Source organism: Streptomyces sp. NPDC019224, assembly GCF_040632605.1.
Classification (GTDB): Bacteria; Actinomycetota; Actinomycetes; order Streptomycetales; family Streptomycetaceae; genus Streptomyces.
This window is the reverse complement of the sequence record NZ_JBEYCF010000006.1, coordinates 57,672-115,342: the sequence shown is the minus strand read 5'-3', so window position 1 is coordinate 115,342 and position 57,671 is coordinate 57,672. Positions and strand designations below refer to the sequence as shown.

The following is a 57,671-nucleotide window of genomic DNA, read 5'->3' as shown; positions in this document are numbered from 1 at the left end:
GGCATGAGGCGCACGACCGGTTCCGGGCGCGATGAACGTTCGAGCGCTGTTCGGGTGCTCGATGGTCCGGCCCTCGCCACCCAGACGTCTGCTCCAAATTGAGCACCGCCCGGCACGGGCTCACGGCGGAGGGGCGGGGCGGTCGGAGACGGCGGGGCGGGGCGGTCGGAGGTGGAGGGGCGGGGCGGTCGGAGGCGGCGGGGCAGGGCGGTCGGAGGTGGCGGGGCTGCTCACTTTTGGCTGGTGGTGGACCGCCGGACGGGACATGCTCCGCTGACCCTTGCCCACCGCTCGCTTCCCCCTCCGTGAGGGCCGCGGGTGTCGAACGGGAGAAGAGACAGTCATGAGTCTTGCGCTCGTCGCTCCACCGCCGCTGAGCTCGCATCAACTGCTGCTGTTTCTCGTGCAGTTGGCGCTTCTCCTGGTGACCGCGCTGGCACTCGGGCGGCTCGCGCTGCGCTGCGGTCTGCCGGCCGTGGTCGGTGAGCTGCTCACCGGTGTCCTGCTCGGTCCCACCGTCCTCGGCGCTCTCGCGCCCTCCGTCGCCGGGGCGCTGCTGCCCGTCGACGCGGAGCAGATGCATCTCCTGGACGCGGTGGGGCAGCTGGGGGTCCTGCTTCTGGTCGCCGTCGCCGGCGCGCACCTGGACACGGGGTTGCTGCGGCGGCGCCGGGCCCGGGTCGCGAGCATCGGGCTGACCGGTCTGCTGGTGCCGCTCGGCCTCGGGGTGGGCGCCGGATTCCTGATGCCTCAGGAGCTCCTGACCGATCGGGTCGACCGCATGACCTTCGCTCTCTTCCTGGGTGTCGCCCTCTCCGTGAGCGCCATACCCGTCATCGCCAAGACGCTCTCCGACATGAAGCTGCTCCACCGGGACGTCGGCCAGCTGACTCTGGCCTCGGCCGCGTTCGACGACTGCGCCGCCTGGTTCATGCTGTCGGTGGTCTCCGCCATGTCGGTCGGCGGTCTGCGGGCCGGCTCCGTGGCCCTCTCCCTCGTCGCCCTCGTCGGCTTCACGCTGGTGGTGCTGGTCCTCGGCCGGCCGGTGATCTCGGCGCTGCTGCGCCGTACCGCGCGCTCCCCGGAGGCCACGCCGACCGCGGCCGTGGTGGTCGCGCTGGTCCTGGTGTGCGCCGCGGCCAGTCAGGCCCTGGAGCTGGAGCCGCTGCTCGGGGCGTTCCTCGTGGGCGTGCTGGTCGGAAGGCCCGGCGTGGTGGACCCGGCCCGCCTCGCGCCGCTGCGCACCATCGTGCTCGGGGTGCTCGCGCCGCTCTTCCTCGCCCTCGCCGGGCTGCGGATCGACCTGACCGCGTTGGTGGACCGGCAGGTACTCCTCTTCGGTGGGGCGACCCTGCTGGTCGCGGTGGTGGGCAAGTTCGCGGGCGCCTACCTGGGCGCGCGGTTGAGCCGGATGTCGCACTGGGAAGGGCTTGCCATCGGGGCGGGCATGAACGCCCGCGGGGTGGTGGAAGTGGTCGTCGCCACCGCGGGCGTCCGGCTCGGCGTCCTGAGCAACGCCATGTACACGGTCATCGTCCTCATCGCGGTCTGCACCTCGGTCATGGCGCCTCCGCTGCTGCGCTGGTCCATGCGGAGGGTGGAGCACGGGGCCGAGGAGCGGCTGCGTGAGGAACGGCTGATGACCTGGTCCCGGGAGGCCGTTCCGGTGGAGGGGGCACCCGCCGCGAACGACGGGCCGGGCGCGGACCGGCGGGCCGGGGCCGCGCAGAAATGAGCAGAAGCGGCGGCCGCGCGCCTTTAGCGTGACCGCACCAGACCGTGCACGTGACCGCGCCGGCCCTTTCATCGGCCTGTTCCGCCCGCGGCCGGAAGCCGGTGCCGTGGAACTGTGAACCCCGAGACCTGGGAGTGAGTATGTCCGTATCTCCGGAAACCGAAATACCTGGCACGGGAGGCCTTCCCGCCGCCTTCAGGCCGCCCAGGGACCAGACCTCCGTCCCGGAGGAGCAACTCCTGAACTCGGCGAACGCGGGAATCCTCATCCACCGTGTGGGGCAGCTGAAATACGAATTCCGCGACGAGGGACTCGAGTTCTCCTCGGAACTCGTGGAGCTGATCAACTCCAAGCAGGCCGGTTACATCTCCATCTTCCACTTCGAGGAGCTCTTCGGCACCCACAACCGCCTGCACTGGCTGCTCCACCTCAAGCGCCCCGATGACTACGCCCGCATGCTCGACATGGTCGACCACAGCGACACCTGGCGCGATGTCTCGCAGCGCAACCGCCTGCCGCGCAAGGGGGGCGGCAACTGGGAGCGGATGTTCGTCGAGGGCAGCATGTCCGAGACGATCATCTGTCCCCAGCACGGTCTGAGCGCCCACGACGACACGGACCACGACGAGGACCACGAGCACTCCGGCGACACCTTCCAGCCCGCCGCCCTGCACCAGACGGCACTCCCTCCCGAGCGGCTCCTCCACTCGGTCAACTCCGCACTGACCGTGCACCGCACCTTCCGGGTGCCGTACGCGCTGCGCGAGGAGGCCCGGGTCTTCGCCTTCGAGTGGTGCGGCTACGTCAACCAGGCACTGGAGGGCCGGCTGACGGCCTTCCTGTACGAGGAGATGTGGGGCCACCAGGACACCCTGCACCTCCTTCTGCACGCCACGTCGCTCGACTCGTACCACCGGCTGCTCGCGATGGAGCGCGACGACAAGGGGCTGCGCGCCCTGCGCGACTCGCAGCGACTTCCGGAGGCCGCCGGAGGAGCCGTCTGGCACCACACCCTCATCGAGGGCAGCCAGCGGGACACCCTGTGGGTGCCGGTGCACCGGACCGCGAAGGCCGAGGAGACCGCGCCGTGAGCGCCGGGATCGAGGCCCTCAACGTCTACACCGGGCGGGCGGTGCTCGACGCGCGGACGCTGTTCGAGGCGCGCGGCCTCGACACCGCCAGGTTCGCCAACCTGATGATGCGCCAGAAGTCGGTGAACCTGCCCTGCGAGGACCCCGTCACCAACGCCGTCAACGCGGCCAAGCCGCTGGTGGACGCGCTCACGCCACAGGAGCGCGACAGCATCGAGGCGGTCGTCGTGGGCACGGAGTCCGGCCTCGACTTCGGCAAACCGCTGAGCGCGTACGTGCACGAACAGCTCGGCCTGTCCAAGCGCTGCCGGTCCTTCGAGGTCAAGCACGCCTGCTACGGCGGCACCGCGGCCCTGCGCACCGGGCTCGGCCTGCTCGCGTCCTCGGCCGCCCCCGGCGCCAAGGCGCTGGTGATCGCCGCCGACGCCGGTGGCGAGGTCACGGACATGCCGTACTGGGAGCCCTCGCACGGAGCCGGGGCCGTGGCCATGCTGCTCGGTGACGATCCCGCCGTGCTCGCACTCGACCACGGCGCGGTGGGTCTGCACAGCTTCGAGGTGATGGACACCTGCCGCCCGCGCGCCGACCTCGCCGCGGGCGACTCCGACGTGTCGCTGCTGGCCTATCTGGAGTGCCTGGAGTCCACGTTCGCCGACTACCGGGAGCGGGTCGAGGGGGCGGACCTGCTGACCACCTTCGATTTCCTGGCCTTCCACACCCCCTTCGCGGGCATGGTCAAGGGAGCCCACCGCCAACTTCTGCGCAAGGTCACCAAGTCGGCTCCGGCCCTGATCGAAGAGGACTTCACACGACGTCTCGCGCCCTCGCTGGAGTGGTGCGCCCGCATGGGCAACACCTATTCCGCAGGTCTCTACGTCGCCCTGTGCTCGCTCATCGACCACGGTGACTTCACCGTGCCGCGCAGGGTCGGCCTCTTCTCGTACGGCTCCGGATGCACCTCCGAGTTCTTCAGCGGGGTCGTCACGCACCGGGCGCAGGAGCGGCTCGCCGAGGCGAAGACCGGAGCGGCCCTCGACGCACGGCTGCCGCTCACCTTCGGGCAGTACGAGACCCTCGCCGGCCACACCCGGCTCGCCATGGCGGGGGTGCGCGACCAGGTCTTCGACCACGCCCCGTACCGGGAGGTCTACGACGGGGCGCTCGAGGGCCGGGGGCTCCTCGTGCTCGACCGGATCGAAGGCTTCCACCGCAGCTACCGATGGAGTTGACCATGTCACCGAGCGGTCAGGGCCCCGGGGCCGTCGGCTTCCGGGCGCTGCGCCTCGCGCGCGAACCGGGAATCCTGCGGGTCGCGCTGCACCGGCCCGAACGCAGCAACAGCATCGACCCGACGATGATCGCCGAGCTCCACGAGGCGCTCGATCTCGCCGAGGCGAGCGACGACTGCCGGCTCGTCGTCGTCGAGGGCAGCGGCGGTGTGTTCTCCACCGGGATGGACCTCGTCGACGCCGGAGGCTCCGAACTCCCCGACGACGCGTCGGCGCGCGAGGGCGCCGAGCGCTTCCTCGGGCTGCTCAGACGCTTCACGACCATCCCGCGGATCGTGGTGGCCAAGGTCGACGGGCAGGCCGCGGGCGGGGGAGTGGGCCTCGTCGCGGCCGCCGACTTCGTCTACGCGACCGAACGCAGCCGGTTCAGTCTGCCGGAAGCGCTGTGGGGGCTGCTGCCGTGCTGCGTGGCGCCGTTCCTCATCCGCAGGACCGGATTCCAGAAGGCGTACGCCATGACGCTGAGCACCCAGCCGGTGGACGCGCTGCGTGCGGCCTCGTTCCACCTGGTCGACGAAGTGGCCGAAGACCCGGAGCCGTTGGTGCGGCGGCTGGCCTTCCGCAGTTCGAAGCTGGACGGGGCCACCCTGGGTGATCTCAAGCGGTACTACCGCCGGCAGTGGTTCCTCACCGACGCGCACGAGGAGGCCGCGGTCGAGGAGTTCGCCCGGCTGATCACCTCGGAAGGCGTGCGCGGGCGGCTGCAGGACTTCGCGCGGCATCAGCGACTTCCCTGGGAGGCCCGGCGATGACCGCGGTGCAGGAGGCTCCGCTCGGCGGGGCCGTCGTGACGGGCGGGGCATGGGTCTTCCCGGGCCAGGGCGCGCAGCACAAGGGGATGGGCGCCGCGCTGTTCGAGCGGCACCCGGGGCTGGTCGACGAGGCCGAGGACATCCTCGGCTTCTCCGTACGGGAGCTGTGCCTGACCGATCCGGAGCGGCGGCTCGGGCTCACGCGGTACCTGCAGCCCGCGCTGTACGTGGTGAACGCGCTGTCGTGGCTCGAGGCGCGGTCACAGGGGGCGGCCCCCGCCTGCCTGGCCGGACACAGCCTCGGTGAGTACAACGCGCTGCTCGCCGCCGGGTGCTACGACTTCGCCACCGGGCTCCGGCTCGTCGCCCGGCGAGGTGAGCTGATGGGGCGGGCCGGGGGCGGCGGTATGACGGCTGTGGTCGGGCCGCGGGCGGTCGAGGTGCCGGACCTGCTCTCCGAGGCGGGGGCCACGGACATCGACGTCGCCAACTACAACGGGCCCGAGCAGCTGGTGCTCTCGGGGCCGGTCGACTCCCTGAGGGCGTTCGCGAAGGTGCTCAAGGAGCGCAAGGTGGCCCGCTGCGTACCGCTGGGCGTCAGCGCCGCCTTCCACTCCCGCTACATGGCCCCGGCGGCCGAGGAGTTCGCCGCGTTCCTGCGCGAGGTGCCGTTCGCGGCCCCGCGCATCCCTGTCATCGCCAACGTGACGGCCCGCCCCTACCCCGCCGACGGCGCGTCCGTACGCGAGCTGCTCTCCGCCCAGATCCACAGCTCGGTCCGCTGGCGCGAGGTGATGGGCTACCTCCGTGCCCACGGAGTCCACGAGCTGACCGAGCTCGGCCCGGGAACGGTCCTCACGGGCCTGTGGGCCTCGTCCCGCGAGGACCGGGAGGCCCGGCCGGAGGCTTCGGGGCCGGCGGCGGAAGCGGCGGTGGCCCCGGAGCCGGCGCGGCCCGCCGGCCGGGAGGCAGTCCGGACCGCACGTCCGGGAACCGCGGGCCCGGGCGTGGCGGGGGCACGCGGCCGGGGAGCTGCCGGGGCCGCGGAACCGCGTACCGCGAGGGCCGCCGCGCCGCCCGCCCCCGCCGCTCCGAGGCCGGCCGCGGAGCGCACCCCCGTCCTCCCCGCCTCCACCCCGCGCATCCTTCCCGAGCGGCTCGGATCCGCGGCGTTCAGGGAGGAGTACGGGGTGCGGTTCGCCTACGTCGCCGGGTCCATGTACAAGGGCGTGGCCTCCACCGACCTCGTCCTGCGGATGGCGGGCGCCGGGATGCTCGGGTGCTTCGGGGCCGGCGGGCTGCGGCTCGAGCGGGTGGCCGAGGCGTTGCGGCTGCTGGGCCGCGAGCTCGGGCCCCATGGACCGTTCGGGATGAACCTGCTGCACGCGCTGGACGACCCGGGGCGCGAGGAGGCCACCGTACGGCTGTACCTGCAGCACGACGTGCGGCTCGTCGAGGCGGCCGGCTTCACCCAGCTCACCCCCGCGCTGGTGCGCTATCGGCTGAGCGGCGCGCACCGGGACCGGCAGGGGCGCGCCGTCACCCCGCGGCGGGTGATCGCCAAGGTGTCACGGCCCGAGGTGGCCGAGGCGTTCCTGCGGCCCGCTCCCGAACCCGTACTGCGCAGGCTGGTCGACGAGGGCGCGCTCACCCCACAGGAGGCCGAGGCCGCCGGGGAGCTGCCCATGGCCAGTGACCTGTGCGTCGAGGCTGATTCGGGCGGCCACACCGACGGCGGCGTCGCCCAGGTCCTGCTCCCCGCCATGCTCCGCCTGCGCCGCACCGTCGCCGCGGAGCACCCGGCCGCCCGGGACGTACGCGTGGGCGCCGCGGGCGGGCTCGGCAGCCCGGAGAGCCTGGCCGCCGCCTTCGTCCTCGGCGCGGACTTCGCCCTCACCGGCTCGGTCAACCAGTGCTCGGTCCAGGCCGGGACCTCCGACCTGGTGAAGGACATGCTCGCGGCCGCGGACGTGCAGGACGTGGCCTACGCCCCCGCGGGCGACATGTTCGAGCTGGGCGCCCAGGTCCAGGTCCTGCGCAAGGGCACGCTGTTCGCCGCGCGGGGCAACAAGCTCCGCAAGCTGTACCAGCAGGCGGAGAGCGTGGAGGCCCTCGACCCCGGCGTCCGCCGCAGCATCGAGGAGTCCTGCTTCCGGCGCGGCCTGGACGAGGTCTGGGAGCTGACCCGCCGCCACTACCTGGACACCGGCCGCTCTCACCTGGTCGAGCAGGCCGAACGCAGCCCCAAACAGCGCATGGCCCTCGTCTTCCGCTGGTACTTCGCTCATTCCACCCGTGCCGCGCTGGCCGGCGAGGCCGCCGAACGCGTCAACTTCCAGATCCACACCGGGCCCGCGATCGGCGCCTTCAACCGCTGCGTCCGGGACACCGGCCTGGAGGACTGGCGCCACCGCGATGTCGACGCCATCGCCGCGTATCTCATGAAGGGCGCCGCCGACATCCTGGGCGAACGCCTTTCCGTACTCGCTCAATAGTGAGCTGCTCCCGCACGCGTGGCGGAGTTACCTTCTGTTCGTCGCCAGAACATTCATGCGCCGGAAGAAGAGTCCTACGCCGGAACATCGGCGCATCAGCGCGAATCCGCGCCATCCCCTGCCAGCATCCCTTTGATCGGAGTGCCGTGATGCCTGATTTCCCCGACCCGTTCGTGCTGCCGGTGGCAAGGCAGCAGACCTCCCTGCCGGCCACCGAAATCCTGCATTCGGGCAACTCCGGAATCATCGTCGAGCGCACCGGTCAGCTGCGGGCCGAATTCCGCAACGAGGGGCGCCAGTTCGCCCGCGACCTCTCCGAGTACATCAACACGAAGTACGTCGGCATCGCCTCGGTCTTCGTCTACGAGGAGACCTTCGGAACCAAGGACCGCCTGCACTGGCTCCTCCACATGGCCTCCCTCGACGCCTACGAGACCCTCGTCCAGATGGGCACCCAGGACGAGGGCTGGCGCGAGGTCATGTTCCGCAACCGCATCGCCGAGGAGAAGGGCGGCGGCTCCTGGGACCGTATGTTCCTCGACGGAGCGCTGCGGGAGACCGTGCTCATCCCGCAGAGCTTCGGCATGTACGGCACCTCGGACCAGGTGCCCGAGACGCTGGTCGAGGGCGAGGAGGGCGAGCTCGCGAAGCTCGCCGTGCCCACCGCGCAGCACCAGGCACCCCAGCTGCCCGAGCAGACCCTCAACTCGACCACCTGCGGCCTGCTCATGCACCGCACCGGCGAGCTCAAGTACGAATTCCGCGCCGAGGGGCGCCAGTTCGCCCGCGCGCTCACGGAGAACTGGAACCGCACGCTCGGCGACCACGGTTCGATCTTCCTCTACGAGGAGGCCTTCGGGCTGTCCGACCGCATCCACTGGTTCATCCACCTCAAGTCGCCGGCCTCGTACTACAACCTCATGGGCCTGCGCGCCCGAACGGACGAGGCGGCCCGTGAGGTCTTCACCAAGCAGTGGATCCCCGAGGAGAAGGGCGGCGGCGGCTGGGAGCGCATGTTCGTCCAGAGCACCCTGCAGGACCTGGCCCTCACCCCCCAGCACTGGGGGATGTACGCGACCAAGGCCCGCGCGCAGGAAACCGACTGACCCCGTCCGCGACCCACCGGCATCCGAGGGAGGCCTCATGCACTCCGGCAGGACCCTGCACGAGATATTCGAGGAACGGGCTGCGCAGTTCCCCGGCCGTACCGCCGTCAGCTGCGGCACCGAGCACCTGGACTACGCCACACTCGACGCCCGCGCCGACCGGCTCGCCCGCCGGATCACCGCCGCCCGGAAGGGCCCGGGCGGTCTGGTCGGACTGTGCGCCGACCGCGGCGTCGAGCTGATCGTCGGCCTGCTCGCCATCCTCAAGGCGGGGGCGGGCTACGTGCCCCTCGACCCCGCCTACCCGGCCGAGCGGCTCGACCACCTGCTCGCCGACACCCAGGTCGACCTGGTGCTCGCCCTCGGCCGCACGGCCCCGGCGGTCGCCTCGGCCGATGCCCCCGTGCTGCTCATCGACGGCACCGACGGGGACAGCGAGCCGGACACGGCCCTGCCCCGCACCGGGGCGGACAGCATCGCCTACGTCATCCACACCTCCGGCTCCACGGGCCGCCCCAAGGGCACCCTCGTCGAGCACGGCAACGTCGTCGCCCTGATGGAACAGGGCCGCGAACTCTTCGGCTTCGACGAGAACGACGTCTGGACGCTCTTCCACTCCGTCAGCTTCGACTTCTCCGTCTGGGAGATCTGGGGCGCCCTGCTGCACGGCGGCCGTCTCGTCGTCGTCCCCACCGAGACCGCCCGCTCGCCGCTGCGGCTGCGGGAACTCCTGGCCGCCGAGGGCGTCACCGTCCTCAACCAGACCCCTTCGGCCTTTCGCGGCCTCGCCGCCGTCGAGACACAGCACGCCGGCGCCGCACTCCCGCTGCGCCTGGTCATGTTCGGCGGCGAGCGGCTCGATGTGAAGCAGCTCGGAACCTGGCTCGCCGCGTACGGGGACGACCGGCCGCAGCTGGTCAACATGTACGGCATCACCGAGACGACCGTGCACGTCACCCACCGCCGGATCCGCACCGCCGACCTGGACGAACCGGACGCCTCACCCATCGGCGTCCCGCTGCCCGGCGTCCGGATCGAGCTCCTCGACGAGGACGGCGTCCCGGTCGAGGACGGCACACCGGGCGAGATGTGGATCGGCGGCACCGGCGTCGCCCGCGGCTATCTGCGCCGCCCCGAGCTGACCCAGGAGCGCTTCCGGACCCTGGACGGCGCCCAGCGGTGGTACCGCTCCGGTGACCTCGCCAAGCGCACCGCCGACGGTGGCTACAGCTATCTCGGGCGTACCGACGACCAGGTGAAGATCCGCGGCTACCGGATCGAACCCGGCGAGATCGAGCGGCTCCTGACCACCCACGCGGCCGTGGCCACGGCCATCGTCACCCCCGAGGACCACGGCGAGGGCGATGTCCGCATCCTCGCCTATCTGGTCCCGCCGCCCGGCGCCGAGGCGGTGACCGCGAGGACGCTGGCCCTCGAACTGTCCGAGCTGGCCGCCCGCACGCTGCCCGAGTACATGCGCCCCTCCGCGTACCGCGTGGTGTCCGAGGTGCCGCTGACCCCGCAGGGCAAGGCCGACCGCCGCGCGCTCGATCTGCTCCCGTTCGACGAGGCCTTCCCGGCCGGCGGCCGCGGCGGCGAACTCACCGCCACCGGCACCGAGATCATGCGCCTGGTCACCGATGTGCTCGGCGGGGACATCGGCCTCGGCGGCGATGACGAACTGTTCTCGGCCGGCGTCACCTCGCTGGCCTTCACCCGCTTCATCGCGCTGGTCAACCAGCGCTACGGGCTGAGCCTGACCGGGGCCGAGCTCGACGAAGCCACCGTGAACGAACTGGCCGGCTGCGTCGACGCGCAGATCGCCGGCAGGAAGTAGGAGGAGGACCATGACCATCCAGGACGACGTCAGCACCGCGCACGGCTTCTCCCTCACACCGCAGGAGCTGGAGGCCTTCCACGAGAACGGCTTCCACGGCCCCTTCAAGGTGTACGAGATCGAGGAGATGAAGGCGGCGTGGCGCCGCGAGCGCCTGCGCCTCATGGACCGCTCCCACGCCGTCTACCAGGACGGGGCGGCCGCCTCCGGCAACACCAACATCTCCAACTACGACCGCCATCTGGACAACGCCTTCCTCGCCGACCACATCGGCCGGCCCGAGATCACCCAGCGCGTCAACAGCGTCCTGGGACCCGATGTGCTCTGCTGGCGCAGCGAGTTCTTCCCCAAGTACCCCGGCGACGAGGGCACCGACTGGCACCAGGCGGACACCTTCGCCAACGCCTCCGGCAAGCCGCAGATCGTCTGGCCCGACGAGGTCAAGGAGTTCGGCGGCACCATCACGGTCTGGACGGCCTTCACCGAGGCCAACGAGGAGACCGGCTGTCTGCAGTTCATCCCGGGCACCCATGAGCGGATGCGCTACGACGAGACCAAGCGCATGGAGTACCGCCCGGAGAGCATCAACCAGGAGGACAAGGAAGGCGTCCGCCGCGGCTTCTTCGGATACGACTACCGCGAGCTGCAGATCGACCCGGACTGGAAGCCGCAGGAGTCGGACGCGGTCTCCATGGTGATGCGCCCCGGCGAGGCGATCATGTTCTGGTCCACGCTGATGCACGCCTCGCTGCCGCACGCCGGACGCACCCAGGAGATGCGGCTCGGCTTCGCCGGACGCTATGTCCCGACCGCCGTCCAGGTCTATCCCGGCACCGACGTGATCGACGAGTACGGCGGCTCCGTCTCGCTCGAGCGGTACGGCTCCGTGCTGGTGTCCGGCACCGCCCAGCCGCACAACCGCCTGGTCACCGAGACCACCACGGGACACCCCTTCCGTACCCCCTGACCGGTCGGTACTTCCTGACCGGTCCGTACCCCCTGACCGGCTCTGCTCCCTGCCCGGCGAAGAGAGTGAGGACTGCGGACATGCTGAGTGACGAGGCGGGAAGGGCGGTGACGGATATCGCCCGCGCGATGCTCTCCCTCCGTCCCCTGGCGCAGGCACGGGGAGCCGCGAGCCGGCTCCCCACCGGCCTGCGGGCCGGTGAGGCCGCCGAATCCGCGGCGGCCCTGCTCGCCGCGGTCGCGGCCGAACTGGACGTGCCCGGAATGGACTTCGTCCCGGGCACCGACGTGGAGGGCGTCTTCGAGCGGGTGATGGCCGAGCACCTCGACCTCGAGGGCCGGCTCGCGGTCCTCGGTCCGATCGCGGCCGGGGACAGGGCCGCCGTGGTGACCGAGGCCCGCAAGGCCGCGGCGAAGGTGGCGGCCGAGAGCTTCGGCCGCCACCGCCGCCCCACCGACGCCCTCTCCTTCGACGGGGCCGCACTGCCGGTGTACGAGGCGGGCGAGCCCGGCCGGCCCGCGGTGGTGCTGGCCTCCGCCTGCGGGATGCCCGCCGAACTGTGCGAGCCCTGGATCGAGCTCCTTTCCCGTGATCACCACGTGGTCACCTGGGAGAGCCGCGGACTCTTCGGCGCCGTGGAGGAGTTCGACGCCCTGGGCCACGACACGGACGCGCAGGCCGCGGACCTCTTCGCGGTGATGGACCACTGCGGCATCGACAACGCCCATGTCATGGGGTTCTGCGGGGGCAGCGTCATCGCCCTCGCCGCGGCTGCCGCCCGGCCGGAGCGGGTCAGCTCGCTCAGCCTCTGGCACGGCGCCTACGAACTGGGCGAGGACTGTCCCAAGGCCGATCACCACCGCAACATGCAGGCGCTGATGGCGATGGCGGCGAGCGACCGGGCCACGGCCGCCGGGGTGCAGTCCGTCTTCGTGCAGACGATGCTCTCCAGCCTGTCGGCCGGGATGGCGCACCTGGTGCTCTACCCCTACGCGACACCCGAACTGTTCTACCGCTACTGCAGGGTCAACGGCCCGATCACCGATATCGACGTACGCGGCATGCTCGCCGGCGTGTCGCAGCCCGCGCTCGTGGTCACCAGCGAGGACGACAGCACCGCCGATCCGGCGGGCTCCCGCTGGGTCGCGGCGCGGCTGCCCGCGGCCGAGCTCAGGGTGGAGCCGCACGGCGACCACCTCTCGCTGTTCACGATGGACGGCGCGGTCGGCGCGCTCGCCGTCGACTTCCTGGCCCGGACGGGGAGCCCGCTCCCGGCAGCGGGCTGAGCGCACACCCCGGCAGGATCCGCCGCCCCCGTGCGGCCGTTCCCTCACTTCCCTACACAGAACAGGTGAAAGGCGATGAGCGAGACCTTGGAGCGGCCCACGGAGACGGCCGGGCGGAACAGCGGAGAGCTCAGGTCGGTGCTGAGGGGTCTGCTGACGGACATCGTTCCGGAGCTGCCCGTGGACGGACCGGACTCCCCATTGCGGGACCTCGGCTTCGGCTCCCTGCAGACGACCCGGCTCTGGGTCGAGCTGAAGCGCGGCTTCGGCGTCGATCTGCCTCCGCAGTGGCTGGGCGGTGCCACGCTCGACGCGCTCGCGGCGCGGGTGGCGGCGGAGCGGCCGGAGGCGGCGGAGACGGGCCCCATCGGCGCGAACGGGACCGCGGACTCGCCGGGGACCACGGGCGAGGGCACGCAGACGGCCACCGGGCCGGCCCGGACCGCGGACCCGGCCGCCACCGCGGACGCCGAGCGGGACACCGCCGTCGTGGACCCGCGACGCCACGAGCCCTTCCCGCTGACCCCCCTGCAGCAGGCCTACCTCGTGGCCAAGGACGAGGAGACCTCCGCCGACCCCGGCGGCTGCCACCTGTACCGCGAGCTGACCGTTCCCGGCCTCGACGCCCCCCGGCTCACCGCCGCCTGGCAACGGCTGGTGGACCACCACGCCATGCTCCGTACCGTCATCGACGAGGAAGGCACCCAGCGGGTACGCCGGGGCCCCTCCCGCTGGGACGTGCCCGTCCACGACCTCACCGAGGCCGACACGGGGACGTACGAGGAGCATGTCGCGGCGGTCCGCGCCCGGATGTCCCACCGCAACCACCTGCCCGGCACCTGGCCGATGGGCGCCGTGGAGGTCACCCGCGGTCCGGACGGCGCCGGCATCGTGCACCTCGGCCTCGACACCCTCCTGACCGACGCCCACGGCTACGCCCTGCTCCTGCAGCAGTGGCGTCAGCTGTACGAGGACCCGGACCGGACCCTGCCGGAGGCGGCCACCACGGTCCGCGACTGCGTCCTCGAGCTCGCCGCCCGGCGCACCGGCTCCGGCCACCGCGCGGACCTCGACCACTGGGCTGCCGCACTGGCCCAGCTTCCGCCGGGGCCCTCCCTCGTCCGCGCGCAGGGCCCGAGCCCGCGCGCCCCGCGCCGCCGCCCCCTGGACGCCGGGCTCGACGCCGCGCAGTGGGCGGAACTCACGGCCCTGGCCGCGCGGTCGGAGGTCTCGCCGACCTCGCTCGTCCTCGCCGTGTTCACGGAGACGCTGGCCCACCACGGCGCGCACCTCCCCTTCTCGCTCGCCGTCACGACCAGCGACCGCCCCCGGCTCGGCGCCGAAGCCGACCACCTCGTCGGCCCGTTCACGTCCACGGCCCTGCTGGTGGCCGATCCCACCCCGGGCCAGCCGCTCGACGAGACGGCACAGGACCTGCACGAACAGCTGTGGGAGGCGCTGCGTCACGGCGGGGTCTCCGGCATCGAGGTGCTGCGTGAGCTGCGGGCCCGCACGGGCGTCCAGCCGCCCGCCCCCGAGGTGGTCTTCACCAGCCTGCTCGGCGTCGGCCCGGGCGAGGGGGTCGCCGGCGGCTTCGGCGCGGACATCACCTACGGGGTGAGCCGGACCTCCGGGGTCGCCCTCGACCACCAGATGTGGGAGCAGGACGGCGGTCTGCGCTTCCGCTGGGACGTCGTCGAGGACCGGTTCGCGCCCGGCGCGGCGGAGACCGCCTTCGCGGACTTCGCCAACCGGCTCGCCGTCTGCGCGACCGAACCGGCCGAGCGACGGGCCCCGGGCGAGGTGCAGCAGGCCTACATCGTGGCCCGCTTCGCCGGCCAGGCCGATACGGAGACGGCGCAGGGCTGTCAGTGCTACCAGAGCTTCCATGTCGACGACCTCGACACCGACCGGCTCGCGCGGGCCATGACGCGCCTCGCCGAGGGCTACGAGGTGCTGCGCACCGGCATCGGAGCCGATGGCCTCCTGGAGATACGCGACGAGCCGCCCGCGCGCCGGCACCTCCCCGTCATCGACCTGCGCGGCAACAGCGACGCGGAGGCGGTACGGGAGGCGATCCGGGAGGAGATGACCGGCCGCCCCTTCGCCATCGGCCGCCCGCCCCACTTCGATCTGCGGGTGACGCGCGATACGGACCGGGTGTCCACCGTCCACTGCGCCTTCGATCTCGTCCTCGCCGACGCGCCCAGCATCCACCGCCTCTTCCGCGAACTTCTGCGCCTGTACGCCGATCCCGCCGCGACGGCCCGGCCCGTGGCCGTCCACACCCCGAGCGGTACGGAGGGGGCCGGCGCGTACTGGAAGGAGCGCCTCGCCGACCTGCCGGCGGGTCCCGCGCTGCCGCCGGGCCCTGGCGGCGCGCGGCGCGTGGTGCGCCGCTCCGGGACCCTCGGCGGCTGGCGCCGCCTCTCCGCGCTGGCCGCCCGCGAGGGCCTGCACGCCGACCATCTGCTGCTCGCCTGCCTCGACGAGGCCCTGGCCGAGGTCTGCCGGGACCCGTACGCCCTGGCCGTCGTGCTCTGGCCGAAGGAGCCGGAGCCCGCACGGCCGGGCGAGCACTCGCTGCTCACCTGGATGGCGGCCGCCGACTCCGGCCTGCCGCTTCTGCGGCGGGCCGCCCACTACCGGGATCTCGCCCGCCGCGACCTGGCCGCGGCCCCGGGCGGGGCGCTCGCCGAGCTGCGCCGGCGTGGACCCGCCGAGGCGGACCGGAGTGAACTGCCGTATCCGGTCGTCTACACGGGCGCCGTCGACATGACGGCGTACCCGTTGCCCGAAGGCGTACGCCGGGGCCCGTGGCTGACCAGCACTCCGGGGTGTTCGCTCGACTGCATCTCGGTGATCGAGGGGGACGAGCTGCGGTACTGCTGGGACGTCGTCACGGCCGACCTCTCCGAGGAGCTCCTCGACCGCCTCTTCGCCCGCTTCGAGCGGGCCGTCACCGCCGTCACCGACGAGCTCGGCGCCTCCCCCGCAGATCGACTGGGCTCAGCTGAAAGCGAGTTGGTGCTGCGTACGTGGAACGACACCGAGGTTCCGCTCGCGGAGGCCGGCTCGCTGCACCTGCTGCTCGAGGAGCAGGCGCGGTCCAACCCGCAGGCCGTGGCGCTGCGCTGGCGGGACGGCGGTGCGATGACCTTCGCCGAGCTCGACCGGTACGCGAACCGGATCGCGCACCAGGTGCGCGCCCGCGGACACGCGGGGGCCGGGAGCGCCGTGGGCGTGCGGATCCGCCGCGGCCCCGCCATGGTCGCCGCGGTGTACGGCGTGCTCAAGGCCGGCGCCGCCTATGTGCCCGTGGAGCCCTGGCTGCCCGCCGGACGCGCCGCCGAGATCCTCCGGCTCGGGGGCGCCTCACTGGTCCTGAGCACCTCGGACTCCGAGGGGTGGGAGGCGCCGAGCGGCGTGACCTTCCTGGACGTCGACGGACTCGACGAGGGCACGGACGCGGACGCGGCGGTTCCCGCGCCTGCCGTGGACGGGTCGGACATCGCGTACGTCCTGTTCACCTCCGGCAGCACCGGCACCCCCAAGGGGGTGGCGGTGCCGCATCGGGCCGTGCGCAATCTGCTCGCCTGGGCGCACCGCACCTTCGACTTCGGTCCGGACGACGTCGGTCTGGCCGTCACCTCGCTCGGCTTCGACCTCTCCGTCTTCGATCTCTTCGGTGTGCTCGGCCGCGGCGGCGGGCTCTATGTCGCCGACGAGGAGGAGCAGCGCGATCCCGAGCTGCTGCTCGATGTCCTGCTCGGCGAGCCGGTCACCTTCTGGAACTCGGCGCCCACCACGCTCGCCCAGGTCGCCGAGCACTTCGAGAAGTGCTCCGGCCACCCGGGCGCGGAGCGACTGCGCAGGGTGTTCCTCAGTGGGGACTTCATCCCGCTCCCGCTGCCCGACCGGGTGCGTGCGGCCTTCCCGGCCGCGGAGGTCATCAGCCTCGGGGGTCCCACCGAGACCACGGTCTGGTCGGTCTGGCACCCGGTCGGCGCGGTGGATCCGACCTGGCGCAGCATCCCGTACGGCAGACCCATCGACAACACGCGGCACTACGTTCTCGACGATTCGCTCCGGCCCTGTCCCGTCGGGACCGAGGGCGAGCTGTACACGGCGGGCCTCTGCCTGGCCGAAGGCTTCGTGGGCAGTCCCCGGCTGACCGAGGAGCGCTTCCTGCCCGATCCCTTCGCCGCGGAGCCGGGCGAGCGGATGTACCGCACGGGCGACCGTGCGGCCTGGCAGCCGGACGGGACGCTGCGGATCCTCGGGCGCACGGACCATCAGGTCAAGGTGCGTGGCTTCCGCGTCGAACTCGGCGAGATCGAGCACCGGCTGCGCGGCCACGCGGGCGTACGGGACGTGGTGGTGCTCGCCCAGCCGGACGGGGGCGACCGCAGACTCGTCGCGTACGTGGTGGCGGACCGCGAGCACCCGCCCACCGCCGCCGGCCTGCGCCGCCATGCCGCCGAGACACTCGCGCCGTACATGGTTCCGAACGCCATCGTGTATCTGCCGTCGTTCCCGGCCACGCCGAACGGCAAGCTCGACCGCGCCGGCCTCCCGTGGCCCGCCCCGGCGGACGCCATGGTGCCGCCGGAGCCGCGGCCCGCGTCGCCCGTCCTGCCGGAAGCTCCGGAGGGCCGCACGGCCCCGGTGGTGACGACGGCGGCGGACGAGGAAGCGAGCGCCGCGGTGGACGCCGAGGACGTCGCGGGCATCGTCGCCCAGGTCCTGGGCGTGGAACGGCTCGACGCCCGGGCGGACCTGTGGGACGCCGGAGCGACCTCCTTCACCATGGTGCGGCTGTCCGCCGCGCTCAAGCGGCGGTTCGGCCGGCGGGTTCCCGTCGGCGCGCTGGTCTCGGCGCCCACTCCGGCCGGAATCGCACGGTTCCTGTCGGGTGGGACGGATCCGGCGCCCGCGGCGGGCGGCAGCAGCGGGCAGGACTCGGGTACGCAACCGGCCACGGACGTACGGGCGGCGGCGGATGCCGGCGTACGGGTGGACGCGGAGACCGATGGACGGGTGGACGCGGAGACCGATGTCCGGGCGGGCGCCGCGGCGGACGGCACTCCCGCGGCCGCGGCACACGGCCTGGAGCCGTCCGCGGACGGGGCCGAGGCGACCGGGGCCGAGGCGACCGGGGCCGACGCGGCCGGGCGGGGCGCGCACACCCCCGGCCCCGTGGACTTCTTCTCCCCCGAGGAGCGCGATGCCTTCAAGCGCGCCGCCTGGAACCTGCGCCGAAGCGGCCCCGGGGAGCGGATCCTGCCCCTGCCGCGCACCGGCATCGCGCCCGAGTACTACACACGGCGTTCCAGCAGGCGCGAGTTCCTCGACCGGCCGCTGGACCGCGCCTCGCTGGCCCGGCTCCTCGAACTCCTCGCAGAGGCGCGGACGGGAGGCCGTGAGACCTTCCTCTACCCCTCGGCGGGGGAGACGTACGCGGTCCAGGTCTACGTCCACGTCAAGCCCGGCGCGGTCGACGGCCTGGCCGAGGGCGTCTACTACCACCACCCGCGCGAGCACGCCCTGCACCTGGTCAACGCCGCGCCGCAGATCGACCGGTCGATCCACTTCTACTACAACAGGCCGGTCTTCGACCGGGCCGGGCTCGGCATCTACCTCGTCGGCCAGCGCCACGGGATCACCCCGCTGTACCAGGAGGCCGCCGAGCACTTCATGCACCTGGAAGCGGGCTACATGGGCCAGCTCCTGATGTCGGGCCAGGCCACGGCCGGGATCGGCCTCTGCCCCATCGGCACCCTCGCCTTCGAGACCGTCCGCGACCAGTTCGGCCTCGACGAGGGGCATGTCTTCCTGCACTCCTTCCTCGCCGGCTCCGTCGAGCCGCAGCCCGAGGGGCCGGACGCGCCCGCCCTGCCGTACGTGTCCCGCGCGCTTTGGGCGGGGGCCTCCCCCGAGGACACCGCTGCCGGCCATGCCGACCCCGCCCCCCAGGGCGCCGCGGCGGGCCCCGACGCCGCGACCGTCCCGGTGGCGCGGACCGTCACCCGCCCTTCGGCCACCACAGCCGCCGCCGTCCTCGGAATCGGCTGCCGGCTGCCGGGCGCCGACACCCCCGAGCAGCTGTGGCGCAACCTGCGGGCGGGCCGGAGCGCCATCGGCGCGGTGCCCGCGCACCGGGCGGCCGAGCTCGGCGAGGCCCCGCCCGGGGGCTATCTCGACGACACGGCCACCTTCGACGGGCTGCGCTTCGGCGTCTCGCCCGCCGAGGCCGAGACGCTCGACCCGCAACTGCGGCTTCTGCTGCACGCCGTGGCGGACAGCCTCGACGATGCCGGGCACACCGCGCAGTCCCTGCGCCGTGAGGCCGGCCGGGTCGGTGTGTTCGTCGGCGTCATGTGGCAGGACCACCAGATCGCGGGCAGCGATGAGTGGTCCGGCGGCGGCCGGGCCCGTATCGCGGCGCTCGCGGCGGACATCCCCAACCGCATCTCCCACGTCTTCGACTTCGACGGCCCCAGCCTGGCCGTCAACACCTCCTGCTCCTCCTCGCTCACGGTCCTGCACCTCGCCGCCGAGAGCCTGCGCCGCGGGGAATGCGATGCGGCGGTCGTCGCCGCCGCGAACGTGGTCTCCCACCCGTACCACCTGAGCCTGCTCGCCGAGTCCGGCCTCCTCGCGACGGACGGCGATCCGAGGGTCCTCGGTGAGGAGGCCGCAGGCTGGGCGCCGGGCGAGGGCGCGGCCGCGATCCTGCTGCGGCGAGCCGATGCCGCCCACCGCGACCGGGTCCGCGGCGTGGTGGAGGCCACCGCGGCCGGGCACCCGGGCCGCACCGCACGGTTCGGCACCCCCGATGCCGGCCGGCTCGCCGACTCGCTGCAGCGGATGCTGCACACCGCGGGCCTCGAACCCGCTGACGTCGGCTACGCGGAGTGCGCCGCCGCCGGCGCCGCCCTGTCCGACGCGGCCGAACTCGAGGCGCTCGCCGCGGTGTTCGCGGGGAGCGGGCTGCGGGCCGGCACGGTGAAGCCCAACCTCGGACATCTGGAGGCGGCCTCGGGGCTCTCCCAGCTCATCAAGGTGCTGCTCCAGCTCGAACACGAGGAGTTCGCCCCCACCCTGCTCGCCGCCGAGCGCACCCCCCTGATCGACTGGGAGGAGCTGCCGGTCGGCATCGTGGACCGCGCGCGGCACTGGCCCGCCCCCGAGGGCGGGGCCCCGCGCCGGGCGCTGGTCAACGCCGTCGGTGCCGGTGGCTCCTACGCCCACGCGGTGGTGCGTGCCGCCGATCCGGCCTCGCCCTGCTGCCGCCCGCACCCCAAGCCCCTGCGGCAGGCGGTGATCCTCTCCGGTGCGAGCGAGCGGGAGCTGGCCGAGGCCGCCCGCGCGCTGCGGGGACGTACGGCCGAGTGGGCCGCGGCGCAGGAGCCGCCGCGCCTGGCACACGTCGCGTTCACCCTGCAGACCGGGCGCCGAGCCCTGCCGTACCGGCTCGCCGTGCTCTGCCGCGACTTCGCCGAACTCACCGACGCGCTCGACGCCTTCCTCGCGGGGGAGCCGCACCCGGCGCTCACCGTGGGCACGGGTGCGGAGCGCGAAGGGGCCGCGTGCGCACCGCAGCCGCTCGACGCCGCGGTCACGCTGTGGACGGCAGGGCACACCGTGGACTGGCCTGCGGCCTGGGGTCCGCAGGCCCGCAGGATCGGACTGCCGCTGCCCCCGCGGGCGGGGCGGCCGGTGGCACGGCCCGCGGTGGCGGTGAGGGCCTCCGGAAGTCCTGTCCGGACGGACGAGGGGGGCGGCGAGCCCGCCCCGGACCACCGAGCCGGACAGGCCGCCGTGGAGTACATCCTCGGCGCCTATGCCGAGGCCTCCGGGATCGCCCGGGAGGATCTGGACGCGCACACGCCGCTGGAGCGGTACGGCCTCAGCTCGTACGTGGTGGCCCGGCTGAACAACCGCCTGGAGCAGGACTTCACCGAACGCGTCCCGCGAACGCTGTGCTACGCCCACGGCGATCTCGCCTCGATCGCGGCCGAACTGGAGCACCGGGCCGACGCCCCGTGGACGAACGCCACACCGGCGACGCCCGCCCCGTCGGACACGCCCACCGCACGGGGAGCCGGCCGGCCCACACCGGAGGACGAGGCGCCCCAGCACGCCACGGGTGAGGCGGAACCACCCGCCCATGCCCTCCACGCGCCCGGCACCTCCGGCGAGCAGGACGCCGCCGACGCCCCCCGGGACGCCGCCCCCATCGCCGTCATCGGCGTGGCCGGCCGCTATCCCCAGGCCCCCGACCTGGACACCTTCTGGCAGAACCTCGACCGGGGCCGCGACTGCGTGCGGCCGTTCCCCGAGGAGCGGCGCTGGCCCGGCTGGCCCGAGGACCTGATGTGGGGTGGCTTCCTCGACGACGTGGACCGCTTCGACCCGCTCCTGTTCCGCATCACCCCGCGCGACGCGGCTCTGATGGATCCCCAGGAGCGCCAGTTCCTCGAAGTCACCTGGGAGGCCCTGGAGGACGCGGGCTACTCCCGCGACAGGCTGCAGCGCCGGCACCACGCGCGGGTGGGCGTGTTCGTCGGCACCATGTACAACGAGTACCCCTACCTGGCCGTCGAGCGCGCCGCCCTCACCGGCGGCGCGGACGACGCGGGGGCCTGCCCCGCGGGCATCGCCAACCGCGTCTCGTACGTCTTCGGTCTGACCGGTCCCAGCATGGCCGTGGACACCATGTGCTCCTCGTCCCTGACCGCCGTCCATCTGGCGGTGGAGAGCCTGCGCCGCGAGGAGTGCGAGGTGGCCCTCGCGGGCGGTGTGAACCTCTCCCTGCACCCGCACAAGTACCGGCAGCAGGCCCGTCTGCACATGGCGTCCGGCGATCACCGCTGCCGCAGCTTCGGCGCGGACGGCGAGGGCTTCGTGCCCGGTGAAGGGGTGGGCGCGGTGCTGCTCAAGCCACTGGCCCGGGCGATCGCCGACGGGGACCGCGTCCACGCGGTGATCCGCGGCACGGCCGTCAACCACGGCGGCCGGAGCAACGGCTACATGGTGCCGACCCCCGTCTCCCAGGGCGACCTGGTCGCCACCGCGCTGCGCCGCGCGGGCGTGGCACCGGAGTCCCTCGGCTACCTCGAAGCACACGGTACGGGGACGGAGCTGGGCGATCCGGTCGAGATCGACGGCCTGGTCCGGGCGTTCGGCGACGCGCCGTACGGCTCCTGTGCCCTCGGGAGCGTGAAGTCCCAGATCGGGCATCTGGAGGGCGCGGCCGGGATCGCCGGTCTGACCAAGGTGCTGCTGCAGCTGAGGCACCGCCGCTTCGCGGCCTCGCTGCACGCGGAGCAGCTCAACCCGAACATCGACTGGGCGCGCAGCCCGTTTTGGGTGCAGCGCGAGTCGGCTCCCTGGCCCGCCCCGCCGGGCGGTGGCCCGCGCCGCGCCGGCGTCAGCTCCTTCGGGGCGGGAGGCGCGGGTGCCCATGTGGTCCTGGAGGAGTACGTCGCGGCCGAGCCCGCCGTCGACGCTCCCGGTCCGCGTCTCGTGGTGCTGTCGGCCCACGACGAGCAGCGGCTGACCGCGCTGGCCGGCCGGCTCGCCGATCGCCTCACCCCGGACACGGCGCTCGCCGACGTCGCGTACACGCTGCGGACGGGCCGCGAGGAGCAGCGCGAGCGGCTCGCCGTCGTGGCGTCCACCACCGCCGAACTGCGCGCTGTCCTGAAGGAGTTCACCGAGGGCGTGCGAGGCGGAGTGCTGCGTGGCCGTGCCCCGGCCGGTGCGGCGGGCCCCGAACTCCCCTCCGCGGACCGGGCCTCGCTGGACGAGCTGGGGAGGCACTGGGTCACGGGAGGCCGGGTCGACTGGGACGCGCTCGCCCGCAGCTGCCCGGGTCGGCTCGTCTCGCTGCCGTCCTACCCGTTCGCGGAAGGCCGCTACTGGCTGCCCGCCCCGCCCACCACGACCGCCGAGCCCGCCACGACCGCCGAGCCCGCCGCAGTGGCCGAGCCCGTCGAGCCCGTGGAGCCCGTCGAGTCCGCCGCGCTCTCCCGGTCCGCCGGGGCCGCCGAGCCCGCCTCCGTACCCGAGGAAGCACCGGCTGCCCGGATCGAGCTCCACCGCAAGACCTGGGTGACCGCCCCCGCGCCGGCCGCGGGCCACGCCGAAGGAGTCGTCGTCTGCCTGTACCGGGCGGAGACCGAGGCCACGGCGCACGCGCTGGCCGAGCGGCTCGGGACCGCCGACGTCCGGCTCGTCCTGGAAGGCGGAGCACCGGAAGGACGCACCCCCGGTTTCTACGACGACCGGAGCGCGGCCGAGGTGCTCGACCAGCTCCTCGACCGGCATGCGGACCTGCGCGGCCTCGTCGACCTGTGCGACCTGGCCGTCCCCGGCCCGGATGCCGTTCCGTGGACCGCGCGGATCGTGGCCCTGCAGCGGCTGATCGCCCGCCGCCCGGGCGCCGAGCTGCGGATCGTGCTCGCCACCCGCGGCCTCACCGGTCCCGCCACCGGCGAAAGCACCCTCGCGGGAGCCGAGCAGGCCGCCTTCGTACGCATGCTGGGCGCGGAACACCGCAAGGTCCGCGCCACCGTCCTCGACCTCGACCTTCCCGCCGAACGCCCGTGCGCCGCCGCGGACCTGATCGCCGAGGAGTACACGAACGCGCACGGCCACCCCGAGCTCGCCCTGCGCGAGGGCCGGCGCCTGCGCCCCCGCCTCGAACCCCTCGCCGCCCCCGAGGCCGGCCCGCTGCGGCTCGACCCGCAGGGCGTCTACGTGATCAGCGGCGGCACCGGAGCCGTCGGAGCCCTGACAGCCCGGCGCCTGGTGGAGCGCGGAGCACGCAAGCTGGCCCTGCTCGGCACCCGCGAGCTGCCCGCACGCCACCTGTGGACGGGCGCGGACCGGGCCGGGGCCACGGCCGGCCTGGTCGACCAGGTCCGCGCACTCGAACGGGCCGGGGCACAGGTCCTGGTGTACGGCGGTTCCCTGACGGACCGCGCGGCCCTCGACCGGTTCCTGGACTCCGTACGCAGGGGTCTCGGCGACCTGCGTGGCGTGATCCACTGCGCGGGCGTGCCCTCGGGAGGCCGGCCGTCCTTCGTCCACAAGAGCCCCGAGGAGCTGCGAGCGGCCTTCGGACCGAAGACCGACGGGGCGCGCGCGCTGGCCGAGGCCTGCGAGCAGGACCCGCTCTCGTTCTTCGTCCTGGCCTCCTCGGCCGCCGGCCTGGTGCCGCGGCTCGGCGTGGGCGTGAGCGACTACGCGGCCGCCAACACCTGGCTCGACCTCTTCGCCGGGCATCGGACGCGCACCGGGCACACCGCGTACTGCTCGGTGAACTGGCCCAGCTGGCGTGAGGCCGGCATGGGCGTGCGGCACGCCGATGCCTGCGCCCCGGCCGGGCTCGGCTCACTGGACAACGCCGAGGCCCTGCACGTACTGGAGCAGGTCCTCGTCCTGGCGCAGCGGCCCGGCAACGAGGTGGCCCAGATCGTGCCCGTATCGCCGCTGGACGGATTCGATCCCGACCGGATCCTCGACCCGGTACAGGGCCGGACCACCGAGGTGCCGACCGCCGCGGCGGAGGAGGAACAGCCCGTGTCCGTATCGCCTTCCGGCCCTTCGTCCTGGCTGATGGAGCTGTTCTCCGCGGAGCTCGGCATCCCGCTCGCCGAGCTGGATCCGACCGCGCTCTTCGACGAGCTCGGCGTGGAGTCGGTGATGCTGGGGGAGCTGGTGCGGCGCATCGAGGAGACGACCGGCCGCGATCTGGACCCCTCGCTGCTGCTGCGGCACCCGACGATCGAGCGGCTGGACGCGGAACTCGCGGGCTGGGGACCGCGGTCCGCACCGCGGGACGCCGCGCCCGCCGAGGACACGAGCCGCACGGCGGCCGAGGACACGAGCCGCACAGCGGCCGAGGACACGAGCCGCACGGCGGCCGAGGAACACGCGCCGGCGCGGGAGCGCGCCCCGGGTGACGCCCCCGCCGTGGACGCCGTGCCCCCGGCCGCCGCGGACACGGCGCACGCGCCGGCACCCGGCCCCGGTCCCGCGCCGGCCCCCGACACCCGGATCGCTGTCATCGGCCTGGAGTGCGCCTTCCCGGGAGCCCCCTCCGCCGACGCCTTCTGGCGCGCCCTCACCGCCGGCGACTGCGCCGTCACCGAAGTGCCCGCCGGGCGCTGGGACCACCGCCTGCTGTACGACCCCGAGCACCGCCCCGGCCGTACGGTCAGCAAGTGGGGCGGGTTCCTCGACGGCATCGAGGATTTCGACGCCGCGTACTTCGGACTCACGGACGAGGAGGCCGACTGCCTGGACCCGGCGGTGCGGCTGGTCCTGGAGACCTCGGTGCGCTGTCTGCGCGACGCCGGCTACCAGGACGCCGAGCTGCGCGGCCGTGACGTGGGCGTCTTCGTGGGCGCCAGGATGTCGCACTACTCCGCGCGGGCCGGGATCCGCTCCGGACCGGCCGGCCTCGGCGGCGACCAGAACTTCGTGGCCGCCCGGCTCGCCCACCACTTCGACTTCCACGGCCCCAACGTGGTTCTGGACAGCGCCTGTTCCTCGGCGCTCGTCGCGGTGCAGACCGCCTGCCGCAGCCTGCTCGCGGGCGAGTCGGAGTACGCGCTGGCCGGCGGGGTCGACATCCTCCTCGACGAGCAGCCGTACCTGGAGTTCAGCGCAGCCCGCGCCCTCTCGCCCTCCGGCAGGTGCGCCACCTTCGACCACGCGGCCGATGGCTTCGTACCCGGTGAGGGCTGCGGTCTGGTCCTGCTCAAGCCGCTGGCGCGGGCCCTCGCCGACGGCGACCGGATCCGCGCGGTCGTGGACGCGGTGGCCGTGAACAACGACGGCCGGACCATGGGCCTCACCACACCGAACCCCGAGGCGCAGTCCCGCGTGATCCGCAGCGCACTGCGGATGAGCGGACGCACCGCCGAGGAGATCGGCCTGGTGGAGGCGCACGGCACCGGCACGATGATCGGCGATCCGATGGAACTGCGCGCCCTGACCGAGGTGTTCCGTGAGTCCACGGAACGCACCGGCTACTGCGCCATCGGCAGCGTCAAATCAAACATCGGGCATCTGCTCAGCGCGGCCGGCATCTCCGGGCTCATCAAGGCCGTCCTGGCGATCGAGCACCGCACGATTCCGCCGACCCTGTTCTGCGAACGCCCCAATCCGCGCTTCGACTTCGCCTCCTCGCCGTTCTTCCCGTGCACCGAGGTGCGCGCCTGGGAGACGGACGGCCGCCCACGCGTCGCCGGAGTGAGCGCCTTCGGCCTCGGCGGCACCAACGCACACGCCGTACTCAGCGAACTCGACGCCCGGCTGCGCACCACACCACCCGCCCGCGCCCCGCTGCCGCCCCCGCGGTTCCACCGCCGTCGCCACTGGCTGGAGCGCACCCCCGCCGCCGGGGCCCCGGAACCGCCCGCGCCCGACCCGCGGCCGCGCGCGGCCGCCCCCCAGCCCACGGCGCGTCGCCACGCCGAGTCCACCTCCCTGCTCACCCTCGACTTCCGCCCAGCCCGCTGAACGCCGCGACACCCGGCCCGCGTACGGAGGAGCAAGCCACCGTGAACGAATCCGAGATCGACTGTCGCATCGTCCTGCGGCACGACGACTTCGTCATGCAGAACCACCGCGTCCATGAGACCTCGGTGATGCCGGGGGTGACCTTCCTGGACATCCTTTACCGCATCCTCGCCGACCGGGGAGCGGACCTTTCGCGGGTGGTCCTGCGCAACATCCTCTTCACCGAGGCCGTCGCCACCGCCGAGGGCCAGGACCGGGAGATCCGCGTGCGGATCGGCGCGGACACCGGCGGCCCCCGCCCGGTGACCGGCCACAGCCGGCGGCTCGCCGCGGACGGGGCCACCGGGGACTGGACGGAGAACCTGCGCGCCGAGCTGCACTTCGAGGACCTGCCGCACCCCGCGGACCTCGATGTGGCCGCCGAGCGCCGCAGCGCGCGTGAGCACCGGGACATGGCGGAGATGTACGCCGTCACCAGCTCCCGTGAGATACGGCACGGCACCGCCATGAAGTGCTTCGGCAGCCTGCACACCGGAGGCGGGCGGCTGCTCGCCGAGCTGGACATCGACCGCGAGGCCGGCGTCCCGGACGAGGCCTTCCACCTGCACCCGGCCAAGCTGGACGCGGCCACGATCGTGGCATACGGCCAGTCCCGGGTGGCCGTCGACCGGCCGTTCATCCCGATGTTCATCGAGAGCTTCCGCGCACCGCGCCCGCTGAAGGGCGGCTTCGTGGTGCGGGTGCCCCGCCCCGAGGAACTCTCCGAGTCGGGCGAACTCTTCGACAGCGACCTCGTGCTGTACGACGCGGAGGGCCGCTTCGCGGCGGAGTTCCGCCGGCTCACCTGCAAGCGGATCCGCCACCCCGAGCTGATCCAGCGGCTCGTGACCGGGGGAGAGGCCGAGCAGGGAGCCACCGAGCCGGGAGCCGCCGGGGCGGCAGCCGCCGGCCCGCGCGGACCCGAGCGCGCCCCAGCACCGGAAGCGGCCCCCGGCGCGCACTCCACCGGCCGGCCGGACGACAGCGCCGCCGAGCGCTATGCCGCCTGGCTGCGCACCCGGCTCGGTGACCTGCTGGGCCGCCCCGCCGCCCGCGTGGCCACGTCAACCGGCTTCTACGAGCTGGGCCTCGACTCCGTCTCGCTGCTGAAGGTCGGCCAGGAGCTGGAGGAGCTGGTGGGCAGCACGCTCTACCCCACCCTGCTCTTCGAGTACACGGACGTCGACAGCCTCGCCCGGTACCTGGCGACGACGTTCGGGGCGCCCGGCCTCTCCGAGCGGCACGGCGGTGCGGAGCCGGAGCACGACGCCGCACCCGAGGCACCCGAGGCCGCACCGCGGCTGCTGGCCCGCCATCCGGTGTGGGCCCGCTCCGGGCACGAGCACGCGGCCGAAGCGGTGGATCTCGTCCTGCTGGGGGCCGACGCCGGACTGACGGAGGCGGTCCGCGCCGCGACCGGTGACCGGCGGGTCGTCACTCTGCCGACGGGGCCCGCGTTCGGCGCGGGCACCGGTACGGGCGACGCGTACGGCCCGGACCCCGAGCGGATCCGCCGGACGCTCGGCGGCCTCGACCTGGACGCGCGCCCGTACGCCCTGGTCGACGCCCGCGGTCTCGACGGCGGGTCTCGCGGCAGCAGCCCCGTCCTCGACGTATGGGCGCTCGCCACCGCCCTCGTGCAGAGCGCGCCCGCCCACCCGGTGGCCCTGCTGCGCCTGCACACCGTCCGCGGCGGGTCGGCGGCCGTGGAGGAGGAGGCCGTCGCGGCCTTCGCCCGCACGGTCACCGCCGAGACGCCCGTGATCCGCGCCCGGGCGATCGGCGTCGACGCCACCGACACGCCCGCGCAGACCGCCGCGGCCCTCGTGACCGAAGCCGGTCTCGCCTGCGCCCCGGTGACGCACTCCGCCGCGTCACCGGAGGCGGAGGCGAGGTGGAGCACCGGCCGCCGGTTCGTACGCCGCTGGGCCGAGGCGTCACCGGAGGCCGAGGCGCGGCCGAGCCCGGCCGGCAGCGGATCGCCGTACCGCGAGCACGGGGTCTACGTGATCACGGGCGGTTCCGGCGGACTCGCCGCCCTGCTCGCCGAGCGCCTCGCCACACAGTGCCGCGCCCGTATCGTCCTGTGCTCCCGCACCCCCGCGGACGCCGGACTGCGCGCCCGCATGGAGGACTGGCAGCGGGCGGGAGCCGAGGTGCACCACGTGGCGGCCGACGTGTCCTCGCGCGCCGACACCGAGCGTCTGCTGCGGTTCACCCGCGATCTCTTCGGCCGCGTCGACGGGATCCTGCACTGCGCCGGACTCGTCCGCGACGCCCTCTACTTCCGCAAGCGGCCCGCCGACTTCGAATCGGTGCTCGCCCCCAAGCTCTGGGGCGCACGCCACCTCGACGAGGCGACCGCCCGGGACGAGCTGGACTTCTTCGCCCTCTTCTCCTCGCTGTCGGCCGCGGTGGCCAACCCGGGCCAGAGCGACTACGCCTACGCCAACGCCTGCCTCGACCACTTCGCCGCCTGGCGCGCCGCCCGCCCCGACCGGTCCGGGCGCACCGTCTCCGTGGCCTGGCCGCTGTGGGAGGAGGGCGGGATGCGCATCCCCGAGTCCGCGCTCGAGCGGTCCCGCCGCGAGAGCGGCACCGTGCCGCTGCCGACCGCGGAGGGGATCGCCGCCCTCGAACGGAGCCTCACCGGCGAGCAGGTCCGCACGGCGGTCGCGTACGGGGACGCCGGCCGGCTCGACACGTTGTTCCCGCGGGCCGACGGTCCGGTGGAGCACCACGAGCCGCTCGACGCCCTCCGCGGGACCGCCGCCGTCGTCCAGCGGGCAGCGGCCGAAACGCCGTCCCCGGAGGAGGACGGCATCGCGGTCATCGGGATCGCCGGGGAGTACCCCGGGGCCGCCGATCTGGACGCCTACTGGCGCAACCTCACCGAGGGCCGGGACTGCGTCACCGAAGTCCCCGGCGAACGCTGGGACCACGACGCCGTGTACGCCGCCGATCCGGACACCCCCGGCACCACGTACGGGCGCTGGGGCGGCTTCCTGGAGGGCGCGGACCGCTTCGACCACGCCTTCTTCGGGATCTCCCGGCGCGAGGCCGAGCGCATGGACCCGCAGGAACGGCTCTTTCTGCGGACCTGCTGGCGCACCCTGGAGCACGCCGGATACGCTCCCGCCGCGCTCTCGAAGCAGGCGGTCGGTGTCTTCGCCGGCGTGATGTGGAACCACTACCAGCTGGTCCAGGACGCTCCGGACGGCGTGGCACCGACGGCGATGCACGCGGCCGTGGCCAACCGCGTCTCCTACGTCCTCGATCTGCACGGCCCCAGCATGGCCGTCGACACGGCCTGCTCCTCCTCGCTGACCGCCGTCCAGCTCGCGATGGAGAGCCTGCGCCGCGGCGAGTGCGAGCTCGCGCTGGCCGGCGGGGTGAACATCGCGGCCCACCCGCAGAAGTACCTGCAGCTCGCGCAGGGCAGGTTCCTGTCCACGGACGGGCGGTGCCGCAGCTTCGGGGAGGGCGGCGACGGCTACGTCCCCGGCGAAGGCGTGGGCGCCGTCCTCCTGAAGCCGCTCTCGCGCGCCCGGGCCGATGGCGACCGGGTGCTCGCGGTGCTGCGGGCCGGGTTCCTCAACCACACCGGCCGGACCAGCGGGTTCACCGTCCCCAGCCCCACGGCGCAGGCCGCCGTGGTGAGCGGCGCGCTGGAGCGGGCCGGGATCTCCCCGCACTCCGTCGGCTACATCGAGGCGCACGGCACGGGGACCTCGCTCGGCGATCCGATCGAGATCGAGGGCCTGCGCCGGGTCTTCGCCCCCGACGGACCCGGGGAGCCGGGCAGCTGCCGCATCGGTTCGGTCAAGTCCGGTATCGGTCACCTGGAGAGTGCCGCCGGGATCGCCGGACTGACCAAGGTGGTGCTGCAGCTCCAGCACCGGACCCTGGTGCCGTCCCTGCACGCCGGCACGACCAACAGCAGGATCGACTTCTCCCGTACGCCCTTCGCCGTACAGCGCGAGCTGGAGGCCTGGCCCGCGCCGGACGGGGGCGGACCGCGGCGGGCGGGTGTGAGCGCCTTCGGCGCGGGCGGCGCGAATGCGCATCTCGTGGTGGAGGAATGGGCCGAGGAGCCCGCGGACGAGGTCGCCGCGCAGGGCCCCGAGCTGGTGCTGCTCTCCGCGCGTGACCCCGAGGCGCTGCGCGGGAGTGCCCGTGCCCTGCGGGACTTCCTCGCGGCGGGCACGCGTACGGGACACTCGCCGGCCGAGGGCACGGCACCGGACCGCGCACCGGACCGCGCACCGGACCGCGCACCGGACCGCGCACCGGCCGACGCCGCGCGGGTCCGTACGGCGCTTCTGCGGGAGGCCGCCGCGTGCCTCGGGGTGCCGCTCGCCGCCGTCGACCCCGCCGAACCGCTCGCCGACCTCGGCTTCGCGCGCACCGATGTGCTGAGCCTGCGGGAGCGGGCCGCGGACGTGTGCCCCGGCCACCCGGCCCTGTCGGTGCTGAGCATCGAGGACAGTGTCGACGGGATCGTGGCGAAGCTGACCGGGGACCCGGGAGAGCGGCCGGGCGGCACGTCGCGGCTCGCCGATGTGGCGCACACCCTGCGCGTCGGGCGTACGGCGATGGCGGAACGCCTGGCCGTGGTCGCCACGTCGGTCTCCGCCCTGTGCGCCGCGCTCGACCGGTTCCTGGCCGGGGAGCCGGCGCACCCGGACCTCTTCCGTACGGGCGCGGGCGCGTCCGGCCCGGCAGCGGGCGGATGCGCCACGGCCTTCCGCGAGGGAAGGCTGCACGAGGCCGCGGCCGCCTGGGCCGCCGGTGAGGACGTGGACTGGGCCGCACTCGGGTCCGTCGGGGCGGGCCGGCGCATCGCGCTGCCCGGCCACCCGTTCCGCGAGGAGCGGTGCTGGCTCGGCAACTGGCAGGCGGGCCAAGCGCGGCAGCCGGGCAAGGAGCGCCCCGCCCTTCCCGCGCCGCCGGTGAGCGAGCCCGCCGCCCCCGTCGAGCCGTACACCGGTTCCGAAGTGGACCTCCAGGTCCTGGAACACGGCATCGCGCTGGTCACCATGGCCGCGGGCGATCGGCAGAACATGTTCACCGACGGGCTGATGCACGGCCTGGAGTGGGCCTTCGCGCAGGTCGCCGCACGCCCCGAGGTCACCGCCGTCGTCCTCGCCGGATCCGGCAAGGTCTTCAGCATGGGCGGCACGCCCGAGGCGCTCGAGGACCTGTCCGCGCGGCGCACGCGGTTCACGGACACGCCGTTCGTGTACGAAGGGCTGCTGCGCTGCGGCCGGCCGGTGATCGCGGCCATCTCCGGGCACGCGTCCGGCGGCGGTCTCGCCTTCGGTCTGTACGCGGACATGGTGGTGATGTCCCGGGACGCCGTGTACAGCAGCAACTTCCTCAAGTACGGATTCACGCCCGGCATGGGCGCGACGTACATCCTCGAACAGCGGTTCGGGAAGTCCCTGGCCACCGAGATGCTCCTGACCGGCCGGCCGTACGCCGGTGCCGAGCTGGAGCAGCGCGGCGCCACGGTCACGTTCAGGGACACGGCCGAGGTGCTGCCCGCGGCCCTCGCCCTCGCCCGCTCCGTGGCGGAGCTCTCGCCGCAGGCGGTGGCCGCGCTCAAGAGCGAGCTGGCCGGGCGGATGCTCGGTGAGCTGCCCGCGGTCATCGACCGTGAGGTGCGGATGCACGAGCAGGTCCTCGGCGAGGACTCGGCCGCGCGGGTGCGGGCGCACTTCGGGAAGGTGGCGGAGTACGGGCGGACAGGACCGGAGCGATCCGGGGCGGCTCCCGCCGCCCCTGCGGCCCCTGTGGTCCCTGCGGCTCCCGCGGCTCCTGCGGCCCCTGCGGCCCCTGCGGCCCCTGCGGCGCCGAAGCCGCCGGCCGTCGTCGTGGCCGCCGCACCGGTCCAGGAGCCCGAACCGGACTCGGCGGAGGCGGAGGCGGTGATCGCCGCGACGCTGACCGAGGTCCTCTACCTGGACGCCGGTGAAATCGACCGCAGGCTCAGCTTCAACGAGATGGGCGTCGACTCCATCGGCGCGGTCGAACTGGCCAAGGAGATCAACCGCGCCTTCGGCCTCTCGCTCGACTCCGTGGCCGTCTACGACTTCCCGACGCTGCCCGCGCTCGCCGAGCACGTGACACGGACCCGGGCGCAGAATCGGTCGCTGCACCGCGCGGCGTCCCGGGAGGCGGCGCCGGCGGTCGCGGAGGGAGAGCAGGACGACCCCGCCGCTCCGGCGCCGTCCGAGCCCCTGGCCGTACCACCCCCGACCGCGTCCGTCGCCGGTCCGGCTCGGGTCGCGCCGCAACCGGCGTCGCACCAGCCGTTCTCCGCGGACGGACGCGTACGCCTCGCGCCGCCGGCCGCGTCCGCCGCGCCCCGTACCGAGCAGCCCGCCGCCCCGGCCCGGCCGCACCTCGTCGCGCTCCCCACGCCAAAAGCGCAGCCGGACCCGCAGCCGGACCCGCAGCCGGCGGCGGCCCCGGAGGGCGCCGCCCCCACCGCCGACGGGACCACCGCCGACGGGACCACCGCGCCCACCACCCAGGAGAGCACCACCGCCCCGGCCACCACCGCCCCGGCCCCCGCCGCCCCCGACCGGGCGGCCCCCCAGGAACCCATCGCCATCATCGGCGCCGCGGGCCGCTTCCCCGGCGCCCCCGATCTCGACACCTTCTGGGCGAACCTCCTCGCCGGCCGCTCCCAGATCCGTGAGGTGCCGGCCGAACGCTGGCCCGAGGACGGGTACTACGATCCCGACCGCCGCGCGCCCGGCCGCTCGTACAGCAAATGGGCCGCGCTGCTCGACGACGTGGACCTGTTCGACGCACGCTTCTTCCAGCTCTCGCCGCTCGAGGCCGAGGCCATGGACCCGCAGCAGCGGCTCTTCCTCGAAGAGGCCTGGACGGCCCTCGCGGACGCCGGACTCACCGACGCCGAGGGCAAGCGGAGCTGCGGCGTCTTCGTCGGCTGCGGTACGGGCGACTACCAGACCCTGCTGGAAGAGGCCGGAGCGCTCGAGACCGGCCAGGCCTTCCTCGGCAGCAGCAGTTCGATCCTCGCCGCACGGATCGCGTATCTGCTCGATCTGACCGGTCCCACCCTCGCCGTGGACACCGCGTGTTCCTCCTCCCTCGTGGCCGTGCACCTGGCCTGCGAGAGCATCCGCAGCGGTGACTGCGAGACCGCGGTCGCCGGCGGCGTGGCACTGATGACGACGCCCCGTATGCACGTGTGGACCAGCAAGACGGGCATGCTCTCGCCGACGGGCCGCTCGCTCCCGTTCGATGCGGCCGCCGATGGCATCGTCCTCGGCGAAGCCGTGGGCGTGGTCGTGCTGAAGAGCCTGCGCAAGGCCCTGGAGGACGGGGACCGCATCCACGGAGTGATCCGCGGCACCGGCGTCAACGGCGACGGCCGGACCAACGGGATCACCGCCCCCAGCGCCAACTCGCAGGTGCGACTGCTCCGCTCGGTGCACCACAAGGCGGGGATCACCGGCGCCGACCTCGGCTACCTGGAGGCCCACGGCACGGGCACCCACCTGGGCGACCCCATCGAGGTCAAGGCGCTTGACGAGGTGCTGCGCGCCTCCGGCGGCACGGACTGTGTGCTCGGCTCGGTGAAGGCGGCCATCGGTCACACGACCACCGCGGCCGGTATCTCCGGCCTGCTCGCGCTGCTCATGGCGCTGCGCGCCCGGCGGACTCCACCCGCGGCCCACTTCACGCGGCTCAACCCCGAGATCGACCTGACCGACAGCCCCCTCCGGCTCTCCCGTACCGCCGAGGCATGGCGTCCCGGGCCCGACGGGGTCCGGGTGGGCGCGGTCAGCAGCTTCGGCTTCAGCGGTACGAACGCGCACGTGGTGCTCGCCGAGGCCCCGTCCCCGGCGGCCCCGGCCGCCGCCGGCGCGCCGGCCCACCGGGAGCCGGAGCCCGAGCCGCTGAAGGCCCACCCGTTCACGAGGACCCGCCACTGGATCACGGCACCGGACACGGCCGGAGCACCCCGCGACACCGCGGAGCCGTCCCGGGCTCCCGCCGCCCGCACCGGCCCCGGCGAGGACTCCGCCGTACGGACGGATCCGGCCGCCGGCCCCGCCACCTGGCCACTGGACCCGCGGCACCCCGTGGTCGCCCACCATCACGTGGCGGACCGGGCTCTCCTGCCCGGCACCGCGACCCTGTCCCTCGCCCTCGGCTTCGCCCGTTCCGCGGGCATCAGCGGGCCGGCCGTGATCTCCGGGGTGCGCTGGCTGCGCCCCCTGCACGCCGAGGCGCAGCTCGAGGTGCGGGCCGGGGTGACGGCCGAAGGGGACCGATACGCCCTGGAGTTCACCGCCGACGACCGGCCGGACGTCCCCTTCGCCCGGGCTCAGGTCGCCCCGTGCGGCAGGGAGACGGCCGACCGCATCGACCTCGGCCTCCTCGCCCGCACCCTCCCCGAGCTGCGCACCGGAGCCACGCTCTACCGCGACTTCGCGGCGGGCGGCCTCGGCTACGGTCCGGCCTTCCGGCTCGTCCAGGAGGTCCGCCACGGCACGGACGAGGCACTCGCCGTCCTGAGCGCCCCGGCCGCCGAGCGGGGTGCCGCCCACTGGCCCGCGAACGGCACCGATGCCGCCCTGCTCGACGCGGCGCTGCAGGTCACCGCGGTGCTGCAAACCGGCGCGGAGGACGGCCCGCTGGTGCCCTTCGCCCTGGAGCGCGCCGAGCTCCTCGGCCCGCTGACCGGACCGGCGCACGTCCACGCCGTACGCACCGGAGCACACACCTTCGCGCTGAGGATCGCCGATGACCGGGGCCGGATCGTCGCACGCCTGGACGGGCTGACGCTGCGTCCGCTGCCCGCCGCCCCGGCCGCCGGCCTCCCGGTGTACGTACCGGTGTGGCAGGAGGCGGACCGGGCGCGGACCGAGCCGGTGGACGCTCCGCCGAGCCGGGTCATGCTGGTCCACGGGCCCGGCACCCGGGACCTGGCAGGCGCCCTGGCCGAGCTCCACGCCGACGCCGACGTCCTGACGGCCGACTGGGACCGGGCGGCCGAGGCCGTCGGCCGGTCCGGCCTGCTTCCCGACCGCGTCTACCTGCTGGCCGAATCCACCTGGGTGGACGCGGCCTCCGCACGCGAAGCCCTCACCGCCCTGCACCGCCTGGTGCGCGCCGTGCTCGACCGCGACGGCGCCCACCACGGCCTCGACCTGCGCGCGGTGCTGCCCGGCGCCGTCGCCGTCCCGGCCGGGAGCGGCACGGGGACGAGCCAGGAGACGGCCGCGGCCGCGGACGCCCCAGCGGCGGGAGCCGGCACCACGGCGCCGGACGTCGGCGACATCGTGCCGGGAGCCGCCGCCCTGCTCGGCTACTGCGCCGCGCTCGACACCGAATTCCCGCGCTGGACGGTCGGCTGCCTCGACCCGGGCACCGACCGCACCGCGGACGACCCGGCCGCACTGGCCCGGAGCATCCACGCCGAACAGCCCGTGGACAGCCGGCCGGTGGCCCTGCGCGCAGGCCGCCGCCTCGTCCGCACCTTCGCGCCGTGGACCGCGCCGGCGAAGGCGGCTCCGCTGCGTAACGGCGGCGTCTACGTCGTCCTGGGCGGTACGGGCGGCCTGGGCAGCGCGGTCTGCCGTTCGCTCGCCCGCAACGCGCGGGCCCGCCTCGTCCTGGTCGGCCGGCGCCCGCTCGACGAGCGGATCGAGGCGCTGCTCGCCGACCTCACCCGGCTCGGCGCCACCCCCGTGTACCAGCAGGCCGATGCCACGGATCCGGCGGCGATGCGCCGGGTCGCCGAGTGGACCAGGGAGCGGTTCGGTCCGGTCGACGGAGCGGTGCACGCCGCGTTCGTCCTGCACGACAAGACGGTGGCCCAGCTGACCGAGCCGGTCCTGCACGAGGTCTTCGGCCCCAAGGCGGCGGGCGCCGAGGCGTTCTGCGCGGCCCTGCGGGACGAGCCGCTCGACTTCCTCGCCCTGTTCTCCTCGGCGATCTCCTTCGTCGACGCACCCGGCCAGGCCGCCTACGCCGCGGCGAGCACCTTCGAGGACGCCCTGGCCCTGCGGCTGAGGCACCGCTTCGGCGTTCCGGCGCAGGTCGTCAACTGGGGCTACTGGGGCAGCGTCGGCGCGGTGGCCGGGACACGCTACCGGGAGCGGATGGCCGGCTTCGGCGTCGGCTCCATCGAGCCCGCCGAAGGCATGGCCGCGCTGGACCGCATCCTGGCCCACGGGCTGCCCCAGGCACTCGCGATCAAGGCGGACCCGGAGGGACTCACCCGCTTCGGCATCGACGCCGGCACCAGCCCCCGCAAGGAGCACGCCATGCCGACCGCGGCACCCGAGCCCACCGAGCCGCCCGGCCCCGCCGCCGTCACAGAGCCGGCTCCCACCGCGACAGCCGTACGGGACTACGTCCGGGGCGTCTTCGCGGAAGTGCTCAAGTACGAGGAGGCCGAACTCGACGACCGCACCACGTTCGAGCACTACGGCGTCGACTCCCTCGTCGGCCAGAACGTCGTCCAGCGCTTCGAGGAGGACCTCGGCGACCTCCCGGCCACCCTGCTCTTCGAGAACCTGACGATCGCCCAGCTCGCGGCGTATCTGCGGGAGAAGCACGGCCGGCGGATCGCCGGACTGGCCGGCCAGGGCACCGGACCCGCCGCGGACCGGACGCGGGACCTCGCCGAGGAGCACGCCGGGCAGCGGCCCCGCACCCCGGACGCGACCACGCCGCCCACCGGCCCGATGGACATAGCCGTCGTCGGCGTCAGCGGCCGCTTCCCGCAGTCCCCCGACATCGACGCCTTCTGGCGCAACCTCGCCGCCGGCACCCACTGCATCACCGAGGTCCCCGCCGAACGCTGGGACTGGCGAACCCACTTCGACCCCAAACGGGGCAAAGCGCAGCGCACCTACGGCCGGTGGGGCGGCTTCCTCGACGGGATCGACCAGTTCGATCCGGCGTTCTTCGGCATCCTTCCCAAGGAGGCCGCCGACATCGACCCGCAGGAGCGGCTCTTCCTGGAGACCTGCTGGGACCTCCTGGAACAGACGGGCCAGCTGGGCGAGCCGACGGAGACACCACGCAGGACCGGAGTGTTCGTCGGCGTCATGTACGGCTCGTACGGACGGCTGGCCGCGGCGCAGTGGGCGCAGGGACGGCTCGCCGGAGCGCACTCGGCGTACTGGTCGGTGGCCAACCGGGTCTCGTACACCTTCGATCTCCAAGGGCCCAGTTTCGCCGTCGACTCCGCCTGCTCCTCCTCGCTGACCGCTGTCCACCTCGCGGTGGAGAGCCTGCGCCGCGGCGAGTGCCGCACCGCCATCGCGGGAGGCGTCAACCTGATCCTCCACCCCGCTCACCTGGTGGCGCTCTCCTCGCTGAACATGCTCGCCGCCGACGGCGCCTGCAAGGTCTTCGACGAGCGGGCCGACGGCTACGTGCCCGGCGAGGGGATCGGCGCGGTGCTGCTCAAGCCGCTCGCGGACGCGGTCGCCGACGGCGACGACATCTGGGGCGTCATCAAGGGCAGCGCGGTCAACTCCGGTGGACGGACCGGTGGTTACACCGTGCCCAACCCCCACGCGCAGGCCCGGCTCGTCGCGGACGCGGTCGAGGGCTGCGGGATCGACCCGCGGACCCTCGGCTACATCGAGGCGCACGGCACCGGGACCGCCCTCGGCGACCCCATCGAGATCGCCGGCCTGCGCCGCGCCTTCGGAGAGCGCCCGCCGCGCGACTGCGCCATCGGCTCCGTCAAGGCCTCCATCGGGCACCTGGAGGGCGCGGCCGGCATCGCCGGCCTCATCAAGGCCCTGCTGCAGCTACGGCACAAGCAGCTCACCCCCTGCGTCAACCTGGGCGAACCCAACCCCCGGATCGACACGGACGGCTGGTCCTTCACCATGCCGCGTGAGCTCACCCCCTGGGAGAGCCCCGTGGACGACGAGGGGCACAGCCTGCCGCGTACGGCCGGAGTGAGCTCCTTCGGCGCCGGCGGCGCCAACGCGCATGTCCTCCTGCAGGAGTACGTGCCGGACCCGGCCCGCCCCCGGCACGCCCCGGCGCGCGAGGACGAAGAACAGCTCTTCCTGCTCTCGGCCCGCACCGAGGCGCAGCTTCGTACCCGAGCAGGGCGTATCGCCGAGCGGCTGGCCGCCGGGGCGGGGGCGTACGGACCGGAGGAGCTGGCCTTCACCAGCCAGGTCGGCCGCCATGAACACCCCGTACGCCTCGCCGTGAGCGCCGGGAACCCCGCCCAGCTGGAACAGCGACTGCGCGCGCACGCCCGGGGCGAGAGCGCACCCGGCCTCGTCACGGGCGAAGCCGGCCGGCGCGGCCGGGGCGAGCCCGTCGGGGAAGCCGCCGTGGAACGGCTGATCGCCGCACGCGACCTGGCGGCCCTCGGCCGCCTGTGGACCACCGGCACCCGCGTCGACTGGGCCCGCCTGTGGCCCGCCCCGCGGCCACGCCGCGTCCCCCTGCCCTCGTACCCCTACGACAGGACCCGGCACTGGCTGCCGGCCGACCCGGAGGTGCCACCGGTGACACCGTACGCATCCGTCACGTCGCCCGATGACGGGCGGCCGACCGACGGAGTCCGCTATCTGCGGCCCACCTGGGAACCGGCCCCGGCGGCGGTCCCGGGCCCCGCGCCGCGCACGCTCGCGCTGATATCCGATGACGCCGGGCTCGGCGGCGCCCTCGCGGCCGCCGCCCGGCGCCGCGGCAGCCACTGCCTCGTGCTCAGCGCGGGCACCCGGCTCGCCGAGACCCCGGAGGGCTGGGCCCTCGACCTCACCGACCGCGAGCAGCACCACCGCCTGGCCGAGACCCTGGCCGAGCGGGGGCTGCTGCCGGACGCGGTCCTGCGGATCTCCGGTGCCGCCGAGCCGGCCGAGGGGGCCGTCGCCCCGCTGGAGCAGGGAGTCCTGCCCTTCCTGTGGTGTACCGCCGCGCTACTGGCGCGGCGCGGTGACGGCACCGTACGGGGCCTGTACGCACACCTGTCCCCCTCCGGCACGCCCCGGCCCGAGCACGCGGCGGCCGGCGGTGTCATCCGCACCCTCGCCGTCGAGCACCCCCGCTTCCGCGGCGGCCGGGTGGTCGTCGAGGAGAGCCGGCCGGCCGATGACCTGGCCGAGCGGCTGCTCGTCGAGCTCGCCGCGATCGGCGAAGAGCCCGCCGAGATCGCGCTGCGGCCGGACGGGCGGCAGCAGCTGAACCTGGCCGCGTTCACGCCCCGCACCGAAGGGCTGCCGCAGGATCTGCCGTTGCGGCCCGGCGGTACGTACCTGGTGACCGGCGGCACGGGCGCGCTCGGGCTGCGGATCGCCGAGTACCTGGCGGAGCACGGCCGCCCGCTGCACCTCGTCCTGGCCTCCCGTACCGCACCCGACGCCTCCGCGCGCGCCCGGATCGAGGCGATGAGCAAGGACGGGGTCGGCGTGCGCTGGGCCCGCGCCGACGTCTCGCGCGCCGAGGACGTGCAGCGGCTCGTCGAGGAGATCCACGGCAACCACGGGGCGCTGCACGGCATCGTGCACGCCGCGGGCGTCACCCGGGACGGGCTCGCCGTCCGCAAGACCCGGGCCGACATCGACGCGGTGTGGGGGGCCAAGGCCGCGGCCGCGGTGCATCTGGACGCCGCCGTCGGCGACCGGCCGCTCGACTTCTTCCTCCTGTTCTCGTCCCTCGCCGGCCGTACGGGCAACCTCGGCCAGGCCGACTACGCGTGCGCCAACGCCTTCCTCGACGAGTTCGCCGCACTGCGCCGCACCCGCGTCCGCGACGGGCAGCGCTCCGGCACCACGGTCTCCGTCTGCTGGCCCCTGTGGGAGGACGGCGGCATGACCGTGGACGAGGCGGCGCGCGCCCGGTTCGCCCGGCGGTGGAACATGGTGCCGCTGAGCACGGAGGAGGGGTTGCGGGCGTTCTGCCGGGCGCTGGCGGGGGACGAGGCGTGCTTCGCCGTTCTGGAGAGCCCCGCCCCCGAGGGGGAGTCCGCCGCGGAGCCGGCCGGCCCCGAGCCGGTGGCGTCCGGACCCGCGGCCGTCCCGTCGACGGCCCGGAGCACAGCGGGGGCCGGGACGCCTCGGCCCGTGGACGGCCTCGTGGAGCAGATCGAGCTCGGGCTGCGGCGTACGGCCGCCGGCTTCCTCCTGGTCGACCCCTCCGACGTACCGCTCGACGAGGAACTCCTCGAAGTGGGCTTCGACTCCATCTCCCTCACCCAGCTCGTCAACGAGGTGAACGAGGAGTACGGCATCGACCTGCTGCCGACCGCCCTCTTCGAGGCGCCGGCCCTGCGGGACTTCGCCCGCCACCTGGAGCGCGAGAACGGCCCGGAGATCGCCCGCGTCCTGGCCGAACGCGCCCGCCCGGCGGCGGACCCGCGGCCGGCCGGGCCGAGCGCACCCGCCGGGGCCGACGCGGGCACCCCGGCCGGCACCGACGAGGCACCCGGCCCGCAGGCCGGGGCGGCGGCACCCGGTACCCCCGCGCAGGACACGCTCACCCCGCCGTCCGTCCCGTCCGGGCCGCGGGTTCCCGCCGCCGGCGGCGCGCGCCCCGTCGCCGTCATCGGCATGGCGGGTCTGCTCCCGGGCTGTGACGACCTGGAGAGCTTCTGGCGGCACCTCTCCGCCGGTGACCATCTCGTACGGCCCGTGCCCGAGGACCGTCCGTACCTCCTCGGACAGCCCGGTCTCGAGGACCTGCGCGGCGGGTTCCTGGACCGCGTCGCCGAGTTCGACGCCTCCTTCTACCGGATCTCCCCGGCCGAGGCCGCCCTCATGGACCCGCAGCAGCGGCTCTTCCTGGAGACGGTCTGGCAGCTGCTCGAGCACGCCGGCCACCGCCCGGCCGACCTGGCGGGCAGCGCGACCGGGCTCTTCGTGGGCGTCTCCACCTCGGACTACGCGGAACTGATGCGCGCCGAGGGCGGCGAGGTCCAGGCGCATGCCGCCACCGGCCTGGCCCACGCGATCCTCGCCAACCGCGTCTCCCGCCACCTCGATCTGCGCGGACCGAGCGAGGCCGTCGACACGGCCTGCTCCAGCGCCCTCGTGGCCCTGCACCGGGCGGCACGCGCCCTGGCCGACGGCGAATGCGAACTCGCCATCGCCGGCGGCGTCAACCTGACCCTGAGCGCGGGCCTGTTCAGCGCCTTCACCAAGTCCGGCATGCTCAGCCCGGACGGCCGCTGCAAGACCTTCGACAAGGACGCCGACGGGTACGTACGCGGTGAGGGCACCGGCGCCGTGCTGCTCAAGCCGCTCGACCGGGCCGAGGCGGACGGGGACCGGATCCTCGCCGTCCTGCGCGGCAGCGCCGTCAACCACGGCGGCCGCTCCACCTCCCTGACCGCGCCCAACCCGGAGGCCCAGGCACGCGTCGTCGCCGAGGCGTACCGCCGGGCGGGCATCGCCCCGGAGACCGTCAGCTACGTCGAGACGCACGGCACCGGCACGCGGCTCGGTGACCCCGTGGAGCTGGAGGGTCTGAAGAAGGCCTTCACCCAGCTGTACGCGGAGACAGGCCGCCCGCTGCCCGGCGAGGACTCGGTCGCCCTGGGATCGGTGAAGACCAACATCGGCCACCTGGAGGCCGCGGCGGGCATCGCGGGTGTCCTGAAGGTGCTGCTCAGCCTGCAGCACAGGGAGCTGCCGCCGACGCTGCACGTCACAGAACTCAACCCGTATCTGCGGCTCGACGAGACGCCGTTCTTCGTCAACGACCGCAGCCGGACGTGGGAGGGCGTGCCCGACGAGAGCGGTGCCGTGGTGCACCGGGCGGGCATCAGCTCCTTCGGCTTCGGCGGTACGAACGCGCATGTCGTCCTCGAAGGCCACCGTTCCGCCGTACGGCCGGCCGTCGCGGTGCCCCCGGGCGCGGAGGCCGTGGTGCTGTCGGCACCGGACGGCGAGGCGCTCGCCGAGTACGCCCTGCGGCTCGCCGGATACCTCAAGGACGAGCAGGAGGCGGATCCGGCGGGCTTCCTGTGGACGCTGCAGACGGGCCGCGAGGAGTACCCGGAACGGCTCGCCGTCCTCGGTACGGACCGCGAGCGGCTGGTGGAGCTCCTGACGGCCGCGGCGAGCGGGGAGTTCACCGCGCCGGGCATCCACCGCGGCACGGCGGGCCCCGCCTCCGCCCACACCTTCGGCACGGACGCCGAGGCCAACGCGCGGGCCTGGGTCTCGGGCGCGCCCGGCGCCTGGTCCGCCCTGTGGCAGTCGGGCCACCCGGTCCGGCTCACCCTGCCGTCCTTCCGCCGGTCCGGCACGCCGTACTGGTTCACCACGCGCGGTGCGTCCCGGGCAACGGCCCCGGTGCCGCCCACGGAGGTGGCACCGGCCCCGACGCCGGTGGCCGCTCCGGTACCGGCACCGGCTCCGGCCCCGACACCGGTAGCCGCTCCGGCACGGGCATCGGCTCCGGAGCCGGTCCCGGCCGGGACGCCGGCTCCCGTGCAGGCGCTCGCTCCGACGACGGCCGAGGCTTCCTCGCCGGTACGGGCCCCCGCACCCGCCGCCCTCACGGTGCCCGCGCTCGCAGGGCCCCCACACGTCACGCCGGGCCGTGGACGGGGCACACCGCTGCGGCTCGCCCCGGTGAACACCGCCCCGCAGCAGGCATCCTCCGCAGCGGTGGAGCCCGTGCGGGACGAGCCGTCCGCGCGGACCGAACCGGCGAGGGCCGCTCACCCGGCGCCGTCTCCCGCTCCCGCCGCATCGGCGCCCGGCGCGTCGCGCACCGATGAACCTCCGGCCGGCCAGGGACCGGCCGCCGGCTCGCCGGCCGACCGGAGCGGCGTCGCCGAGACGATCCGTACTTCGCTCGCCGACATCATCGACGTGCCCAGCGCCCAGATCGCGGACGGTGACTCCTTCACCGACCTCGGCCTGGACTCGATCTTCCGCATGCAGCTGGTCAGGGAGCTCAACGAGACCTACGGCCTCGACCTCAAGGCGGCCGAACTCTACGAGTGCGATTCCGTCGCCGCCCTGTCCGCCCGCACCTGCGAGGAGATGGCCAGGACGACAGGCCCGGCCGCGACCCCGGCCCCGCGGCCGGCGAGCACGCCGGAGCCGCACCCGGACGACGCGCCGGCCCCGCGGCGGATCCAGGCCCCGGACGCGCGAGCGGCTCGGACGCCCGACCCGCAACCCGCACCGGCGGCGGGACCGAACCCCGTCCAGGCGCCGCGACCCGGCCGGCCGCCGCAGCCGGCCCGGGCCCCGGAGCCCACCCGGGCCCCGGAGCCCGCCCCGGCCCCGGAGCCCGCCCCGGCCCCGGAGCCCGCCCCGGCCCCGCGAGCCGTGCGGGTACCGGAGCCCCACACGGCCGCCGGGCCGGCGAGCACCGCCGACGCCCCCACGCTCCTCGCCGAGGTCATCACGCGGGTCGTCGGCCGCGTCCCCGGGGCCGGGGTGAGCTTCGCCGACGACGGGTTCACCTCCTTCGACATGCTGCGCACCATCAGCGCCCTGGAGCGCCGCTTCGGCGCCCTGCGCAAGACGCTGATGTTCGACCGCCCGACGACCGCCGCACTCGCCGAGCAGCTGCTCGCCGACCACGGCCCGCGCACCCTCACCCTCCTCTCCGAGGCCGCCGCGGCCCTCGACGGAACCGATGCCCCGCAGCAGCCCGCGCCGGCCCCCCGGCAGGCGGCACCCGCCGCGGACCAGGGGGACGGCCCCCTCATCGTCCGCAAGCGCGACCTCCCCCACTTCCCCGAGCTGGAGGCCCTCTTCGCGAGCCTCGACCGCGAGCACGCCAAGGAGGGCGGTCTCGCCGGCCGTGACATCGCCCCGCTCGCCTTCCTCGGCAAGGACCGCCGCGGCTACTTCAACTTCTCGCGGCGCGACGACGTGCTCTTCGCCTGGAGCTACGTCGGCTCGGCCGCCTGCTTCCCAGGCCTCGCCGCCGAGTACCTGGCGTATGCCGACCGGGAGGGCCTGAAGCCCAACTTCCTCTCGGTCCTGCACCTGGACGAGGTCGGGGGCCGCCGTCTCACGGCCACCCCGTTCGGCGCGATCCAGCGTCTGGAGAACCTCGACACGTTCACGCTGACCGGCGGCCGGATGCAGCGACTGCGCTATCTCATCGGCAAGTTCACCAAGAACAGCAGCTGCCGCACCGAGGAGTACGAGGTCGGCACGGACCCGGAGACCGACGCGGGCATCGTCGATCTGATCGACCAGTGGGCCTCCGTCAAGCAGATGACCAACCCGTATGTGGACGTGGTGCGCCGCGAACTCGGTGCGGGCCGGCTCGACGCACGCCACCGCATGTTCCTCACGTACCGCGACGACGTCCTCGCCAACGCGGTGATCGTCACCAAGCTGGCCTCCGAGCCGACGTACCTGCTCGACCTGGAGTTCTACGCGAAGGGGCTGCCGCCGGGCGGCATCGAGTACGCGATCGTGCGGATCGTGGAGACGCTGCGCCCCGAGGGCATCACCTGCTTCAGCTTCGGCGCCAGCTTCGGTGTCCGGCTCGGCGACTCCCCGAATGCCTCGGCCGCGGTGGCCGAAGGCATGGAGGAGCTGCGGTCGGTCGGCATCTTCAACGAGGGCAACTACCAGTTCAAGAACAAGTTCCGCCCCCTGAACACACCCATCTACCTGTGCCAGCCCGATGACGAGAGCCGTACGGATGTCTCCGACGTCATCCTGATGATCGCCAACCCGGACCTGGCCGCCACGGCCCCCGGCGAGCTGACCCCCGACAGCCCCCCGTCACCCCCGGCGGCCGCACCCGCACCTCCCCCCACGTACAGCCGTCCGACCCCGACCCCGACCGCGGCCCCAGCCCCGACCGCGCCCCCGTCCCCGACAGCCACCCCGGCGCCCCACCCCGCACACACCGGCACCCCGGACACCCCCGCCTCCGCGGCCGACCGCGACAAGCTGCTCGCGGCCCACGGCCACAACCCCCTCGCCCTGCCCACCGAATCCGTCGTCCACGACCTGATCACCGACTCCTGGGCGGAACTCGACCTGCCCGCGGTCCCCGCCCGGCTGCAGGAGCTCGCCGCCGCGGCGCACGCGGTACCGGCCTCGTCCGCGAACGACCTCCGCCTGCCCTGGCTGCCCTTCGACTGCGTGATCCCCACCCAGTCGGGCCGCGCCGCCGAGGCGCTCCTGTGCCGCAGCTGGCCGGGCGCGCCGGGCGCCGTGGCGCACAACAGCCTGTTCCCGACCTGGACCCTGACCCTCCTGGAGCACGGCTTCGAACCCGTCCCCGCCGGCGGCCCCGCGGCGGCCGAGGGGCCGGCCCTCCGCGGCGGGCTCGATCCGGACGCGCTCGACCGGACCTTGACGCGGCATCAGGGGCGTACCGCCTTCGTCTGCGTCGAGCTCAGCGACAACGCACGCGGCGGCTATGCGACCGCCCTGGCCGGCCTGCGCGCCGTACGGCGGACCGCGAAGGCCCACGGCGTGCCCCTCGTCCTGGACGCCTCCCGCATCCTCGAGGCGGCCCACCAGGTCATCGCGCACGAGCCCGAGCAGCACGGCCGCGAGGTCTGGTCGGTGGCACGGGACATCCTGGGCACCGCCGATGCCGTCACCCTCAGCCTGTCCAAGGACTTCGGCCTCGACTTCGGCGGCCTCGTCGCCACCAGCGACCCCGCCCTCGCCCGGCAGCTGCGCGAGGCGGTCGCCCTGCGCGGCCACCAGATCGGCCGCACCGCCCGCCGGACCCTGGCCGCCGCGCTCGCCGACCAGGACTGGGCCGGCGAACAGGTCCGCCTGCGGATGAAGAACGTGGCGGCCCTGTGGGAGCGCCTGTCCGCGGCCGGCGCACCCGTGCTGACCCCGGCCGCCGGGCATGCCGTGGTCCTCGACGTCGCCGGCCTGCCGGCCTTCGCGGACCACGAGGACCCGGTGGCCTCCTGCCTCGCCTGGATCTTCCGGCACACCGGTGTACGCGGTGCGCCGCAGCTCCTCGCCGGGGACGAGACCGCGGCCCGCCCGTGGATCAGGCTCGCCGTGCCCGTGGGGATGAGCGAGGCGCGGACGGAGGAGATCGGCGAGCGGCTCGCCACCCTGTTCCGCACCGCCCCGGAGCCCGTACGTCTCGTACGCGTGGACGGCACCGACGGAGCCGCGGCCGCCTACCACCCGGCGGACGCCCTGCCGCAGGACGTCCGTGCCTCCCTGCGCGACGGCTCCCGCGCGGCCGACGACAACGCCGGCGTGCTGCGCGACCTGGGCGCCGGCGCCACCCACCGGGTGCTCACCCTGCCCGAGGGCGAGGTGGAGGTCTTCGAGGCGGGACAGGGTTCCCCGCTGCTCCTGATCCACCCGTTCAACATCGGAGCTGGCCTCTTCTCGCACCAGTTCCGCGCCCTGGCCGAGGACCACCGCGTGATCGTGATGCACGCGCCCGGTGTCGGCCGCACCACCGCGATTCCCGAGCTGACCCTCAGCGGCCTCGCCGGACTGCACCACGCGGCGCTGCGGGCGCTCGGCGTGCACGGCCCGGTGCATGTGGCGGGCGCCAGCTTCGGCGGGCTCACCGCCCAGCGCTTCGCGCTCGACCACCCGCAGGACACGGCCTCGCTGACGCTGCTGTGCAGCTCGTACAAGTGCGGCAACCGCGTCGGTGAGGTCAACCGGCTCTCCGTCGTCGTCGGCGAGGACTTCGACGCGGTGGGCGACCGGGTGAGCGCCGGCGACCGCAGCCGCTTCGAACAGCTGCTGCTGCGCTGCGAGAGCATGGACCCGCAGACCGGCCTGCGCTACCTGGACGTCTTCGCCCAGGAGCCCAACCTGCTCGCCGTGCTCCCGGAGATCTCCGTACCGACCCTGATCGTGCAGGGCGCGCACGACTCCGTGATCCCGCTCAAGACGGCCCATCTGCTGCACGGCGCCATCCCCGATGCCCGGTACGTCCAGATCGAGGATGCCGGTCACTTCCCCACGCTCACCCACCCCGACGAAGTGCACGGCGCTCTTCGCGAGTTCCTCACCGCACAGGAGTCCGCGCGCACCGAACGAAAGGGATCCTGACCATGACCGAGACACTCATCACCGCGCCCGGGGCGCCGGCCCAGGTGCGGCACTTCGCCCGGACCGAGCGCACCGGCCCGGCCACCGTGCGCCGCGAGGTGACCGTCCAGCCCGGTATGTGCGGACCCAACGCCCTGCTCATCGGCCGGATCGGCGACTGGACCTGGGAGACCGTCAGCGAGATCTGCGGCACCGACGTCTTCAACGCCCGTGACCCCCAAGGGCGTGCCACGTATCTGTCCTTCTACTACTACCGCGTACGCAGCGGCGGCCGGCTCCTGCACCCGCGGGCCATCTCCTTCGGCGACCGCCTGGAGGTGATCTCCCGGGTCTTCGGCTACGGCAGCGAGTCCGTGCTCACCCTGCACCGCATCCGCCGCATCGGCTCCGGCCCCGGCAGCCACGATGCGGAGGTGTTCGCGGAGGACTCCTTCGAACCCGAGGAGTTCTACGAACGGCCGCGCCCCGACTGTCTCTACGTCGAGAACTTCAACCGCTGGGTGGCCCGCGGCCGCGCGGACAGCAACGTCGGCCTCGTCCGTGCCTCGCCCGCCGACTTCCACCACACGCAGCTGCCGCGGCTGCCCGACGCGTACTCGCCGCGCCTCGCCTGCAACGGCGCACGGAGCCGGCACCGCTTCCTCGATCCGCTGACCGCCGGATACGTCCCGCTCGGCGAGGAGTTCACCACCGAACACCGCGTGGACGTCAGCAGCGACGTGAACGGCGTGGGGCTGCTCTACTTCGCCTCGTACTTCGCGATCGCCGACGGCGCGCTGCTGCAGCTGTGGCGCAGCCTCGGCCGCAGCGACCGCTCCTTCCTCGACCGGACCCTGGCCGACTCCCGGGTCTGCTACCTCGGCAACGCCGATGTCGACTCCACGCTCAGGCTGCGCGCCCGCCCCTGGCACCGGTCCGGCGATCCCACCGAGGAACTGGTGGAACTGGTGGTGGAGGATCTCGCCACCGACCGCACCCTGGCCGTCTGCAGCTTCGAGATCCGCAGGGAGGAGGAGCGTCGTGCCCACGCAGCATGAGACCACGCGTACCGGCATCGAGGAGCTCGTGCACCGCACGATCACCTCGATCCTGCCCGGACTGCCGGCCGGGGCGATCGACGGCGGGCGGCACCTCAAGGAGCTCGGCGCCGACTCGGTGGACCGGGTAGAGATCATCATGGCCCTGATCGAGGAACTGGGCATCGAGGCGGACATGTCCCGGTTCAGCGGGATCCCGTCCGTCGACGGCCTGGTCCAGTTCCTGTGGGAGGAGAAGCAGTCATGACCGTTCAGCCCGTCGAGGCCCCCCGGGGGTTCGGGATCGAGGCGCTCAACGTCTACTGCGGCGCCGCCCATCTGCCGGTGCGGACCCTCCTGGAAGGCCGCGGCCTCGATCTGTCCCGCATCGGCCACCTCATGATGGAGACCCGCTCCGTCAGCCTGCCCTGCGAGGACCCGGTCACCCACGCCGTCAACGCGGCCAGGCCTCTTGTCGACGCCCTGAGCGCGCAGGACAAGGAGCGCATCGAACTCCTCATCACCTCCAGCGAGTCCGGAGTCGACTACAGCAAGTCCATCGCCAGCTATGTGCACGAGCACCTCGGCCTGAGCAGGCACTGCCGCGTGATCGAGGTCAAACAGGCCTGTTACGCGGCGACCGCGGCCCTGCAGCTCGCCGTCGCCTATGCCGCCTCCGGAGTGTCCCCGGGCGCGAAGGCCCTGGTCATCGCCACCGACGTGGCGATGGTGGACGAGAACGCCCACTACGCCGAGCCCGCCACCGGCGCCGGAGCCGCGGCCATGCTGATCGGCGACCGTCCCGACGTCCTGGCCCTCGACGTCGGTGCCTTCGGCACGTACAGCTACGAGACCCTCGACTCCGCCCGCCCGGGACCCGATTTCGACATCGCCGATGTCGACCGCTCCCTCTTCGCCTATCTCGACTGCTTCACGCACGCCTTCGCCGACTACCGCACGAAGGTACCCGGGGCCGATCTGGCCACGGACTTCGCCCAGTTCGCCCTGCACACTCCCTTCGCCGGCCTGGTGAAGGCCGGACACCGCAAGCTCATGCGGGAGGTCCTGCGCGCCGCGCCCGACGAGATCGACGCCGACTTCACCGCACGGGTCACCCCCTCGCTCACGTATCCGCGCATCGTCGGGAACCTGTGCTCGGGCTCGGTGTATCTGGCGCTGAGCAGCATCATCGACCACGTGCCGTACGCGGGGGAGCTGCGCGTCGGCCTCTTCTCCTACGGTTCGGGCTGCGCCTCGGAGTTCTTCAGCGGGGTCATCGGACAGCGGTCACGGGCGGCACTCGCCCGGATGCGGATCGGTGAACGGCTCGCGTCCCGGACCGAACTGTCCTTCGCGGATTACGAGGAACTGCTCACGGAGAACATGCGCTGCCTCGTCCCCGCGCGCAGCCGCGAGGTGGACGTGGCCCGCTACAAGCCGCTGCTGCACGGCGTGATCCGGGACGGCGGGCATCTGGTGCTGCGCGGCGTCGAGGAGTACCACCGCGTCTACGAGTGGGTGTGAGGCCGGTATGACGACGTACCCACCGACGGCTTCCCCGCCCCCGGTGACGCCGCCCCCGAGCCGCTGGCTGGGCGGTGCACCGCCCGGCACCGAGGCCCCCGTGCGGCTGTTCTGCTTCCCGCACGCGGGCGGCGGCAGCAGTGCCTTCCGGGGCTGGCACCAGGCCCTCGCACCGCTGGCCGAGGTACGCCCGGTGGTGCTGCCCGGCCGGGAACGGCGGCTCGGGGAAGTGCCGTACGTGGCGATGGAACAACTGGTCGCACCGCTGTACGAGGCGCTCGCGCCGTTCCTCGACCGGCCCTTCGCCTTCTTCGGGCACAGCATGGGAGCGGCCGTCGCCTACGAGGTCGCCCGCCGCTGCACCGCCGAGGGGCGGCCGCCGGTACATCTGTTCGTCTCCGGCCGGCGGGCCCCCCATCTGCCCGCCCGGCGCCGCTCGTACGCCGAACTCCCCGACGAGGCCTTCCTCGAACGGGTCGGCGCGATGAACGGCACTCCGGCCGACGTGGTCGGCCAGCCCGAACTGTTCCGGCTCTTCCTGCCGTGTCTGCGCGCCGACTTCGAGCTCAACGACACCTACCGGCCGCTGCCCGGCGCGCGTCTGGCCTGCCCGGTCACGGCGCTCGCGGGCCGGGAGGACCCCGAGGCGAACACGCGGGAGCTGACCGCCTGGTCGCAGGTGACCTCGGGCGCGTCGGAGGTGTCCATGCTGCCGGGCGATCACTTCTACCTCAAGGACGCACCGTCCGCGCTGCTCGACCTGGTCCGGACCCGGATCGAACGCGCGCGGGCCTGACCCCACGGCTGCGGTCGCGGGCCCACCCCACCCGACGACGTCGGTGCTCATGGCCACAACTGGGTCATGAGCACCGACGTCACGCGAGGGACCGAACGAAGCGACAGCGCCCCTCGGCGGAAGGCCCGCAGCCCGCCTCCTGGCGCCGGCGTCAGGAGCGCGGCTCAGCCGGCGATCTCGTACGCGAGCGTGAACAGGCGCTCATCGCCCCGGTGCAGCCAGGTGCACTTCCCGGTGAGCCCGGTCAGCGCACCCCGGCCCGAACCCGGCACCACATAGCCGGTCGCGGGCTCCGGCGGGGCGTCCCCGCCCATGATGTTGGAGTGGTGCAGCACGAAGCTGCCCTTGCGCCCGCCCAGGGTCCCCTCGAAACGCTCGCTGGCCACATAGCCCGCGGAGCCGTCGGCGGACTGGCTCATCAGGAGCACCGCGGTGCTCTCGCCCTCCAGATCGCCCCGCCACACCCGGCCCACCTCGCCGCGCACCATGCGGGGGCCTTCCTCGGGTTCCAGGTAGGGGTGCTCCACCCAGGAGACGCTGTCGAATTCGGCCGATGCGGTGTGACCCATGCCTCAACTCCCTTGTACACGGCTGTGACAGAGGCACCCCGCAGCGCGCGGAGATGCCCCGGCCGTCGAAACTACCCGAGCGCCCCGGCGGGCACGCGCAACCTTGAGCAGACGGCGCCGGGCGCGGCGCCTAGCTTCTGCCGTGCTGCCGGGCCGACTTGGCAGGCAGCTGCCCGTCCTGTGGCCGGCCGGGAGTGTGGTGCCTCGCCGCCGCAGCTCTCCGAGGAGCTCTCGTGACCGAGTCCAACCACCTTGTCGTCCCCGACCTGTTGCGGATCCGCGCGTCCGACACCCCGGACCATTCGGCGCTGATCGTCGACGGTGCGCAGAGCCTGAACTACGGTGACTGGGAACGTCGTTCCAACGCTGTGGCCCACCATCTGCTCGCCCGGGGAGCCGGCCGCGGCACCCGGATCGCGCTGCTGTTCACCGGGTCGGACTGGATCCACTACGCCATCGGCTATCTGGGCCTGCTCAAGACCGGCGCGACCGCGGTCCACCTCACCGACCAGCTGGACACGGCCGAGCAGCTGCGCCGCCTCGGCCAGACCGAGGCCGCCGGCATCCTGCACACCGCCGGCGCCGCGCTGCCGGCCGGCTTCACCGGCTGGACCACCCCGGGCGAAGCGCTCGAGACCGGGGACGAGTCGCCCGTCGAGGTCTCCATCAGCACCGAGGACCTCGCCGACATCCTCTACACCTCCGGTACCACGGGCCCCGCCAAGGCCTTCGGCAATCCGCACGGCGTTCTGACCTTCGGCCGCGGCCCCGAAGGGCTGCGCAACTTCGACGAGCGCTCCCCGCTGATGGCGCCCATGCCGCTCGGCACCACCTCCAGCGCGACCACCTGCGCCGTGGTCGCCCTCACGGCCCCCGGCCCGACGGTCGTGGTCGAACCCGAGAACGTGGAGCGCATGGCCGAACTCGTGGACCGGCTCGGCGCCGGCTCCCTCATGCTCCAGCCCTGGACGGCGATCCAGCTGGTCACCTCGCGGGCCCACGAACGCCATGACCTCTCCAGCGTCACCCGGATCGGATCGGCCTCCGCGCCGCTGCCGCCGCGGATCGCCACCGCGCTCCTCACGATGATGCCCGGCGCCCAGCTCAACAGCGCCTACGCGCAGGGCGAGGCGGTACCCGCCGTCATCCTGGGTACGGTCGACCCCGAGCGCCCGATGGTCATGGGCCGCCCCGCCCGCGGCACCGAGGTGCGCATCGCCGGAGCCCAGGGACAGCCGCTGCCCGCCGGCGAGCTGGGCGAGATCTGGCTGCGCTGCCCGGCACCCAAGCGCCGCTACCTCGACGAGTCGCTCAGCCGCAGCAAGTGGCGTGACGGCTGGGTGTGCACCGGTGACCTCGGCCACCTGACCGAGGACGGCGAGGTGCAGCTCTTCGACCGTCGCGAGGACGTCATCCACACCGATGCCGGCCGGGTCTCCAGCATCGAGATCGAAGAGTCCGTGTACGACCACCCGGCCGTCCTGGAGGCCGCGGTGATCGGCCTGCCCGAGACCGGCGGCGCCGGCCACCACGCCGTCACCGCCGTCGTCGTCCTCGACGGCCCCGAGGAGCCCGATCTCAAGTCCTTCCTCGCCGAACGCCTCGCCCCGCACCAGGTGCCCACCACCTGGCACTTCGTCGACGCGCTGCCCCGCGGCGTGACCGGCAAGGTGCTCAAGCCCCTGCTGCGGCGGCGTTTCGCCACCACCGCATGACCCTCCGGCCGGCGCCCGCGCACGCTCAGTTCTGAGCATCGCGCGGCCCGGTCGCACACCTACGCTGAGCGCGCTTCGAGGACACGGCGGCGCCGTGCCCGGGGCCAAGTCCACCTGCGAAGATCGGGGATACCGGCATGTACGACGTGATCGTGGTGGGGGCGCGCTGCGCCGGATCGACCACAGCACTCCTGTATGCCCGTGCGGGCCTGCGAGTCCTGCTCCTCGACCGGGCCCGCTTCCCCTCCGACACCCTGTCCACCCTCTACATCCAGCAGCCGGGCGTGGCCCGCCTCGCGCGCTGGGGCGTCCTCGACGACCTCACCGCGACCGGCTGCCCGACGCTCGGCCATGCCGTCTACCAGCTCGACGACATACGGGTCGAAGGCTGCGCCGCCCCGGTCGAGGGCATCACCGGGGCCATCGCCCCGCGCCGGCACACGCTCGACCGGATCCTGGCGGAGCACGCGGCCGCGGCCGGCGCGGAACTGCGCACCGGCTGCCAGGTCACCGGCCTGCTCGAGGAGGACGGCCGGGTCGTCGGCGTCACCTGCAAGGAGGGTGGCCGGTCCGTCACCGAACGGGCACCGCTGGTCGTCGGAGCCGACGGCATGCGCTCCACCGTCGCCCGGCTCGTGCGCGCCGAGGAGTACCACGAGGCACCCCGGCTGACCTGCGCCTACTACACGTTCTGGGCCGGGCTCCAGACCGACTTCGAGCTGTACGAGGGCAAGTCGGGCTGGGTCTCGGCCGTCCCCACCAACGACGGAGCCGTCCTCGTCTCCGCGTACTTCCCGCAGGACCGCTTCCACGAGGTGCGCGCCGGTTCCCTCGACTCGTACACCGAGGGCGTCCGTATCAACGCGCCTGAGATATACGAGCAGTTGAAGGACGCCGAACGGCTCGAGCGGCTGCGCGGAACCGGCGAGCAGCGCAACTACTTCCGCCGCGCCGCCGGACCGGGGTGGGTGCTGGTCGGCGACGCGGGCCACCACAAGGACTCCCTGACGGCCCGCGGAATCGGGGACGCCTTCCTCCAGTCCGAGCTGCTCGTCGAGCTGACCGCAGGCGTGCTCCACGACCCGGAGCGGCTCACGAACGCCCTGGCCGTGTACGGGACCCGGCGTGACGAGCAGCTCATGGAGGCCTACCAGGGGGCCCTGATGGTGGCGAGCACCGCGGGCAAGGACAAGCGGCGCGCGCTGCTCTCCGCCATCCGCACCAGCCCGGACCTCACCCAGCGCTACTTCGACACGGTGGCGGGCCTGCGCCCGGTCGCCGACCTCTACACCCCCGAACTCCTGGCCCTGATGTCGGCCAGGTGACCCCCGCTCAGCCTCCCGCTGGACGGCAGGACCGTCTCCCCGCTTCCCCGCACGGGGCTCCTCCCCGTATGAGAAAGGACCGCGCATGCCCGCGCTCGCACAGCTCAAGGGCGTCACCCTCGACTGCCCCGACCCGGTGGCCCTGGCCGAGTTCTACCACCGCTTCACCGGCTTCGACATCGCGTTCAGCACCGCGGACTTCGCCGGCCTGACCGTGCCGGACGGCCCCGGTATCGGCTTCCAGCGGGTCGCGGACTACCGCAGGCCCGACTGGCCGGGCCAGAGCGTGCCGCAGCAGCTCCACCTGGACTTCGCCGTGGACGACGTGTCCACGGCCGAGAAGAAGGCCGTCGAGCTCGGCGCCTCCGTGCCGGCCGAGCAGCCCGGCGGCGAGCGCTGGCGCGTCCTCCTCGACCCGGCGGGCCACTCGTTCTGCCTCTCGGCGTCGAACTGACCCCCCACACCCGGAAGGTTCACCAAAGATGTCCGCAACTGCTTCGGAAACCGGATCGGGCAAGTCGCCCGGCGCCTCGGGAGGCGGCGGCCTGGCCCTCACCGTCATCGCCGTCGCCCAGCTGATGGTGATGCTGGACGCCACGATCGTGAACGTCGCGCTCCCCGAGGTCCAGAAGGACCTCGAACTGCCCACCACCGACCTGTCGTGGGTGATCAACTCCTACACGCTCGCCTTCGGCGGTCTGCTGCTGCTCGGCGGGCGCATCGGGGACATCCTGGGCCGCCGGCGGGTGTTCCTCGGCGGCATCGCCCTGTTCACCCTCGCCTCCCTGGCCGGCGGCTTCGCCCAGTCCTCGGCCTGGCTGATGGCGTCCAGGGCGCTGCAGGGCGTGGGCGCCGCCGTGATCGCGCCGTCCATCCTGGCCCTGATCGTCACGACCTTCCTGGACGAGGGCGTACGCAACAAGGCGTTCGGCGTCTACGCGGCCGTCTCGGGCTCGGGCGCCGCCGTCGGCCTGCTCGCGGGCGGTGCCCTCACCCAGGCGCTGTCGTGGCGCTGGGTGCTCTTCGTCAACGTGCCGATCGGCATCGCCCTGTACGTCGTCATCCCGAAGGTGCTGCGCGAGACGGACCGCCAGCCCGGCCGCTTCGACCTCTACGGCGCCCTCACCTCCACGCTCGGCATGGGCGCTCTCGTGTACGCGTTCATCCGCGCCGGGGACAAGGGCTGGAGCGACGGCTCGGTGCTGGCCCTCTTCGCGACGGCGGCGGTGCTGCTCGCCGCGTTCGTGGTCGTCGAGTCCCGTACCGAGACCCCCATCATCCCGTTGCGGATGTTCCGCGACCGCAACCGGGCGGGGATCTACGTCATCGGTCTGTGCCTGACCGGCTCGGTGATGGGTCTGTTCTTCTTCCTGACCCTGCTGATGCAGAACGTCTTCTCCTACGACCCGTTGCAGGCGGGTCTCGCCTTCCTGCCCGTGAGCGTGTCGATCGTGGTCACGGCGTCCGTGCTGTCCAAGCAGCTGCCCAGGCTCGGCCTGAAGCTGCCCCTGGTCCTCGGTGTCACCCTCAACGCGGCCGCGCTGCTCTGGCTGTCGAATGTGAGCACCACGACCGGGTATCTGACCGGTCTGATCGGCCCGATGCTGTTGTTCGGCATCGGCACGGGGCTGCTGTTCATGCCCCTGTCGCAGCTCGGTGTGGCGGGCGTCCCCATGGAGGACTCGGGAGCGGCCTCCAGCCTGCTCAACGCCACCCAGCAGGTGGGCGGTTCCCTGGGGCTCGCCGTCCTCATGACGGTGTACGGCGCGACCACCCGCTCCAGCACCGGCACCGACCCGGCCGCCGTCCTCACCGACAGTGCCTCGGCGGCCTTCCTGGCCGCGGCGGGCTTCGCGGGGCTGGCGCTCCTGATCGCCGCTGTCGGCGTGAAGGCGCCCGCCAAGGAGTCCGCGGCGGTTCCGGCCCAGGGCCAGGCCTCGGACGCGGCGCCCGCGCAGTCGCCCGCCTGAGCGAGGCGCAACGCTGTCAGATGCTTTCGCACCGGGGCCGGGCCTTCGACGTGAAGACCCGGCCCCTTCGGCGTATCCGGTCACGCGCCGGACAGATGGAGCTCCGGCCACGCTGTTCCATACATGGTCATGTCCGGCATTCCTCTCTTGCGTGACTGATGTGCTCATGGCTGATGTGCGCTCATCATCCGAACGATTCCGGCCGTTGTCCGCCCACAGTTGAGCGGGACGACTCCATTCCCGGCGCCCGGGGGTTAGAGTTCCGCCGAATCCGGTGCGCGCCGGCGTGGGGGGGATGGCGGGGGAGCAATGGTCAGGGTTCTGCTGGCTGAAGACATGCCGATGCTGCGCCGGGCATTGGTGGCACTGCTCGAACTGCAGGAGGACATCGAGGTCGTCGCCGAGGTCGACTCCGGCGACGGGATTCTGCCGAAAGCGCTCGCGGTCCGGCCCGATGTGGCGGTCCTCGACATCGACCTGCCGGGAATGGACGGGATCCGCGCGGCGGCACTGCTGCACGAGGAGTTGCCGCAGTGCCGGACGGTGATCCTCACCAGCCTGGGCCGGCCGGGCAATCTGCGCCGTGCCCTGCTGGCCCATGCCTCCGGATTCCTCCTGAAGGACGCCGACCCCGACCAGCTCGCCTGCGCCATAAGGGACGTGGCGGCAGGACGTCACGTCATCGACCCGCAGCTCGCGGTGGCCACCCTGCAGGCCGACGAGGGTCCGCTGTCGGCCCGGGAGACCGAGGTACTGCGCAGGGCCGCTGACGGCGAGGAGGTGCCGGAGATCGCCAGAGCGCTTTTCCTGTCGTCCGGAACCGTACGCAACTACCTGGCGACCGCCGTCACCAAGCTCGGTGCGCGCAACCGCATGGACGCCGTCAGGATCGCCCGGGAGTCCGGCTGGATGTGAACCGCGGCGCCCGATGCCGGCGAGGAACGTCCTGGCGTCACCCGCCCGGCGCCGCCACCGGGGCGGATCGTCCGGGCCCTCATCCGAACGCTTCGGTGGCCGCGGTCCGAGGACGGCCCGATCCGCCGGACGGCTTCTCGTCCGCGCTGCCCCACGCCGCGTCGCGGGGCAGCGCCGCCATCAGTTCGAACCATCCGTCGTCCGGGCGCACCCCGGCGCTGAGCCGCCCCCCGAGCGCCTCCACCCGGGCGGTGAGGCTCTCCAGGCCGCTGCCACCCCTGTCGCAGCCCTCGGGGCCCAGATGCGAGAAGGCGCTCCCCACCCCGTCGTTGGCCACGGTGATCCGGGCCGTGCCGTCCTCGAGCTCGCGTGCCTCGATCCGGCACTGCTCCGCCTTGCTGTGGCGCAGCAGGTTGGTGATGCCCTCGCGCAGCACCGTGGCGAGCACGGTGTCCGCCGCGGCCGACAGCGGGCCCACGTCCGTGTGTTCCACGGTACGGATGCCCATCGCGTTGAGCAGCGACTCGGCCGCGCCGACCTCGGTGGACAGGCGTAACTCGCGGTAGCTGCTGGCCACGGACCGCATGTCGGCGAGGGCCTGATTGCTCAGGGCGAGGATCTCCCGCATCTCCTCCTCGGCCTGCTCGGGCCGTAACGCGAGCAGCCGGCAGGCGAGTTCACCCTTCAGCTT

The 57,671-nt window shown here is 73.7% G+C and carries 22 protein-coding genes (1 of these 22 only partly in view); 20 read left to right on the top strand and 2 right to left on the bottom strand.

What is annotated here, in order from left to right:
• The first annotated feature begins 343 nt into the window (after nucleotides 1–343).
• The 15 genes from ABZ564_RS05995 to ABZ564_RS05925 all read left to right on the top strand — a co-directional run bounded on the left by ABZ564_RS05995 (nucleotide 344) and on the right by ABZ564_RS05925 (nucleotide 50,486).
• Nucleotides 344–1,735, top strand: a complete 1,392-nt coding sequence (locus ABZ564_RS05995; protein ID WP_360850138.1) for a cation:proton antiporter — start codon at nucleotides 344–346, stop codon at nucleotides 1,733–1,735.
• Nucleotides 1,736–1,875: 140 nt separating this feature from the next.
• Nucleotides 1,876–2,826, top strand: a complete 951-nt coding sequence (locus ABZ564_RS05990; protein ID WP_360850134.1) for a DUF6039 family protein — start codon at nucleotides 1,876–1,878, stop codon at nucleotides 2,824–2,826.
• Nucleotides 2,823–4,055: a hydroxymethylglutaryl-CoA synthase gene (locus ABZ564_RS05985; protein WP_360850131.1), complete on the top strand. Its 1,233-nt coding sequence runs from the start codon at nucleotides 2,823–2,825 to the stop codon at nucleotides 4,053–4,055. Before ABZ564_RS05990 ends, ABZ564_RS05985 begins: the two co-directional genes overlap by 4 nt.
• Nucleotides 4,056–4,057: 2 nt before the next feature.
• The gene (locus ABZ564_RS05980) at nucleotides 4,058–4,867 is read left to right on the top strand and encodes an enoyl-CoA hydratase-related protein (protein ID WP_360850128.1); all 810 of its coding nucleotides are present in this window, start codon (nucleotides 4,058–4,060) and stop codon (nucleotides 4,865–4,867) included.
• Nucleotides 4,864–7,362, top strand: a complete 2,499-nt coding sequence (fabD, locus tag ABZ564_RS05975; protein ID WP_360850125.1) for an ACP S-malonyltransferase — start codon at nucleotides 4,864–4,866, stop codon at nucleotides 7,360–7,362. The genes ABZ564_RS05980 and fabD overlap by 4 nt, the downstream gene beginning before the upstream one ends.
• Nucleotides 7,363–7,511: 149 nt before the next feature.
• Complete coding sequence (locus ABZ564_RS05970; protein WP_360850122.1) at nucleotides 7,512–8,468, top strand: DUF6039 family protein; 957 nt, start codon at nucleotides 7,512–7,514, stop codon at nucleotides 8,466–8,468.
• Between the two features lie 37 nt (nucleotides 8,469–8,505).
• On the top strand, nucleotides 8,506–10,305 hold the full coding sequence (locus ABZ564_RS05965) for an amino acid adenylation domain-containing protein (protein WP_360850119.1): 1,800 nt from the start codon (nucleotides 8,506–8,508) through the stop codon (nucleotides 10,303–10,305).
• A gap of 10 nt (nucleotides 10,306–10,315) precedes the next feature.
• A complete protein-coding gene (locus ABZ564_RS05960) occupies nucleotides 10,316–11,272 on the top strand; it encodes a chlorinating enzyme (protein WP_360850116.1) in 957 nt (318 codons plus the stop codon).
• A gap of 80 nt (nucleotides 11,273–11,352) precedes the next feature.
• A complete protein-coding gene (locus ABZ564_RS05955) occupies nucleotides 11,353–12,558 on the top strand; it encodes an alpha/beta hydrolase (RefSeq protein WP_360850113.1) in 1,206 nt (401 codons plus the stop codon).
• Between the two features lie 75 nt (nucleotides 12,559–12,633).
• Complete coding sequence (locus ABZ564_RS05950; RefSeq protein ID WP_360850110.1) at nucleotides 12,634–26,097, top strand: amino acid adenylation domain-containing protein; 13,464 nt, start codon at nucleotides 12,634–12,636, stop codon at nucleotides 26,095–26,097.
• Nucleotides 26,098–26,138: 41 nt separating this feature from the next.
• Complete coding sequence (locus ABZ564_RS05945; RefSeq protein ID WP_360850107.1) at nucleotides 26,139–47,150, top strand: SDR family NAD(P)-dependent oxidoreductase; 21,012 nt, start codon at nucleotides 26,139–26,141, stop codon at nucleotides 47,148–47,150.
• Nucleotides 47,151–47,152: 2 nt separating this feature from the next.
• The gene (locus tag ABZ564_RS05940) at nucleotides 47,153–48,187 is read left to right on the top strand and encodes an LnmK family bifunctional acyltransferase/decarboxylase (RefSeq protein ID WP_360850104.1); all 1,035 of its coding nucleotides are present in this window, start codon (nucleotides 47,153–47,155) and stop codon (nucleotides 48,185–48,187) included.
• Nucleotides 48,171–48,434, top strand: a complete 264-nt coding sequence (locus ABZ564_RS05935) for a phosphopantetheine-binding protein (protein WP_360850101.1) — start codon at nucleotides 48,171–48,173, stop codon at nucleotides 48,432–48,434. Before ABZ564_RS05940 ends, ABZ564_RS05935 begins: the two co-directional genes overlap by 17 nt.
• Nucleotides 48,431–49,690, top strand: a complete 1,260-nt coding sequence (locus tag ABZ564_RS05930; RefSeq protein ID WP_360850098.1) for a hydroxymethylglutaryl-CoA synthase — start codon at nucleotides 48,431–48,433, stop codon at nucleotides 49,688–49,690. Before ABZ564_RS05935 ends, ABZ564_RS05930 begins: the two co-directional genes overlap by 4 nt.
• A 7-nt stretch (nucleotides 49,691–49,697) precedes the next feature.
• Nucleotides 49,698–50,486 (top strand): alpha/beta fold hydrolase, encoded by a 789-nt coding sequence (locus ABZ564_RS05925; protein WP_360850095.1) that lies wholly within the window; start codon nucleotides 49,698–49,700, stop codon nucleotides 50,484–50,486.
• Nucleotides 50,487–50,650: 164 nt separating this feature from the next.
• Here the strand turns inward: ABZ564_RS05925 and ABZ564_RS05920 are convergent, their stop codons facing one another.
• Entirely contained in the window at nucleotides 50,651–51,055 is a 405-nt protein-coding gene (locus ABZ564_RS05920; RefSeq protein ID WP_360850092.1) for a DUF3224 domain-containing protein, read from the bottom strand.
• Between the two features lie 233 nt (nucleotides 51,056–51,288).
• Here ABZ564_RS05920 and ABZ564_RS05915 point away from each other — a divergent pair, with 233 nt between their 5' ends.
• From ABZ564_RS05915 to ABZ564_RS05895, 5 genes are all read left to right on the top strand, one after another.
• Nucleotides 51,289–52,770 carry a class I adenylate-forming enzyme family protein gene (locus tag ABZ564_RS05915; protein ID WP_360850089.1) on the top strand — a complete coding sequence of 494 codons (1,482 nt, stop codon included), beginning with the start codon at nucleotides 51,289–51,291 and terminating at the stop codon, nucleotides 52,768–52,770.
• 137 nt (nucleotides 52,771–52,907) lie between these two features.
• Nucleotides 52,908–54,095 carry an NAD(P)/FAD-dependent oxidoreductase gene (locus tag ABZ564_RS05910; RefSeq protein WP_360850086.1) on the top strand — a complete coding sequence of 396 codons (1,188 nt, stop codon included), beginning with the start codon at nucleotides 52,908–52,910 and terminating at the stop codon, nucleotides 54,093–54,095.
• 85 nt (nucleotides 54,096–54,180) lie between these two features.
• Complete coding sequence (locus tag ABZ564_RS05905) at nucleotides 54,181–54,549, top strand: VOC family protein (RefSeq protein ID WP_360850083.1); 369 nt, start codon at nucleotides 54,181–54,183, stop codon at nucleotides 54,547–54,549.
• Nucleotides 54,550–54,577: 28 nt separating this feature from the next.
• Nucleotides 54,578–56,065, top strand: a complete 1,488-nt coding sequence (locus ABZ564_RS05900) for an MFS transporter (protein ID WP_360850079.1) — start codon at nucleotides 54,578–54,580, stop codon at nucleotides 56,063–56,065.
• A gap of 309 nt (nucleotides 56,066–56,374) precedes the next feature.
• Entirely contained in the window at nucleotides 56,375–56,980 is a 606-nt protein-coding gene (locus ABZ564_RS05895) for a response regulator transcription factor (protein ID WP_360850076.1), read from the top strand.
• A 79-nt stretch (nucleotides 56,981–57,059) separates the two neighbouring features.
• On the opposite strand, the gene ABZ564_RS05890 is transcribed toward ABZ564_RS05895, so the two are convergent.
• Nucleotides 57,060–57,671 carry the 3' portion of a histidine kinase gene (locus tag ABZ564_RS05890; protein ID WP_360850073.1) on the bottom strand. The gene runs 651 nt beyond the window's last position, so the window shows 612 of its 1,263 coding nt (coding positions 652–1,263); its start codon lies beyond the right edge, outside the window — the gene reads right to left on this strand; it ends in the stop codon at nucleotides 57,060–57,062.

What these genes read in the sequence shown, in the direction of transcription:
- ABZ564_RS05995 (WP_360850138.1), top strand. Translation starts at nt 344, where the DNA reads ATGAGTCTTGCGCTCGTCGCTCCACCGCCGCTGAGCTCGCATCAACTG.
- ABZ564_RS05990 (WP_360850134.1), top strand. Translation starts at nt 1,876, where the DNA reads ATGTCCGTATCTCCGGAAACCGAAATACCTGGCACGGGAGGCCTTCCC.
- ABZ564_RS05980 (WP_360850128.1), top strand. Translation starts at nt 4,058, where the DNA reads ATGTCACCGAGCGGTCAGGGCCCCGGGGCCGTCGGCTTCCGGGCGCTG.
- fabD (WP_360850125.1), top strand. Translation starts at nt 4,864, where the DNA reads ATGACCGCGGTGCAGGAGGCTCCGCTCGGCGGGGCCGTCGTGACGGGC.
- ABZ564_RS05970 (WP_360850122.1), top strand. Translation starts at nt 7,512, where the DNA reads ATGCCTGATTTCCCCGACCCGTTCGTGCTGCCGGTGGCAAGGCAGCAG.
- ABZ564_RS05965 (WP_360850119.1), top strand. Translation starts at nt 8,506, where the DNA reads ATGCACTCCGGCAGGACCCTGCACGAGATATTCGAGGAACGGGCTGCG.
- ABZ564_RS05960 (WP_360850116.1), top strand. Translation starts at nt 10,316, where the DNA reads ATGACCATCCAGGACGACGTCAGCACCGCGCACGGCTTCTCCCTCACA.
- ABZ564_RS05955 (WP_360850113.1), top strand. Translation starts at nt 11,353, where the DNA reads ATGCTGAGTGACGAGGCGGGAAGGGCGGTGACGGATATCGCCCGCGCG.
- ABZ564_RS05950 (WP_360850110.1), top strand. Translation starts at nt 12,634, where the DNA reads ATGAGCGAGACCTTGGAGCGGCCCACGGAGACGGCCGGGCGGAACAGC.
- ABZ564_RS05940 (WP_360850104.1), top strand. Translation starts at nt 47,153, where the DNA reads ATGACCGAGACACTCATCACCGCGCCCGGGGCGCCGGCCCAGGTGCGG.
- ABZ564_RS05930 (WP_360850098.1), top strand. Translation starts at nt 48,431, where the DNA reads ATGACCGTTCAGCCCGTCGAGGCCCCCCGGGGGTTCGGGATCGAGGCG.
- ABZ564_RS05925 (WP_360850095.1), top strand. Translation starts at nt 49,698, where the DNA reads ATGACGACGTACCCACCGACGGCTTCCCCGCCCCCGGTGACGCCGCCC.
- ABZ564_RS05920 (WP_360850092.1), bottom strand. Translation starts at nt 51,055, where the DNA reads ATGGGTCACACCGCATCGGCCGAATTCGACAGCGTCTCCTGGGTGGAG.
- ABZ564_RS05910 (WP_360850086.1), top strand. Translation starts at nt 52,908, where the DNA reads ATGTACGACGTGATCGTGGTGGGGGCGCGCTGCGCCGGATCGACCACA.
- ABZ564_RS05905 (WP_360850083.1), top strand. Translation starts at nt 54,181, where the DNA reads ATGCCCGCGCTCGCACAGCTCAAGGGCGTCACCCTCGACTGCCCCGAC.
- ABZ564_RS05900 (WP_360850079.1), top strand. Translation starts at nt 54,578, where the DNA reads ATGTCCGCAACTGCTTCGGAAACCGGATCGGGCAAGTCGCCCGGCGCC.
- ABZ564_RS05895 (WP_360850076.1), top strand. Translation starts at nt 56,375, where the DNA reads ATGGTCAGGGTTCTGCTGGCTGAAGACATGCCGATGCTGCGCCGGGCA.